Origin of the sequence: Tuberibacillus calidus DSM 17572 (assembly GCF_000430685.1) — a bacterium.
Lineage (GTDB): Bacteria > Bacillota > Bacilli > Bacillales > Sporolactobacillaceae > Tuberibacillus > Tuberibacillus calidus.
In genome coordinates this window covers 1-43,769 of record NZ_AUMM01000032.1, presented here as the reverse complement: position 1 = coordinate 43,769, position 43,769 = coordinate 1, and the positions used below count along the sequence as shown (strand labels likewise).

Here is a 43,769-nt window from a genome sequence, read left to right as displayed (position 1 = left end):
CTTTCAATTCCGAAGCACCGGGAAAATTGTTGGTGACCGTTCGAGTGACCAACGTTTCCCCGGCGGCATCCATCAGGCAGGCCTCGAGGTTTTTAGAGCTCACGTCAATACCGACAAATAAGGGCATGTCGCTTCCTCCTCTCCGTTTTAGGATCGATGGCATCGGACGCTTCGGGATATCCCCAGATGGCTTGCCGATCGATCAGCCTCGCGTATGAGAACTCATCCGGTCCGTGGGCTGCCTGGAACTGCTCATTTCCAGCACGGGGATCCGGAGGAACGGCCTACGGGTTAGACGTTCAGGCAAGAACCTGGGGATGCAGACTTACTCAGTAGTCATCGCTACAGGGGTGATAAGCATTGACCCAAACGATCCTAAGACCATTATCCGGGAATATCGCGAAGCGTCCAAGTCCGAAATTTGTCTTCCGGGCTCGCCCGGAAGACAAAAATCTCTATTCACTTGTCAATGTGCAATAATGAACTGGAAATTGACATCAACCATGGATTTGAAACTTATTATACGAGGGGTGAAGGCCATGAATCAAATGGAAACCGCAAAGGTAGATATGTCATCCACTCCTGTTTTACCTGCACCTAAACGAATAAAACCGACAGCATTAAAAAAAGCCGGGATGGGTCTGTTATATATCGTACTAATAGCCATTGCCATTTTACAAATTTACCCACTCATATGGTTGTTTGAACTATCTTTAAAAACCAATCAAGAAGTCTTTGGGATGAGCCCTTTTGCTTTACCTAAACATCCGCAATGGTCGAATTATGTTGACGCTTGGACGACTGGGAATATTAAAAGTTACTTTTTTAATAGCGTGTGGTATACCATTGTCGCGGTCGTACTGACTTTGATTTTGGCTAGCTTTGTCACATTTGCCCTGACCCGCATGCAGTGGAAATTAAAAGGTTTCATCTTGGCCTTGTTCATGGCCGCCTACATGATTCCTCTGCATTCAACTTTAATCCCTTTATTCAACATTTTTAACCATGCCCATTTAATTAATAATCCGTTGTCCATCATCATTTCCTATGTGACCTTTAATTTGCCGATTACGGTCATGATTTTATTAGGCTTTTATAAAAGCTTGCCGAGGGAAATCGAAGAGGCGGCGATTATGGACGGTTGTTCCGTTCACCTGTTATTTTTCCGAATCACCCTTCCGATGACCGCTCCGGTGTTGTCAACGACCGCTATTATTAACATGATTTACAATTGGAATGAATTCGTGTTTGTCAACACGTTTATCAATTCGGAGAAATGGAAGACGTTAACGGTTGGTGTTAATAATTTTGTCGGACAATACTTAACCGATTGGGGAGCCATCGGGGCAACGTTAGTCATTAGCATTTTGCCGATCTTAATCGCTTATATTTTCCTGAGTGACCGGATTATAGAAGGCTTGGCGGCGGGTTCGGTGAAGGGATAAGACATTGTTGACCAGCGAAATGAAATAAAGTGATGGTGACGGCAATGCCCTTGATCCACGAAGTGAAGACCAAAAAAAGAGCCATAGCAATGACCTTTGATGATGGCCCGCATTCAGTTTACACGCCACAGATTTTGGAGATTTTTAAAACCTACGGCGGGAAGGCTACTTTTTTTATGGTAGGCGTACAAATTATCAATCAGGCGGCTCTCGTAAAAACGGTGGCTGACCAAGGTCATGAAATTGGGAATCATACATTCAGCCATGTAAAATTAACGGAATTGAATGAGACCCGGAGTGTGGAAGAGATTGAAAGAACGAGCCGGTTGATTAGAGAAATTGTTTCGTATAAACCGACTCTATTGCGTCCGCCATATTTAGCATGGGATGACCACAGAGAAGCCATTTTTAGCCGTCTTCGTTATAAACCTATAGGGGCATTGAATGTGGATGCTCTTGATTGGCGTCAACCTGGGACCTCATTTATTTTAGAAAGAACGAGGCGTCATATAAGAAATGGAAGTATTTTAATCTTTCACGACGGGTATGGAGACCGCTCACAAACGGTCGAAGCTGTCCGTCAACTCGTTTCCCAGTTAATTCAAGAAGGCTATCATTTAGTGACTGTCAGTGAACTTTTAAAAATGGCCGAATCAACGGAGGATTAAGCCATGATCTTAGAAAAAGGAAGCAAATTATTATTTATCGGTGATTCCATTACCGATTGTGATAGAACCAAACCCGTTGGGGAAGGATCTTCTGATGACTTGGGTAAAGGGTATGTGGCTTTCGTTGAGGGATTGCTGCGTTCCGTTTATCCCGAACGACAAATCCGGGTCGTAAATATGGGGATCAGTGGCCATACCGTTCGCGATCTAAAAGCGAGATGGCCGACCGATGTGATGGCCCAAAAACCGGACTGGGTATCAATAATGATTGGGATTAACGATGTCTGGCGGCAATTTGATTCACCATTCCATAAAGAAAAGCACGTGTATATTGATGAATATGAAGAGACCCTTCGTCAGCTTGTGACCGAGACAAAGCCATTTGTTACAGGCATCATCCTCATGACCCCTTTTTTTATTGAAAGTAATGAAAATGACCCGATGCGCCGGACGATGGACCAATACGGCAACGTGGTGAAACGCCTGGCCAAAGAGACAAACTGTCTGATCATCGATACCCAAGCGGCGTTTGATCAAGTGTTAAAAACTCTTCATTCAACAAGCCTGGCCTGGGACAGGGTTCACCCTGACACAGCTGGTCATATGGTTATCGCCCGGGCCTTTTTGAACCAAATTGGATTTGATTGGAAAAAATCCTTTTAATCATTCGGGAAGGTGCCTAGCGTTATCGTTTTCTCGTTTCCTTCCTTTTTCCAGTTTTTGAAAGGCTACATAGCAAGATGCCATGATGACTAAAGCCGGAAAACTCACCCCGAAGAACACAACCAATGCGGGTAAATTTTTCATAACAAAAAACGTGATCACTAAAATGATAACCATAAATAAATTGTTTAGCGGATGGATGAGCATCATTAAGAAGGCGTTCTTTAAAACGGTCAAAGCCTTAAGATCATAATGTGCATAGACCGGAAAAACATATAGAGTGGTCAGTACGGTTCCCAACAATATGAAGTATATCGGAATAAACATTGGTCCCGTCCCTGCAACGGATCTAAGATAAATCAAATCAATAAAGATAAAAGCATAAAGAATGACCAATGGGATGCCGACGAGATGGCTTTTTATAAATTCCTCTTTGTATGTCTTTAAAAACGTTTTGAAAACCGGGAGATCCCCTTGATGTCTTAATCGTTTTCGAAGGATGATGAAAACGGTAACCGTCGCAGGCATAAAACCGAAAATCACCAAGCCGAAAAGGCAGAATATGAACCAAAGGAAGTTAAGATAGGCCAGATAGGAAATCCATTCAGCCAAGCCGTAAAGCCGATTTGCGATACCTTTCATCATATACCTCCACAGTGAAGATGGATGCGGACGATAGTAAGCTGTAATTTTATTATACCTTTTATGTGGAAGGAGCGTTATCATGTTTAAGATCAAAAACCCAATTTTAAAAGGGTTTCATCCTGATCCTTGTATTTGCAGGGTTCATACAGATTACTATATTGCGGTTTCGACTTTTGAATGGTTTCCTGGGGTAAGAATCTATCATTCAAAGGATCTGAAAAACTGGCGACTTGCCGCAACTCCTTTAAATCGCTTGAGCCAGCTTAACATGCTGGGAAATCCGGATTCGGGAGGTGTATGGGCGCCGCATCTTTCCTATGCCGACGGTAGATTTTGGCTTATTTATACGGATGTTAAAGTGGTTGACGGCCATTGGAAAGATTGTCATAACTACCTGGTAACATGTGAGACCATTGATGGAGAGTGGTCTGATCCTGTATATCTTAACAGTTCAGGGTTTGATCCTTCATTATTTCATGATGACGATGGCAAAAAATATTTGTTGAATATGTGTTGGGATCACCGCTTCGGCCGACATCCTTTTTATGGGATTCTTTTACAAGAATATGACCCTTTTAGCCAAAAACTGATCGGACGGCCCCAAATCATTTTTAAAGGAACAGAAATAAAAATTACAGAAGCGCCGCAAATTTATAAATTCAACGGTTACTATTATTTATTAACAGCTGAGGGGGGAACCCGTTACAATCATCAGTCGACATTGGCCCGCTCTAAGAATATTACAGGACCATATGAGTTACACCCTGACAACCCACTATTATCATCTTGGAAGAATCCCAATAACCCATTGCAGAAAGCCGGCCATGGTTCAATTGTACATACACATACCGACGAATGGTTTTTTGTTCATTTGGTGGGACGCCCTATTTTTAGAAATAGTGAACCTATTTTAGATGACCGTGGGTATTGTCCATTGGGAAGAGAAACGGCCATTCAACGTTTAGAATGGAAAAATGATTGGCCGTATATTGTTGGCGGAAATGAACCTTCTTTAATGATTGATGGACCAAAAATGGAAGAAGTACCTTGGGAACATGATGAAGTGGAAAAAGACGATTTTGACCAAGGCGTTTTAAATCCGCATTTCCAAACGTTACGCATTCCATTGGGAAAGGACATTCTTTCATTGGAAGACCGTCCGGGTCATTTACGCCTCTATGGCCGAGAATCGCTAACGTCAAAGTTTACCCAGTCTTTTGTAGCTAGACGTTGGCAAAGTTTCTATTTTACAGCGGAAACAAAGGTTGATTTTAGACCAAACTTTTTCCAACAAGGCGCAGGGCTTGTGAATTATTATAATACCGAAAATTGGACGATCCTTCAATTGACTTGGGATGAAAAGAAAGGAAGAATCCTCGATTTAATGGCTTCGGAAAACGGTGTGTTTGACCAACCCTTGTGCGGTCAGGAAATTATCGTTCCCGAAGATATTGAGTATGTTTATATGCGTGTTGATGTTAAAAAAGACGTCTATCAATATTCTTATTCCTTTAACGGCAAGGACTGGAATGTTATTCCGGTTATCTATGAATCTTATAAATTATCGGATGATTATGTCCGTGGCGGCGGATTTTTCACGGGGGCTTTTGTCGGGCTGCATTGTCGTGATCTAACGGGACAAAACCTACCCGCTGATTTTGATTATTTTATTTATAAAGAAAACGATTAACCGATATGGATTAAACTTTTGGAATGCCATCGTAAAAATGAAGCGCTTAGGAAAAAAGCTGAGTAAGTCTTATGACAACCTCAGCTTTTTTGCATGCTAGCTAGGATTAGGCATCACTGAATTATTTTTTAAAAATGATTCAATGACAAAAGATGATAATCCTAAAGAAGCCGAATAAGGTGATAAAGAAGCAAATTCGATATTTAAATCATTCTTATAAAATTTTAAGGTATAACTTGACAGCACGTCAGAAAGGGGTTTTTGAATCCATTTTTTTGCTAATGCTAAGCGATTACCAATAATAATCTGTTTTGGGTTGAAACATTTAATAATATTTGTGATTCCAATTCCTAAATATTTCCCAATTTCACTAAAGAGGGCAATCACTTCTTCATTTCCTTGTTCTGCAAGTGCCATTAAAAGTTCAAGGGTCGGTTCGGCGTGTTTATTCTTAAAATAGGAGAGATCCCGAGCTTCTTTTAAAAGTGTATTTTCGGAAGCATAAAGTTCCCAACATCCATAATTCCCACAACGGCATTTATGACCGTTAATATCGATAATCATATGACCTAATTCCCCAGCGTACCCATTTATTCCGCGATATAATTCATTTTTAATAATAAGCCCGGTACCGATCCCTATGCCAATGCTTAAATAAATGAGGTCAGAAGCTTTGTGCCCAATGCCCCATTTTTTTTCACCATATGCCCCGGCGTTAGCCTCATTTTCAATGATAACTTCCGTATTAAATTCTTTCTCGAGTTCCTTTTTGAAAGTAACGTTACGCCAACCTAAGTTTGGAGCAATTAAAATCTTTCCCTCTGTATCTACTACCCCAGGGACACCGATCCCTATTCCTAAAAGGCCATATGGGCTGTCTGGCATTTCTTTTATAAGGAAGCGGATTATATTTTTTATTTGGGAGACCACAATCTGGTAAGACGTATCCTTAATCGGTATATTTTTTTCTTGAATAATCTTTCCTCCTAGGTTGGTTAAAACGCCAAGTATATAATTCACACCAACGTCGACTGCAATTGTATATCCTGCCAAATTGTTAAATAACAGCATTACCGGGCGTCTACCACCGTTTGATTCGCCGATACCGCTCTCATATACAAGCTTTTCATCAATGAGTTCACTCACTAAAGAAGATACCGTCGCACGATTTAAGCCAAGTTTATGAGCAACAGTGGCTCTGGAAAGCGGCCCGTTTTCTTTTATCATATTAAGTACAAGTGTCTTGTTAATTTTTTTCACAAGTTGATGATTTCCGGTTTGGCGCATCATATCCCCCCTAGATGTATATTACCCTAATTTATTATTCCTTATTAAAAAATATTTTCAGTGAACAGAATAATTTTATTATAAAACATTGTTTGTTTAATAGACAAACAATGTTTAAGGTGCTATACTTTTAGTCAAGTAAGGAAGAAAAATTCAAAATAGGGGGAGCCTTATGAAAAGACGAACCAAACTACTTTCTGTGTTGGTGTTTGTTTTTGCTCTAATTTTAGCTTTATCGGCCTGTGGTCAAGATGTCGCAAAGAAAAATGAAAGCGGAAACAAATCAAATTCAAGTAAAAATGATAAACCGGTTATTGGTTTATCCGTATCAGACTTAACCTTAGAACGTTGGCAACATGACCGCGATATATTTACGAAGAAAGCTGAGGAATTAGGGGCTAAGGTTATTGTTCAATCAGCAAATGGCGATAGTGCAAAACAATTGTCACAAATTCAAAATATGCTTTCTCAAGGGATCGATGCTCTTGTTATAATTGCCGTAAACTCTGACGCATTATCACCCGTTGTTGATCAAGCAAAGAAAGAAGGTATTCCTGTTCTTGCTTATGACCGCCTAATTAATAATGCGGATGTGGATGCATATGTATCCTTTGATAATGTTCGAGTTGGAGAATTGCAGGCTGAGTATCTAGTAAAACAAGTACCTAAAGGCAATTACTTTCTAATGGGTGGTTCACCAACTGATAATAACGCTAAAATGTTTCGCGAAGGTCAAATGAAAGTTTTACAGCCTTTGATTGATAAAGGTGATATTAAAGTGGTCGGGGACCAATGGGTAAAAGATTGGTCTGCCTCTGAAGCTATGAGCATTATGGAGAATGCGCTTACAGCCCAAAATAATAAAATTGATGCTGTTGTGGCTTCAAATGACTCAACAGCAGGGGGAGCTATTCAAGCTTTGGAGCAACAAGGATTAGCTGGTAAAGTCGCCATTTCTGGCCAAGATGCCGATCTGGCTGCATGTCAAAGAATTGCGGAAGGTTCTCAGTCAATGACGGTTTATAAACCCATTAAATTAATTGCTACGAAATCTGCTGAAGTGGCTGTTCAATTGGCTAAAGGTGAAAAAATAAATTCAGATGGTACTGTCAATAACGGCAAAATCGATGTCCCTTATATTAAGCTCGATCCTATTATGGTGGATAAGAATAATTTAATGGATACAGTTATAAAAGACGAATTCCATAGTTATGATGATGTTTATAAAAATGTACCAGAAGATAAACGTCCAGAAAAAAATTAAATTGAAACGGGGGATCTTTTCCCCCGGCTCTTTTACATAAAAAATGATTGATTAAGGGGGCATTAGATGGCTACTTATGCTCTTGAAATGAAGGGAATTGTTAAAGATTTTCCAGGAGTTCGCGCACTGGATCATGTTTCTTTTTCGGTAAAGAAAGGTGAAATTCACGCCCTTTGTGGTGAAAACGGTGCTGGGAAATCGACATTAATGAAAGTTCTGAGTGGTGTCTACCCCTATGGAACATATGAGGGAGAAATATATATAAACGGTCAAAAAAGGGTATTTAAATCAATTGCAGATTCTCAAAATGCGGGGATATCTATTATATACCAAGAGTTAGCCCTTGTCCCCGAAATGTCTGTTGCCGAAAATATCTTTTTGGGGCATCCGTTGTTGCGTCATAAAATTGTGGATTGGAATAAGCTCTATAAAGAGTCACAAAAATGGTTGGAATTTATAGGATTAAGCCTTGATCCTCAGACTAAAGTTTCAAGTTTAACGGTTGGTAAACAGCAGTTAATTGAAATTACAAAAGCCATTTCTAGGAATAGTGAAATTTTAATTTTAGACGAACCGACTGCAGCTCTTACAGAACATGAAGTTGAAATATTGAAAGAAGTATTAAAGAAACTTAAAAGTGAGGGCGTAACATGTATCTATATCTCTCATAAATTGAACGAGGTTATGGAACTAGCAGATAGTGTAACAGTTTTACGGGACGGAAAATCGGTTAGTTCAAACGCCATTACTGAAATGAATGAAAACAAAATCATTACTTATATGGTTGGAAGGGAACTTAAAGATTTGTTCCCATATGAAAAAAGAGAACTAGGAGACCAAATACTGGAGGTAAAAAATTATAGTCTAAGAGAACAGGGAAATCGCAATAAATCGATAATTGAAGATGTGTCATTTTCCCTTCGAAAAGGAGAAATATTAGGCATTTCAGGTTTAATGGGGTCGGGTAGAACCGAGCTCTTAATGAGTATATTTGGTGGGTATAGAGAAAAAGGTGTTGGCGAAATTTTCATTGAAGGGCAAAAAGTAAATATTAAATCCCCATCAGACGCTATTAGGCAAGGGTTGGCCTATGTTTCCGAAGATCGGAAGCGGTTTGGGTTAGTATTAGGAATGGATATTACGAAGAATTCTACATTAGCTTCATTAAAGAAGTTTATGAAGCATAGCATTGTAGATTCAGCCCTTGAAATAAAGGGTGTTGAAGCTATGACAAAAAGAATGAAATTAAAGACAACCAATTTGGAAACTAAAGTAAGACAACTTAGTGGAGGTAATCAGCAGAAAGTTGTTTTAAGCAAGTGGTTATTAACGAACCCAAAAGTGCTCATTTTGGATGAACCAACCAGAGGTATTGATGTTGGAGCCAAATTTGAAATCTATAAAATTATTAATGAATTAGCGAAGGATGGAGTTGGTATAATTCTCATTTCTTCGGAGTTACCAGAAGTTTTAGGTATGTCTGACCGAATTCTTGTAATGTCCGAAGGCAAAATAAAAGGTGAATTTTCCAGAGAAGAGGCCACTCAAGAAAAAATTATGTCTTGTGCTACTGGGGGAATTTAGATGGCAAATACTTCACTGTCAAATGCTGTTGAGGAAAAGAGTTTACACTTTAAACTTAATTTACAGGCTTATACGCTTGTTATTGCCCTGGTTTTAATTGCCTTTATTTTTGGTTTGTTAACTAAGGGTGAATTTTTATCGTCGCGAAATCTTTCGAACTTATTTACGCAAATGTCTGTTATATCCATTTTATCAATTGGAATGACATTAGTTATTGTGGCTGGCCAAATCGATTTGTCAGTTGGATCTTTAGTAGGATTAACCGGAGGAATTGCCGCTATCCTGCAAGTCTGGTTTGGCTGGAGTACGACGATGGTTGTGATTACCGCCATATTAGTTGGGGCTTTAGCCGGGTTATGGCAAGGTTGGTGGGTGGCTTACAAAAATGTTCCAGCATTTATTGTTACTCTTGGCGGGATGTTAATATTTCGCGGCATATTAATTGGGATTAGTAAAGGCCAAACCGTTGCGCCGTTAAATCATAGTTTTACAGCTTTAGGTACAAGTTACGTACCTTATGTTATCGGTTCTATTCTTGCTGTTGCGAGTATACTTCTGTTGTATATCTGGACATATAGGAGTCGTAAAAAAAGAATTTCTTTAGGGCTAAAAGTAAAAAGTGCAAAAATGGAATATGGCCGAATAACCATCTATTCGTTACTCATATTACTTCTCATTTACATGTTAAATAGGTATTATGGTATGCCCGTTCCAATGTTATTTGTCATCGCATTTGCAGCAATATTTATTTTTATTTCAGTTAAAACCCCTTTTGGCCGCTATATTTACGCGATTGGTGGCAACGCCGAAGCTGCTGCATTATCTGGTATAAATATTAAAAAGACTATTTTGATTATTTTTATATTAATGGGTGCGTTAGCAGGAGTGGCTGGAATTATATTAACCGGTCGTCTAAACGCTGCAACAACTGGAGCCGGGGATATGTATGAGCTGGATGCTATTGCCGCATGTGTGATTGGCGGTACAAGCCTTATGGGGGGTAAAGGAAACATAATTGGTGCGATTATTGGTGCCTTGATTATGACAAGTATTGACAATGGTATGAGCATGATGAATATAGAAACTTTTTGGCAATACATTGTGAAAGGATTAATTCTTATTATTGCCGTATGGATTGATATGGCGGGTAAGAAAAATGTCGCAGCTTAATATTTTATAACTGAGGAGGAACTAAAATGAGCTATTTTGAAAACGTCACCAAAATTACCTATGAAGGACCCAAGTCGACGAATCCATTGTCTTTCAAATTCTACAATCCTGATGAAGTTGTGGGAAACAAAACAATGGAAGAACATCTCCGCTTTGCGGTGGCCTATTGGCATACGTTTACGATGGATGGGAGTGATCCTTTTGGTGCAGGGAATATGATCCGCCCGTGGGATCGGTTTAGTGGTATGGATTTAGCTAAAGCTCGTGTCGAAGCGGCTTTTGAGTTCTTTGAAAAATTGAATGTACCCTTTTTCTGCTTTCACGATGTGGACATTGCTCCGGAAGGGGACAATTTAAGGGAAACGTTTAAAAACCTTGATACGATTGTAGATATGATCGAAGACTACATGAAAACGAGCAAAACAAAACTGCTTTGGAATACAGCCAATATGTTTACTCACCCGCGCTTTGTTCACGGAGCGGCGACTTCGTCCAATGCGGATGTATTCGCTTACTCTGCAGCAAAAGTTAAAAAAGGTTTGGAAATCGCTAAACGCCTAGACGCACAAAACTATGTTTTCTGGGGCGGACGTGAAGGCTATGAATCGCTTTTGAACACAGACCTGAAGTTGGAATGGGATAATTTGGCGCGTTTTTACCGCATGGCCATCGATTATGCCCAAGAAATCGGCTTTGATGGTCAATTCCTCATTGAACCAAAACCAAAAGAACCGACAAAGCACCAATATGATTTTGATGTGGCAACGGCTCTGTCATTCTTAAAAACTTACGACCTCGATTCGTACTTTAAGTTTAATATTGAAGCGAACCATGCGACACTTGCCGGACACACCTTTGAACATGAACTGCGAGTGGCCCGGATTCATGGAAAGCTGGGTTCCGTTGATGCCAACCAAGGCGATCCGCTGCTCGGTTGGGATACCGATGAATTCCCGACTGACCTTTACGCCACGACGCTCGCCATGTATGAAATATTGAAGAACGACGGACTGGGAAAAGGCGGATTAAATTTTGACGCCAAAGTACGACGTGCCTCATTTGAACCGATTGACCTTTTCTATGCTCATATTGCCGGCATGGACAGCTTTGCTATAGGGTTGAAGACCGCACAAAAATTACTGGATGACAAAGTGCTGGATCAATTCATTGAAAAGCGTTATGAAAGCTATACACACGGAATTGGCCTGGATATCATCAATGGCGATGCCGACTTTAAAAAACTGGAAGCATACGCTTTGCAACTTACCGAAGTGACGAATCCATCTAATCACCTAGAACTTATCAAATCGACCATCAATCAATACTTGTTGAATATCGTTCATGACAGGTAAAATGTGGCCGGCCAAATGCGGCCGGCTTCCACTTTTTTCGCCGGAATCATTGATTCTATCAAAAAAGGAATGGGTGAGCATGAGATACGTGATTGGTATTGATCTCGGGACGAGTTCTGTAAAAGCGATTTTGGTGAGTGAAAAAGGCGAAATCTATCGGGAAGTTTCCAAATCTTATCCGTTGATCCAGCCGAGAGCAGGATACAGTGAACAGGCCCCGGAAGAATGGGTCATGAAAACAAAAGAAGCTTTAAAAGAGCTTGTCGAAGATTTTGATGGTAATGTGCGGGATATTCAAGGGATCAGTTTCTCAGGGCAGATGCACGGATTAGTCCTCCTAGACGATAATGATCAACCAATTCGAAACGCTATTTTATGGAACGATACGCGAACGACGAAGCAATGCCGCCGTATTATTGAAGTGCTTGGTGAAAATCAACTTTATCAATGGACGAAAAATCCGGCATTAGAAGGTTTTACGTTACCAAAACTTCTTTGGGTCCAAGAACATGAACCAGAAAACTTTTCCAGGATCAAAACCTTTTTATTGCCAAAAGATTATTTGCGCTTCCGCATGACAAATGCTGTTCATAGTGAATATTCCGATGCCGCAGGAACATTACTGTTGGATATAAAAAATAAGACGTGGAGCCGAGAGATTTGTGAGGCGTTTTCCATCGACCCTACCATATGCCCCCCGCTGGTGGATTCAGCAGAGTGTGTCGGTAGGCTGAACGAGGATTTTGCCCGCGCGACGGGGTTATCCTCCGAGACGAAAGTTTTTGCTGGCGGTGCGGATAATGCTTGCGGAGCGATCGGTGCCGGAATAACGTCACCCGGTAAAACGATGTGCAGTATTGGCACTTCCGGAGTGATTCTCACCTTTGAGGCCGATGCATCACCGGTTTATGGCGGCAATGTCCACTTTTTTAATCATGCGGTCAAAGATGCTTTTTATTCAATGGGAGTCACCTTGTCCGCTGGTTATAGCTTAGATTGGTATAAGCAGCGGTTTGCTTCTGAAATGGGTTTTGAGGAACTGCTGAAAGAGGCGGAATCCGTGCCTCCAGGCGCCGATGGCCTATTATTTACGCCTTATCTGGTTGGTGAAAGAACCCCGCATGCGGATGCGTGGATTCGCGGCAGTTTTATCGGCATCGACGCCTTGCACGAGAGAGCGCATTTTACGAGAGCCGTTCTGGAAGGGGTCACGTTTTCCCTAAATGAATCTATTGAAATATTACGAGCCAGCGGAAAAACGATAGATACGATCGTCTCCATCGGCGGTGGAGCTAAAAGCCGCGTATGGTTGCAAATCCAAGCCGATATCTTTAATGCCCGGATTATTAAATTGAAGAGCGAGCAAGGCCCGGCGTTAGGGGCGGCCATTCTTGCTGGTCTCGGCTGTGGGTGGTATGTTGATATACAAGATAGTGTAAAGACCTTTGTCCAAGTCGAACAAGTATATGAGCCCAATCCAGAAAACGTTGAACGCTATCGTTCTATTTTTAAACTCTATCAGGAAATCTATAGGGATACGAAAAATCTGAATTATTTGCTTAATGAATATAGGAAAGCCTAAAGTACTTTCTCCTCCCTAATCATTAAGGCATGGTCCCTTTCGTTATTTTGAAAGGAGCCATGCCGCTTCTTTTTCATTGCATATAAAGTTATCCGTATAGGACACCTTCATACAAGTGTCGGGCGAACTTGTTTTTCTATACATACCATGCTTATGGGTCACATCTCTCGTATTTTAAAACTCTTCGTATACCGCCGGGTCTTGGTCATACAAGCGGCCGTCGGGACGGCTGAGGGCAGAGATGGCCTGCATCTCTTCGTCGGACAATGAGAATTCAAAAACGGAGAGGTTTTCAATTTGCCGCGACGGAGAAGAGGATTTCGGCAACGGTAGGGCGCCGAGCTGGATATGCCAACGTAAAATGATTTGCGAAACGGTTTTCTTTCGGTCGCGGGCGATTTTCTGAATGACGGGGTCCTCTAATAAACGGCTCGCACGGCCAAGTGGACTCCATGATTCCGTCACAATGCCGTGTTCCTGATGATAGGCGCGTTGTTCTTCCTGTGAAAAGTATGGGTGTAGCTCCACTTGGTTGACGCTTGGGGTCACACCTGTTTCCTTAATCAGACGATCCAAGTGTTCGGGAAGAAAATTGGATACGCCAATGGAGCGAATCAATCCCCATTTTTGTGCATCAATTAAAGCGCTCCAAGCCTCCACATAGAGGTCTTTACTTGGATTCGGCCAATGGATCAAATACAAATCGTAATAATCCAAACCGGATCGGTAAAGGGATTCTTGGATTGTCTGTAAAGCTTGTTTATAGGCATGATGTCGACCGGGGAGCTTTGATGTCACGCGGATTTGTTCACGCGGAACCGAACTGCGCCGGATCGCCTCACCAACCGCTCCCTCATTTTCATAGTTAAAAGCTGAATCGAGCAAACGGTAACCGGCATCTAAGGCGCTAACGATTGCCTGAACACCGGATGCTCCGTTCAGTTTATAAGTACCGAGACCTATGGCGGGTAAAGTTAGACCATCGTTTAATGTAATTTCCGGAATGTTTTGGATCATGGCACGCCCCCACTTTCATTATTTTTAAAATCATTTTACCATTTGAAGTACGGCATGGTCGAACAAAAGGATTAGTCATAAAACGCCATTGGTGAACAATAAAATATGAGTAACCATCAGACAAGTTTTAGGAAGAACTAAAGGTCAGTGGACACACAGTCAGAGTTGGAGAGTTTGGGGTATAAGCAGGAATGGAAGCGAAGTCTATCACTTGAAGATTTATTAATTTACGGACTTATTTTTAAAAAATCTTAGCTCGACGAAAAGAACGGGCTTTGAAAAGCAACACGCCATTGCTTGAGGCATAGAATTACCAAAAACAAAAAATGAAAGTAGCCAAAATCCATGAAAAAATCGCCAACGTGCGTCATGATTACTTGCACAAGATTTCCACCTATCTCGTCAAAAACCACGACATCATAGGCATGGAATCGTTGCAAGTCAAGAACATGGTCAAGAATCATCACTTAGCAAAGTCCATTTACGATGCGAGTTGGAGTAAAATCAAAACCTGATTGCTTATAAAACCGAATGGTACGGCAAACAAAAAAGTGGAGGTTGACGCCTTTTTTTCCAAGCAGCCAGCTCTACGCTAATTTGCGGTTATCATAACAAGAGGATAAAAGATCTGGCTGTTCGTGAATGGACATGCCCTAATTGTCATGGTTTCAATGACCGCGATATCAATAGCGATGAACAAAAAATGGGGCTCTACGCTTAGTCAATGGAACCGTAGGAACTACGGGGACCGCCTACTAAATGAGGGGTTGTTGGGGCCTTGGATAAGAGGACGTAAAAAATCGGCTCATGATGCCTTAGAAACGCACTTATCATGTGAAAACATCGTTACATCATTGCAAAAAATTCAAAGGAACATTGATAGGAGGATTATGATGTCACGGATCGACGAAATATTAGCGTTTAATGAGAAGTTTGTAAAAAAAGGTATGAACCATATAAAGCAGGGAATTTACCTAGGAAAAAGCTTGTTATTGTTTCTTGTATGGATACACGGCTTATCGAGCTATTACCCAAAGCTATGAACTTAAACAATGGGGATGCAAAGATTGTTAAGAATGCGGGGGCTATAGTCTCAAATCCATATGGAAGCATAATGAAGAGTATTCTTGTCGCTTTATATCAACTCCAAGCGAAAGAAGTGATCGTCGTTGGCCACCACGGCTGTGGGATGACGGGTCTTTCAGCCGAAAAAATGATTGAGAGTATGAAAGAAAGAGGAATTGATGAAGCAGCCATTGCGTCAGTAAAAGATGCAGGAGTAGATATTGATAATTGGCTCAAAGGTTTTGAGTCCGTAGAAGATAATGTAAGACATAGTGTAAATACTATAAAGACACATCCCATGCTGCCGCCGAATACACTTGTTCATGGGCTTGTGATCTCACCGGAAACGGGAAAACTGGATGTTGTCATTAAAGATCAGTAAGGAATGCAGCAGACTGCCATTTAGGTGGTCTGTTGTTTTATTTTCATAGCACGGCTTTTGGAAGCGTATATATGTGCACATGGTTGGTTAAGTCATTCGTTATCATCGCTTTCCTTTGTCTTTCAATCTTTTCTACGGTTTTAGTGGATTCCATCAAATAAACATAAACGCTTAAGGGTTGTCATAAAAATAAAATAAACGTCAAATCATCAGACAAGTTTTATGAGTAGAGGTGAGGTCAGTGGGAACACAGTCCGAGTTGGAGAACTTTGGGTATAAACAAGAATTGAAGCGAAGTCTGTCATTTGGGGATCTATTAATTTATGGACTTATTTTTATGGTACCGATTGCCCCGTTTGGGATTTACGGGGATGTCGTCACGATTTCTCACGGCATGGTGGCGCTCGCTTATTTGATCGGCATGGTGGGGATGATTTTTACAGCGCTGAGCTATGCGCGTATGTCGGAGGCTTTTCCGCTTGCTGGGTCAGTCTATGCTTACGCGGGAAAAGGCATCCATCCGTTCGCCGGGTTTATGGCGGGTTGGGCGATTTTGCTCGATTACATCCTTGTTCCGGCGTTGCTTTATGTCGTGAGCGCGGAGGCGTTAACCGGCATGGTACCGGTCATTCCAAGTTGGGTGTGGCTTTTATTTTTCATTCTCATCAACACAGTTATTAACTACTTAGGTATTGAATTTACGGCCCGAACCAACAAAATCATACTCATCTTTGAGCTCATCGTTTTAGCGATTTTTATCGTGGTTGGCATTGCGGCTATTGCCAAAGGCGTCAACGGCGCTCATTTTTCCTTTAAACCGCTTTATGACCCAGAAAATTTCAGCCTGCCCTTGGTGATGGGGGCTGTTTCCATCGCCGTCTTGAGTTTTTTGGGCTTTGATGCCATTTCCACATTATCCGAGGAGTCCAGTGGCGACGTCAAACAAGTCGGCCGGGCGACGGTATTTTCACTCCTCATCGTCGGCATCTTGTTTATGGCGCAAACGTGGGTGGCGGCTTTGATTTTTCCGGATTATAAAAACTTCGATGACATCGGCACGGCATTTTATCAAGTTGCTTCTGTTGCGGGCGGCGAATGGCTTAGCCGTTTAACTGCTGTTGCGACGGCGATTGCATGGGGTATTGCGGATGCTCTAGTTGCCCAAGCGGCGATTTCACGCGTCCTATATAGTATAGCAAGGGACCGCAAGCTACCGCACTTTCTGGCAAAAGTACACCCAAAATATCGGACGCCTTATCGAAGCACGTTGCTAGTCGCTATCATTTCAGTTTTAGTCGGCACAGTGTTCATCTCAAAAATTGGGATTCTCACTTCTTTTGTTAATTTTGGAGCGCTCACGGCGTTTTTGTTCCTACATGTCAGTGTCTTTGTCTATTATATTGCTAAAAACAAAAGCAAAGATTACTGGAATCATTTGTTTCTGCCGCTCATCGGTTTTATCGTGATCGGCTATGTGTGGCTTAATCTGGCCGGGCAAGCTAAACTTCTCGGCCTAGCCTGGCTCGTAATTGGCCTGATCATTGCTGGTATTCTAGCAACAAAGAAAAAGGAAGTCGACCTTCCACTGTAAAGTTAAGGTCATCCGGCTTTCTTGTTCTGGTAAGAAAGTGAATCATTTTTCAGGCCAGCATAAGGGCAACAAAGTCTCTGCCTTCGTCTAAAAAAGCTTGGCAGAACCAGTTTTCTTTCACATGATTCAGGGCGTACAGGCTTTTTTTCTACTAAAAAAGGATTTTTAACCTTACAAGAATTGAGCATTATGGGTTCTTTTTTGGAAATCGTTATTTAGAAAAGGGGTCGTCCACATGAGTATTCATCACCATCAACACACACATCATACAATTCATGACATGAAAGCGCATTTGCATTATGGCTGGAATCGCGATTTTCCACCGATATTGGAAGTCGAGTCTGGCCATTCCGTCGGCTTCGAAATTCTCGAATGTTCGGGCGGTCAGATCACGAAGACATCCACCGCTTCGGACCTGACAAAATTGGATTTTGCGACGTTAAATCCTGTATCCGGACCTGTGTATGTCAAAGGTGCTGAGCCCGGTGATACCTTGGAAGTCGAAATCCTCGATTTCCGTGCCTTGGAGTGGGGTTGGACCGGCGTGATTCCCGGTTTCGGGCTGCTAGCTGATGAATTTCCCGAGCCGCTGATTAAAATTTACGATTTAACCGGGCGGCACAAAACGGAATTTTTACCAGGCATTGAGCTATTCATAAAGCCGTTTCCGGGCACGATCGGTGTCGCTTTGCCGGAAACCGGGCATTTCAGCATCGTTCCCCCGAGGAAAAACGGCGGCAATTTGGACATCCGCCATCTCACCCGCGGCACGAAGCTTTATTTACCGGTGTGGGTGGAAGGCGCTTTGTTTTCCGTTGGCGATACCCATGCCGCACAGGGTGATGGCGAAGTTTGCGGGACGGCTATCGAAGCCTCGATGGAAATCAACGTGCGGTTTAAGCTCCATAAGGGAAAAACGATTGCTGAACCTCGTTATGAGTTATTCGCTCCGCCAACGCCGGAAGCCGACAGCCGTGGTTACTATGTCACCACGGGGCATGGGACGGATCTTTACAAGGCTTCACAAAACGCCATTCGCTATATGATTGAGCATTTGGTGGATACTTACGGCTTAACGCCCGGCGATGCCTATATGTTATGCAGCGTCGCTGTTGATTTGCGCATTAGTGAAATTGTTGATGCCCCCAACTGGGTGGTCTCCGCCTTCCTACCTAAAGCCATTTTTAAATAGGTCTTGTCTAAGTGAGGGAAAAACGAGAACCGCTTCACATGAGGCGGTTCTTTTTTTAGGGTAAGAAGTTATCCTTTTCAGGCGAATGCTTGAAAGGCTTGGCAAAATTTCTTTATACTAGTAAAAAATTAGCCTAATCAAGTCGTTTAATTGAGCTGGATGTTCACGTTACACAGTTAGATAATGTTTGCTGTCTAGGACTCTATCTACCATTTTGGGCCTAAAATTTTATTGAAATGGTGTATAGCTTGACTTTATTGGTAAAACGGGGCTGTTTCGAGGGGTGTTTTACCAATATCTGTATTCAATTGACCGTTTTGAGATGGAAAGGGGATCAAAATAGTCTTTAGAATGGCTCAATCTACCATTTTAGGTTGAAAAATTTTTTGAAATGGTGTATAGCTTGTATTTACTGGAAAATCGAGGCCGAATCGAGAGTTATTTTCCCAATATCTGTATCCAATTGACCATTTTGAATTGAGAAATGGGCCATAATGGTGTTTAAAATGGAATGATCAGCAATATGTCTCTAATCCAAGAAGATCGGGTGTATGCTCGGTTTTCCTTATAATGAGTAAGAAGGTATAAAATTTTTTCAGGCCAGCATGTGTTCCACTAAGGCTCTGCTTCGTCTAAAAGGCTTGTACTGGCCGTTTTAATCAGTCCAGCATAAGGGCAACTAAGGCTCCGCCTTCGCCTAAAAGGCTTGGCGGAGCTAAGTTTTCTATAGCGGAGCCAAGTTTTTCTTAGGTGAACCCACTTGCGCACGAGAATAAAAGGTAGCAGCTTGCGCAATATTTGTTTGAAAAAGGATGATTATCCGAGAACATGTTCAGCCTAAACCGCCTCCATTATTCCAATTTTCAGCACAGTTCATTTCCTCATGATGCGGAAATAGAGTGTGTCGATATGTAAGCGCTTTTATTTTACGATAAAGATGTAGTCATGAAGCTTTCAATCAGGAGGTCAAATAAATGAAACGGATATTGCTCGCATGTTCATCAGGGATGTCAACGAGCCTCTTGGTGCAAAAGATGAAAGAGGCCGCAGAAAAGAGAGGCATTGAAGCGGAAATTTGGGCGGTGGCGCAAGATAAGGCCGAAAGCGAAATGAGCCACGCCGATTGCCTGCTAATTGGTCCGCAAATGCGTTTCTTGAAGAAAAAATTGGAGAAAACAGCCGAAGCCAATGGCATTCCGCTTGATATTATTGACCCTATTGCTTATGGACGCATTGACGGGGAAGCCGTATTGATCAAAGCGCTAGATTTAATTGGGGAATAATGAATTGAGGGGGTTCACGGAATGAATAAGTTCATGACGTTCTTAGAAAATGTTTTACTCCCCATCGCCGATAAATTAAATAACAACCGTTATTTAACCGCATTGCGCGATGGCTTTATGGTGGCATTACCGCTGATTATATTTGGATCGATCTTCGTTGTTATCGCTAATTTTCCTTTTTTGGACCGGATTTTGAGCAAAAGCGCCTATCAAGCTTATCAAAACGCTTTAGGTCCGGCATCGCAAGCCACGCTCAGCATTATGGGATTATTCGTTATCATCGGTATCGGTTATAAACTGTTACAACGCTATGGCGGGGAAGCTATTTATGGCGGTATCGTGGCCATTGCCTCCTTCTTAATCCTGACCCCGCAAACGGTGGAAAAAGTAGCCGGGGTCATTCCGGCAGCAAGTCTCGGTGCGCAAGGCATGTTTCTCGGAATCTTGACGGCTTTTACATCGGTTGAGCTTTATCGGTTTTTTGTGAATAAAAATTGGACGATTAAAATGCCGCAAGGGGTTCCGGATGCGGTCTCGCGGTCATTTAGCTCGCTCATTCCGATTACCTTGACGCTCACCGTGTTTTTAATCATACGCATCTTGTTCAGCTTGACGCCGTATGAAACGGTTCAAAACTTCATCTACACCGTTTTGCAAGAACCGCTAACGGCTTTGGGAAGCGGGTTGGCGGCGACGATTGTGGCGGTTATTCTGATTCAGATTTTCTGGTTCTTTGGCCTACATGGTCAAATTATCGTCAACTCGGTCTTTGACCCGATTTGGTATACGCTTAATAACCAAAATCTTGAAGCTTTTCAGCACGGTCAGGCTTTGCCGAACATTATCACGAAACAATTCGTCGACTCATTTTTGGTCGGCATGGGCGGCTCAGGGATGACATTGGCCGTCGTGATCCTTATCTTTATCATCGGCCGTAGCCGTCAAATAAAAGAATTAGGTAAACTTGGCGGTCCCGCCGGCATTTTCAATGTGAACGAGCCCATTATATTTGGACTTCCGATCATCATGAACCCGCTGGTTTTAATTCCATGGATTATCGCGCCAGTTGTCGTCACGATTGTCACGTATTTCTCAATGGCGACGGGGCTTGTGCCAAAGCCCGCCGGCATTATTGTCCCTTGGACAACGCCGATTGTCCTAAATGGTTTTCTCGCAACAGGAAATGCATGGCAAGGCGGGGTTTTACAGTTAGTCAACCTCCTGATTGTCATGGCCATCTGGTGGCCGTTCTTAAAAGTATTAGATAAAAACTATTACGAGAAAGAAAAATCCGGGGCACAGTGAAACAAAGGGCCTTCTCCCGCGGGGCCCTTTTTCAGTTGAATAAAAATTGACATCAAAGGTGGCAAGAGCGATGGAAAATACAGCACTAACCGAAATAGCTTTTAAAATTATTCTTTTTGCAGGAAACGGAAAATCTTGTGCCATGGAGGCGATACAGGAGGCGAAAGAAGGGCGCTTCGAGCGCGCTGATCAATTAATTCAAGAAGCTAACGCCGAATTAGGAAAAGCCCATGAGTATCAAACGAAACTTTTACAGCAAGAAGCGCAAGGCCAAGGTCCCGGCATCAACATTATGTTGATTCATTCGCAAGATCATCTCATGACCGCGATGACAACAAGAGATTTGGCGGTTGAAATTATCGATCTGTATCGCACGCGCTAACGGGCTTGATCACACGTGTTACCAAAAGTGTTTTGCAAAATAACAGCATTTAACAATCAACGATGGAGGGGTTTTGATGTCCATACACTATGCATTTCCCGAAGGCTTTTGGTGGGGAAGCGCCGTTTCCGCGACACAAATCGAAGGTGCCGCCTCAGAGGGTGGTAAAGGCAAAAACATCTGGGATTACTGGTATGAACAAGAACCGTATCGCTTTTTTGAAAATATCGGACCAGAGGTCACATCGGATTTTTATCATCGTTATAAAGAAGACATCCAGTTAATGAAAGAAATCGGTTTGAATTCGTTCCGCTTTTCCATTTCGTGGTCGCGCTTAATCCCTGAAGGTAGAGGCGACGTTAATCCGGAAGGGGTTCGCTTTTATGATGCCGTCATTGATGAATTATTAAAAAACGACATTGAGCCCTTTGTGACTTTGTTTCACTTTGATATGCCGCTTGTGAAGCAAAATGAAGGCGGATGGGAAAACCGTGCCGTTGTTGAGGCATTTGCGGATTATGCGAAAACGTGTTTTCAATTGTTTGGTGACCGGGTCAAAAAATGGTTTACTTTTAATGAACCGATCGTTCCCGTTGAGGGCGGTTATTTATATGATTTTCATTATCCGAACGTTGTCGATGGACGCCGCGCCATCCAGGTGGCCTATCACACAATGGTGGCGCATGCGAAGGCGGTAGAAGCTTTCCGCAAAGCTGAAATCAAGGACGGGAAAATCGGCATTGTGTTAAACTTAACACCGTCTTATCCTCGGAGCGGTCATCCTGCCGACCAAAAGGCGGCGAAAATCGCAGACCTCTTTTTTAACCGCAGCTTTTTAGACCCTGCCGTTTTGGGAGAATATCCAGCGGAGTTAATTGAGATTTTAAAGGCATACGATCATCTCCCACAGACCGAGGAAGGGGATGCGGAACTGATTAGAAACCATACGGTCGACCTACTTGGCGTCAATTATTATCAACCCCGTCGCGTAAAGGCTAAGGATCATTTGCCGAACACCGAAGGGCCGTTTATGCCGGAATGGTTTTTTGATGCCTACGAGATGCCGGGTAGAAAGATGAATCCTTATCGAGGCTGGGAAATTTATGAAAAAGGCCTTTATGATATTATGATCAATTTACGCGATCACTATGGCAATATTGAATCCTTTGTTTCAGAAAACGGCATGGGTGTGCAAAATGAAGAACGTTTTATGCAAAACGGCATCATTCAGGATGATTATCGCATTGAATTTTTCAAGGGTCATTTGAAATGGCTGCATCAAGCGATTCAAGAAGGCTGCCGTGTTAAGGGCTATCATGTGTGGACGTTCATGGATAACTGGTCGTGGATGAACGCTTATAAAAATCGCTATGGTTTGGTATCAGTAGACTTAAAAACCCAAAAGCGGACCATAAAGAAGAGTGGCGAATGGATGAAACTAGTGACACGAAATAACGGCTTTTAGTATGACGCTCTTGAATCGGACGAGGGTTACAAAGAAGGTGGGCCGATGAATCATCGCTTAAAAAGCATTTTTAAGGAATTGGTCGGGGCACAAAAGCCTTTGACCAGTTCCTATTTGTCAGGAATCATCGAAGTAAGCTCGAGAACAATCAGGCAAGATATCAAGGAACTCGGCGCCATATTACGGGAAAATGGCGCAGCGATACGTTCTGAAGCGGGCAAGGGTTATACGCTGACTGTGAATGATGATCGCCTCTTCAAAAACTTTTTACAGAAGGTGAATGATGAGAAAGTCAGTCCCGCCATTCCTAATTTACCGGAGGAGCGGGTGGTTTATCTATTGAAACGCCTCCTTCTCAGCGGGGATTATTTAAAAATCGAACAATTGGCAGAAGAACTTCACGTCAGCAAAACAACACTGCAAAATGATCTGAAGGAAGTAAAGCGGCACTTAAGAAAGTATGACATTGAATTGGAGGCTCGACCGAATTACGGTTTAAAGGCCGTTGGCGATGAAATGCGCATTCGCTTTTGTATTTCCGAATATTTGTTTAACCGGACAAAATCGGGTGCAAGGCGGATGCCACCGGTAGACATGTTGACAGATCGTGAAAAAGACAGATTATGGCACCTGCTCTTGGAAGAGTTTGAAAAGAGCCATCTCTTTATAGCGGAAATCGCGCTTAATAATCTGTTTATTCATTTGGTGATCGCCATTCAACGGATTCAACAAGGCCATCCCATTGAAGGCACTCCGAAAAATGTGGATCAATTAAAACAGACCAAAGAATATGATGTCGCCAAAAGTCTAATGAAAAAAATTGAACGGCAATTTGACGTGCGTTTTCCTGAAGAAGAGGCGGTTTACATCACCTTGCATTTATTAGGAGCTAAGAAAGCGGCACAAAAAATCGAAGTGTCCCCATCCATGGATGAAGTGGTGGATCAGGAGATTTATGCGTTAATCAATGCAGGATTAAATGAAATCGAATCCCATTTAAATTTGGGTTTAGAAAAAGACGAAGAGCTCATCATTGGGCTTTCGCTTCATTTAAAACCGGCGATCAACCGTTATCGATTCCGAATGAACATCAGAAATCCATTATTGGAAGACATAAAAAACAATTATCCCTTAGCCTTTGAAGCCGCGCTTTATTTTGCCAAGGGGATTGAGAGAGTCTCCGGTGTCTCTTTTGGTGAACATGAATGCGGTTATTTTGCTTTGCACATCGGCGCGGCTATGGAACGGCAGAAAAGCCGATTCAAAAGGAAGAAGGCTTTGGTGGTCTGTGCAACAGGCATCGGGAGTGCCCAACTGCTTTATTATCGCTTAAAATCCTATTTCGGAGAACAACTCCGGCTTGTCGGTACAACGGATTTGTCACGGTTAACCAGTGAACGTTTGGAAGAGGTTGATTTCGTCATCAGCACGGTCAGAATCCACGACCAGCTTCCCGTTCCCGTCATTTATGCGAATACCATTCCGTCTGAGGCGGATTTGGCGAGGATCAAACAGCATATTTTTGAAGGGAATCATCCGTTGGCGAACTACTTTAGACGGGATTTGATGTTTTTCCGCCAGTCTTTCCGAAACAGGGATGAAGTATTGGCGCACTTTTCAAAGGTTTTAGTCGCAAAAGGTCAAGCCGATGATCACTTTCTACAAGCATTGTTGGACAGAGAAGCGGTCGCGCCGACATCATACGGTCATTTGGTAGCGATCCCCCACCCCATCACGCCGCAAACCCAAGAGACTTTTGTCGCGGTGTGCACTTTGGAAAAACCCATTCACTGGGGAGAACACTCCGTTCAGTTGGTTTTTTTGCTTTGTGTGAAAAAAGGCAGCCAAGAAGATTTGCAATCCCTTTATCAGCTTTTGGTCAAGATCATCAATCAACCAGCCACTGTCCACTCGCTGATTAAATGTAAAACTTATGATGAATTCATGAATATCGTACTAAAAGAAAAATAATGATTGAAATGGCCGGCCTTCAATTACTCTTTCACATCTACTCGCTATGCTCCATCAAAAAATGGGGCATTGTTTTTTTATGAGGAATAAAACGGGTAAGTGTTTATTCGCAGGTTAAAAAACGTTCACCTCCGCAAAAAATGTAAATTTGAGGTAATTGGTCGTCATAGAGTCTACTCATGAAGGCTTGAGGGATGGCTTGCGCGCGCTTCTCCAAGAGCCGGAGTCGAATCGGAAATTCTCCTCCCTCACGTCAACCCAAGAAAGTGAAATCACTCGGACGGATTACGGGAGTTTCCTTGTTGATATGTACGTTCGCTTTTCTTCGTCTTGGTGCTTGCCCTGTCTTTTCGGCGGCGGATTGCAAAGCCTTTAAAATCAACTGCATGGAAATAAGGGTGATTGTGAACATAATAAGCGGGGCGAAGGGGACCCACGGCGTTGTCGTCAGTTCGTTAAAGGAGCTCCCGATAAGCCCCGACCATTCTCCGGACACGGACGTGTACTCCGTCTCGTCGAATCCGAAGGCAACGGAAGTTCCCCCGAAAAACAGTTTTAAGAGACCTAAGTGGATGAGGATGACGAGCACTTGTATCATTTGTTGCGCGAAGTGTATCCATATTTTAGGAGTTAAATGTGGCAGGACATGCTTTCTTAGAATATGGAGTCTCGTAGCTCCCATAATTTTTACACCTGCCATAAATTCTTGTTTTAAAATATGTTTTGTTTCGTTACCGAAAAACAAAGAAGCTGTAGGAATGGCGATTACAGTCAGGATAGCGATTTCAAAGCCCATACGCTGTGCGAAGCTGTATTCAAACTGATTGGTGACGCCGTTTTCCATGATCACCGGAGACAATAGGATGTAAGCCAACAAGGTCATGGGCACGTAGCTGAAGGCATCGATGATTTTTGGAAGAAAGCCACTCCATCGGGTAAAATACATGCCATAAATCAGCCCGAATAGCAAGGAAAAGATCAAACGCAACCCGGCGACAAGTAAAGTAATACCGATTGTAAATTTTGCTCCGATCATTAACCTGTAAAATAAACTATAGCCTTGACTGTCTGTGCCAAACGGCGGATAGTGAAGCGGCGAGAGTGGTGCGTGATCAATCAATTGGCCATGTTTATCGTACAACAACGTTTTCTGGGGAATGTCTCCATGTAACGTTTGAGTGAGAATGAGACTTCCGACAAAAAGGATTAAGATAATAGAAAACCCTACGATAAAAAGCGGATTCTTCAGCAGAGTTTTGATCAAACGATATCCACCCTCTCTTTTGTAACCTTAGTGATGACTAACTGACAGACGGATAAAATGATGAAAATCGGTACAAAGAACAATAAAAGACCAACCGTGAACGTCACGTTGGAAGAGTACCTTAACATAAAGTTCGTTAACCCGAAGATGTTAAACACATACTCGATAACGAGCAAGTTTGATAGCATAAACCAAAAGATATACTTAGTTTCTGAAAAAATCCGCACCAAAGCGTTTCGGAAGATATGCCCGAGCAAAACCGTTCTTTGCGACATCCCTTTTCCTTTTGCCAATTCCACATAAGGCTTTTCACTTTCCTCAATGAAATCAATCAACATCATTCGATACAACATGATCACGGGCAATAGACTTAAAACAAAAACAGGCAAAAAAATGGGTTGATTGTTATAAGCAGCGACGTCAAATAAAAGCAAATGGGTTTTTTGATAAATATAGATATCGCCGATTTGCATGACGGCTAAGATCACGACATCGGGGATCGCTTCGAGAATAAATAAAATGAAGCGCACGGCCTTGATGAAACGCCCTGGAAGCAGCAAAGTGAGATACGTGAAAACCAAAGCAATGAAGCAGGCGATGATGAAAGACAAAAATAAGGTGAGCAAGGAATGAAGCCACGGGCTTATAATCGCTGGGAAAAGGGGGCGGGTCGTCCCTAAGTCGTTATATGTTAAGTGCCATGGACTGGCTAAATTTTTCGTGAGATCCGCCAACGCGCTCAAATAACCAGCAATATCCAAGTGTATGCCGTTAAACAACGAGGGTGACGAGCCGATCAGAAGCAAGCCGATGACGATACACAAAAATTTTTCTAAGATAATAAAATAATTTTTAATGATAATCACCCCTTTTAACTACAATAAATTTATTATTTTGAATTTTCCCCCTAATTTATTTACATCTTAACATCAATTTGATAATATGTAAATAATCTGAATTCCATTATCGCGATAGGTTCTAAAATCTTAAAGCCTGATTGATTACTCTTCACATGAAGTGCCGTTATCATCGATGAAATGTCATTGGACTGATATAAAAGAACACATAAAAAAATTTATAGAGGGAGGGTCAAGATTGAAAAGGTTCAGCTTTTTGCTTTTCTTTCTTTGTGTTCTGTTGCCTTTTTCGTCGGCTTGTTCGGATGAAGGGGGCCATTCAAAGGGATCTAAAGCGGGGTATACGGTTGCTCAAGCTACGAAGGACGGCCATGTCGTCATTGAACATTTGAGCAATCAATTTGATGAAATTGCTCAAGGAGCGGTGAAGACAACAAACCTCGAAAAAGCTTTTGCTTTTACAGAAGCTATCAAGAACGGTCAGGAGAGCCAGCTTAAAGTCACCATCTTTAACAAAAACGGAAAATCATACACGAATAACTTGACCTATGATGGCAGCATCATTGTATTCAATAATCATTATGGCGGCTACAAGTTACCTCCAGGAAAATATCAATGTGAAACCATGACACCAAGGAATGATATTTTTTATTTAGAATCATGTACGGATAAAAAGGGGCAAAAGATCTCAACGGTGATTGCGATCATTAGCGACAGTCATTCCTTTAAAAACGCCGAGCAAAAAGTGGGTACCAAATAATAATGGTTTCGCAGGCTAGGATAATAAAAGCATGGCCATCTCCCAATGAAAGACTAGGGAAGTGGCCATCTTATTTTGTGATTCAATTTTGTTTTCTGCAGTTGCTGTAAAACGTTTAAAAGGTTTCTCCATGCTCATTGGATAAAGTTTGGAGGTTTGTGGTTTTTCCTGATACATTATAATTAGCATCTGCAGTGACCACACCGAAGAACAACGCAGCAGCCATTGTGATACCAACTAATTTGAAAACAATTTTTTTCATTTTAACGCTCCTTTTTCTAAAAGTTTTTGTTTGGCTTCATGAGCCAAATAGAAATAATGACTACTTTTGTCATATTTCCCTTTTTCATGATAATATGCGGCGAGTTGTTCAGCGTAGTCCTGAACAAAGCCAAATAGTCCTTCGTTATTGAAAAAAGCCAATCCTTCCTTTACTGCTGACTCCAAATCGTCATCATTCGCCTCATGGTTAAACTTATTTAAAATTGTGAGATGGTGTAAATACTCTTCGTTTTCAGTTTCTTGACAAACTTTTAATCCCTCTTGCAAAAAGCGATCGGCAATGTCAGTTTCTCCAATTTTAAAATACTCGCGAGCTAAAAGATAAGTGGATTTATGTAATTGGTAACCTGATTCATACACTTCAAGGAGATATCGAATGGCAACTTTGGATAATGTGGGTTGATCGGCATACATTAGTCCTAGGTTATAACGTATTAATATGGCCAATTGTTTATTTTTGTGTTTTAGGACGATATCCAAAGCCAAGAGGAAATGTTCTTCTGCTAATTCAAAATCCTTAATTGTAGTGTATGATAACCCCAAAATGTTTTCACAACCAGCAACTTTTAATTGGTAATCATCATGTTTCACGAAAACTTCTTTTGCTTTTAAGGCATAGTGGACAGCGAGTAAGGATTGGCGAATATAGTAGTAAAGATTTGCTAATGAATAATGAAATTCGGCTTTTTCTAGTTCGTCATCTACATACATTAGCAATGATTCAGCGGTTAAATAATACTTCTTTGCTTCTGCATAATTCCTTCGATAAGAAAATAAGAGCCCTTTAAAAAAGTAATAGTAATAGTCAATTGCTTTTCTACCAGGTTTATATGTCTTTTCCAGGTGATTCATTACTTTTTCGGCTTCGTTTAGTTGATCCGTCAATAAATAATATCGGACGTTCAATAAATAATAATAAATAAGTTGAACTTCATCATTCTTGATCAAATATAATTGACCATCAATATCTTGCTTTAGTGTATGAACCTTTTGAAGATGCTGCTGTCGAATGGCTTTATACCAACGAGAGAATAAGTGGATCATTTGCCCATTGGACGTAAGAACAGACATTCAAGCATCCTCCAATTACCAATAACATTTATCTGTTACAATAATAACATTATTTTGCAAGGAATATATTGGGAAAATTATAAGAAAAATTACTCAATGGGTTAGCGAATGTGTGTTCTTTTTTCATAAACTTATGAAAGGACCATTTAAATCTCAAAATAATCGTTGCCCAAAATGGGTTACCAAATTTAAAACCCACCCTAATCATTAAAATCATACGTTAAACGACCGACGCATTAGACGACTAAACCGTCAGCTTGAAGTGAAAGGTTTATCTAGAAAAAGGGAAGCACAAGGAAGCATCATGAAGTGAAACCTTTGACCACAAAACTGTGATACTTCAAAGGAACGCTCAACCATCGGTGTAAAGAGGAGCGTATCCCGTTGAACAGTCCGATTTTATCCGCTTTGGGACAGCTTATCAAACAGTTCCAGTATTAACCCAAAATGTCGATGTGTGTGTTTGGTCTTTTAAAGAATGAAAAATAAAATAGGATACCAAGCGATAGCGCGGTAGGGAGGGGGTACAAAACTAGGGTACTGAAAGTATTGTTTATAAGACTTGTCGAGAAAATCTTGACACATACACACATATTTTGCCTTTAAAAATTGATGTAATTATTGTAAAGTTAAGAAAGAGAAAGTGACCTAGGATAAAGGAGAGTTACGATGACCGATACATTGGCAAAACGCATGGATGATTATGCGAAATTAACGGTTCAAGTCGGCCTTAACCTGCAAAAAGGTCAACGACTATTCATCAACGCACCGCTCGAAGCAGCGCCTTTTGTTCGCCGCGTCGTGGAACAGGCTTATGCTAACGGGGCGGAACGCGTCAGCGTGAATTGGCATGATGATGAAACGCAACGCGTCCACTTACAAAAAGCGCCTGAAGCCACGCTGAAAGAAGTGCCGACTTGGGACATTGAGAAATACAAGCAAATGGTCGACCACCACGATTGCTTGCTCAGCGTGACTGGCCATAACCCGCGTGCTTTTGAAGGAATAAATCCTGAGCGGTTAATGCTCACGTCCAGAGCCAGTGGCGAACAGCTGCATTTCTTTCAAGTCGCGCAATTAAAAGGCGATATCCACTGGGCCATTGTCGGTGTGCCGACGGCCGCTTGGGCGCAAACGGTGTTTCCCAATCTCTCAACCGAAGAAGCGATCGCGAAATTATGGGAAGCAATTTTTAAAATCGTTCGGGTCGACCAACCCGATCCTGTGCAGGCCTGGCGTGATCATGAACGCCATTTAAAAGAAAAAACAGCTTTTCTAAACGAAAAGCGTTTTAAAACCTTGCATTATAAAAGTGCGGAGACAGATTTACATATCGATCTTCATCCTGATCACGTCTGGCTCGGTGGCAGCCACCAATCAACGTTCGGCACCCGTTACATCCCGAACATTCCGACGGAAGAAGTGTTTACTGCGCCACTTAAAACAGGCGTTAATGGAACCGTCAGGAGCACGAAGCCGTTGTCACTCATGGGCAACATGGTGGAAGATTTTACATTGACCTTTGAAAACGGCAAGGTCGTTGACGTCCAGGCGAAAAAGGGCCTCGAAGCTTTGCAAAAGGCCTTGGACATGGATGAAGGTATGCGTTATCTCGGAGAAGTCGCATTGGTGCCGCATGATTCGCCTATATCAAACCTCAATATCATTTTCAACAATACGCTTTATGACGAAAACGCGTCTTGTCACTTAGCGCTCGGCGCAGCGATCACCATGAACATTGAAGGCTCCGGAGGGTTGTCGAAAGAAGAACTGGTAAAAAAAGGCGTCAACCAAAGCGTCGGTCATACCGATTTCATGATCGGTTCCGCCGATTTGGACATCGACGGGGAAACCGCGGATGGCGAACGCATTCCGCTGTTCCGCAACGGCAACTGGGCTTTTTAATCCAAACCAATTAGAATGGACAAAAAGGATAAATAGGTTGACCGAGACCGAAAAATAACCCTGTATCACTCAAAAAGAGGTACGGGGTTTTTGGTTTTAATGTGACTTTATATTAGTGAGGGGCTCATTGTTGGAGGATTGGCTGATGTCCCAACCCCATTCTTATAAACTGATCTGGTTTTTCAGATGTTATCCCACAAGGTCCAACTATTGGCTAGCGGATTCCTGCTGTTTACCGTCAGAATCCACGCTTTTACCGCCGGGTTTCGGTGATTTACCTCCGGTTTTTAGCCATTTCACGCTAGTTTTTTAAAGTTTATCGCCAGATGGAAACCATTCTAAATTTTCAAAAGGCAAGTTTTCTATTTCGACTCTATCTATTCTGGAACACAGAAAATGTGAAAATGAGTGCAAAAACACCGAAAATCAGAGATCGATCATTGGAGCTTTTCAACTTGAAGTAGAAGGTTGCACGATACTTTTTATATAGCTGAAAAGGGAGACCTTGCCTTAAATGATAGAATATACTTATAGTAAATGAATCGGCAAGGATGATGGGTGATGAAAAAGAATATATTAAAAAATGATTGGGCGAAGTTTCTTGAAGAAGAGTTTTCGAAGCCATATTACATCAGATTGCGCGAGCAGTTGAAAAAAGAATACAAGACGCGCACCATTTATCCTGACATGTACGATATTTTTAATGCCTTGCATTATACCCCGTTTCATAAAGTTAAAGTGGTCATCCTCGGGCAAGACCCGTATCACGGCCCGGGGCAGGCGCACGGCTTAAGTTTCTCGGTCAAACCAGGTGTGGCGCTTCCGCCATCCTTGAAAAATATTTTTCTGGAAATGCAGCAAGATCTCGGGTGCCCGATGCCGCGGGACGGATATTTAGTTCCATGGGCGAAGCAAGGTGTCCTGCTATTAAACACAGTTCTCACGGTGCGTGCAGGTAGCGCCCATTCCCATAAAGCACTTGGTTGGGAACAGTTTACGGATCGCGTCATCGAAGTGTTGAATCAAAAAGAAACCCCTGTCGTTTATATTTTGTGGGGTTCAGCGGCGCAAGCCAAACAGCCGCTGATTGACACCACCAAACATTTTATAATCAAATCGCCTCATCCAAGCCCATTGTCCGCCCATCGCGGCTTTTTCGGCAGCCGGCCTTTTTCGAAAGCAAATGCTCTTTTGATACAAAGCGGACAAGAGCCGATTGACTGGGCGATTCTCAGCCGGCCACAGTCTATACATGCAAGCGGCGAGCATACTCACGCACGCCTATAGTCGCTGCTCGATAGACCCGTTCAGTTTTTTAGCAATCGGCCGTTTCTAAGAGCGAATGCCTTTTTGAAGCAAAGCGGGCAGGAGCCAATCGACTGGGCGGTTCTCAGCCGGCCGCAATCTATACATGTGAACGGCGAGCATTCTGACGTACGTCTGTAGTCTCCGCTCGATAGGCATGTTCAGCTTTTTCACCAATCGGCCGTTTCTAAGAGCGAATGACTTTTTGAAGCAAAGCGGGAAGGTGCCAATCGACTGGGTGGTTCTCAGCCGTCCGCAATCTATACATACGAACGGTGGGCATTCTAATGCTCGCCCGTAATCTCTGCTCGATAGGCATGTTCAGCTTTTAACCAATCGGCCGTTTTTAAGAGCGACCGTTTTTTGAAGCAAAGCGGGCGGGAACCGATTGACTGGGAAGTCCTCGCTCGGTCGACGCAAACACTAACGGGCGTCCAGCATCCCGGGATTCATCTTTAGACGAGCCGCGGACTAGGAATGTAAAACCATATATGATGAAAGCCCCGCAAACATTTTAAAAAAGAGGTGGAGCAAAACATGTGGAAAGTGCTTCAGTCAACGATAAGAAAGATCCACCGTTTTACCATTGCCATCGACGAAATTGAGCTCTCCAATAAGGAACGCATCACGTTTTCGTATGCAGCCTTTGCCAGCGGGGTGTGCATCCTGCCGATCACAAAAGATGGTAGGATCGTTGTGATCCAACAATATCGCCACCCCGTGAAAAGCCTCCAGTGGGAGCTTCCCGCCGGAGCCATTGATGCTGGGGAGTCACCTTTGGAAGCTGCTAAAAGGGAACTGAAAGAAGAAACGGGATATACAGCGAAAAGCTGGATTGATCTAGGAAGCTTTTATCCATCACCGGGATCGACGAGTGAGGAAATTTTCCTATTTGCGGCAACGGATTTGGAAAGTGGACAACAAATGCTGGAAAACAGCGAACACATTAAACGTCATGAGATGAGTATGGACGATTTGATGACGCTGATCCGAAAAGGGGACTTTAAACACGGCGGTGGCCTTGCCGCGGTCATGAGATACTTAGCCCAAGACGAGGGAGTAAGAGATCGATGAAGAAAAAGCTGCTGTTAACGGGGTTTGAACCTTTTTTAAACTATGACGTCAACCCTACGCAAAAAATTGTCGAAGCGATAAATGGTACAGAAGTTGGCGGTTTTGTTATTGAAGGAAGAGTACTACCTGTTGATTTCAAGCAATCAGCGATAGATTTATTGGACCATTATGAACAAACTGCTTCGGATGCTGTCATCATGCTCGGACTGGCAGCTGGACGGCGTCAGATCACCCCGGAGCGTGTTGCCATTAACATCAATGAGGGACCCCATGATAACCGTGGTTATAGTCCGGAGAATGAACCCATCGTAAAAGATGGTCCTGCCGCTTATTTCTCTACGCTACCTATTCACAAAATGGTGAAACGATTAAAGGACGCCGGAATTCCCGCTGCAATATCTAACACCGCCGGCACCTATCTCTGCAATCACGTCATGTACCGCATGCTGCATCATCTTGAAAGCACGAACAGTGACATTCCTGCTGGTTTTATACATATCCCTGCCTCCCATGAGCTTGCCCTTTCTAAACCCGAATTACCGAGTTGGCCAACGGTTCATTTAATTGAAGCGGTCAAGGTGTTGATTGAAACTTTAGAAGAATCATCATGACATCCGATCGGTTACCCCCTAAATGATGATAGGGTATGGGGATCAGTGAAAGTGGGTAAAAATTTTGGTTAGCCGTCACACTAAAGAAACTTGGCTCTGCCAAGCTTTTCTGGTCGAAGGTGGAGCCTTAGTTGCAGCCTGAAAAAATCTTATACCTGTAAAAAAATGACGATCAATTTGGAGATGCATCACATTGAACAAAAAACAGAAACTTTTTGAGAAAATCAAAGGGAAATTAATTGTTTCCTGCCAGGCGCTTAAAGATGAACCACTCCACAGCCCTTTTATCATGGGAAGAATGGCCTATGCTGCACAACTTGGCGGGGCTTCGGGAATTAGAGCCAACGGCATTGAGGATATAAGGGAAATTAAAAAGCGCGTTAACTTGCCGATCATCGGGATTATTAAACAGGATTATCCGAATTCGGAAGTTTTTATTACACCAACGCTTCATGAAGTTGAGGCGCTCTGTCGTGAGGGGGTGGAGATCATTGCGCTTGATGCGACAAAAAGAATCCGCCCGGATGGCCAAACCATCCGTGAAGTTTTTCCGATGATTAGAGAAAAATGGCCGGACCAAATTTTTATGGCCGATTGTTCCGATTATGAAGAAGCGAAAGTCGCTTATCACCTCGGCTTCGATTGCCTGGGGACAACGCTCAGTGGATACACGGCCTACACCAAGAATCGACGATTACCTGACTTTCAGCTTATGGAAGCGTTAGTGAATGATTTCCCTGTTCCGATTATTGCTGAAGGCGGGATTTCTACACCTGAAGAACTAAAACACGCCTTTGACCTTGGTGTACATGCGGCAGTGGTAGGTTCAGCCATCACCCGGCCGCAAGTCATTACCAAAAAATTTGTAGATGCCATAACTCATTAGACTAGACCATTTGCCAAAGGTTAACTGAGGCCATTGGGGAGGGTATGGTCCCTCAAGCAAATGTTTTGAACGTAAAAATATTGAGTTTTACAATGATAGTGGCACCATTTCTTGGCTGTCGGAGTAAAAAATCGTTGAAGGAGTGAAAACATATGGCGAAGAAAATTGCGGTTGTTTTGACTAATGATTTCGAGGACTCTGAGTACACGGGACCTGCCGAAGCTTTTAAAGCAGAAGGTCATGAGCTCACTGTCATTGAAAAAGAAAAAGGCAAAACGATCACGGGAAAACACGGTGAGGCAAAAGTAACGGTTGACGCCTCAATCGACGAAGTTAAACCTGAAGACTTCGATGCGCTTCTCATCCCAGGAGGTTTTTCGCCAGACATCCTTCGAGCCGATGATCGCTTTGTTCAATTTGCTAAAGCGTTTATGGATGCCAAGAAACCGGTATTTGCGATCTGCCACGGCCCGCAACTCTTAATTACGGCCAAAACACTGAACGGCCGCAAAGTGACGGGCTATAAATCGATTCGTGTGGATTTGGAAAATGCAGGCGCAAACTTTGTTGATGAAGAAGTTGTCGTCTGCTGCAATCAACTCGTCACGAGCCGCACGCCAGATGACATCCCGGCGTTTAACCGTGAATCACTTAAACTCCTCGCAAACTAATAAGGTGACTCATCTCCGCCGCCTCCAACATGCTTGGAGGTGGCGGTTTGTTTGTATTTTATATTGGTAAGGCAGTGTATTATTTTTCAGGCCAGCATAAGGGCGACTGATCCTACCCTTGCATCAAAAGGTATGGCAGAGCTAATTTTTTTTGCGATATTTTATAGTTTTCTTTTCAACAAAAGCCCCATTATTGCAATAACTTAATCCTTAGTAAAACCTACAATTGAGCAATGACCCATATAAATATTCAAAACCACCGAGGTCAGATTTTCCATCAACCACGATGATTCCGCTAGCCAAAATCATGCTTAATCCAAGAACATTAACTTAACACCTGATTTGTTGCTTTTTTTCACAAATAAAAATCCGATAATTAGAGTTAGTAAAATTCCAATTGTACTCAACATTTTTTATACCCCCTAACCCCTATTAACGGTTACTCCAAATATTCAAGAAAAAGTTACCTACAAAAAAACAAAAGTGATGAATTTTTTTGCTGTCAAAACTCCTTGCACGGTTTAGTTTACCCATTTTCGGGATAGGTAATATGTTAAGTTATTATCAAAGGCATAGCAGAAACGTTAGATAATATGATTCTGAAAATTAAGCCTAATATCTAAACTCTAATTTTCTAACAAATCGGTTTCCCAGTTTGTACATGTATGATAAAATTTGGAATCATAGGGATTAGGAGGCTTATTAAATGCGCGTTTTGCTGGAATTTAGCATGCAGTCAATGCCTGTCGCTTACCGTTTGGGGATTTTATCTATTATTAAGGAGATGATAAGGCTAGGATCAGAGGATTATTACCATAATCTGTTTGAACTAAATCAAAATAAAATGAAGCCATTTGCTTTTTCAACCTATTTTACAAATATGAGTATTCAAGGTGATATGATTTTTGGGGACGGTTTTTCCGTGACGGTATCGAGCTCTTCTTATGAATTGATGATGCACCTTATGAATGGCAGCCAAAGGAAAAAAGTTTATAAATACAAAGACAAGGAATGGGTTTTATTACATAAAAGGTTGTTGCCAAATCCCCCCAGTTTTTCATCAGAAGTTACTTTTAAAACCTTATCCCCTTTATTGATTGAGAACAAAGAGAAACGGCCTGTATTGGCCGATGATGGGGCATTTGAAAGCGAATTCAATTATTATGCGGAAATGCAAGTACGAGAGCTGGCTCAACGTTCATTGTATCAGCCGATTCAAATATTGTGGAATGCCATGAAAAAGCAGGTTGTTAAAGAATATTTACATCAAGAGCAAAACACACCACTGTATTTTACAACCAATACCGGTCTTATTAAATTAAGGGGTCATTCGGAGGATTTAAAGATCATTTATGATGTCGGAATTGGCAAAAGAAGTTCCATGGGCTTTGGCTTACTTGATGTTGAGGAGGTGGCCTATACATAATGGAACAACTTTCGGTAGGGATGGGTGAGTGGTTTTTTACTCAAGGACTAATCGGCTATAAAACGATCCTTGAAAACTATGGTGTGAAAGTTAAAACAACCTATGATGGCATTATCGTAGAAAAACAACATCTAGAAATCATGGCAGATGCCTTTTTCGATTACTATTTAAAAGTTTATAGTGTGGCTTCACGTGAAGAGCGTTATTTGCGTCGGCTTCATCATCAATTTAAAAATGGTGAAACAACCGTAAAAAAGGATCTCAATCAGCGCATCAATGAAACAAAAAAGAAGGTGGAAAAATATTTTTCTGACTCAGAAGAAGGTCTTCGCTTTATTGAAGCAGCTAATCGTTATCGACAGGAGAAAAAATATGATGAAAAATTAGATGATTTACTTGAACAAATTATTGAAAGCCTTTCTACGAAACAGATTGATGAAAAATTAACAGCCAATTTCTTTAAAACAGCCATTCTAAGATCCTATTTTGGTCAGGTTAGTTTCTTGAATGTCAGTAAAAATGCGCTAACACTCGAGGAACAAAAAGCTGTCTTTTATAAAGATTTCATTGAACCCGTATTAGTTGAATGGGCATTGATGGATGCCATTGAAAAGGAAGACGCGGAAGAAGTTCATAAAGTATTAAATGGAACTAACCATAAAATATTTAATTCTATAAAAAGCGCATTTAAGAAAAAAACCGTAAACGAGATGAAAGATTTTATTCAACAAAAAGTGCATCACTGTTCCTTTACCGAATTTCCCATTGCCTTGCATTCATTTGAGGAAGGGATTTTTACTCCACTTGCATTAAGTTTAAAGAACGTTAATGTGACGTGGGAGGCTCAAAAAACGTTTTTACCGTTATGTTCTTTAGCACGATTATTAATATTTTGTTCTCAAGCTGGGGCGACCAGATCGCAAAATAAATCTGTGTTCATTTATTATGGGGGAACTTTTGATGCCCTCTATCAAACGAACCAATTTTATGCGGATATGAGAAACCCATACAAAACCTTTGATGAGATTGTCTTTGACTTAGTTCGCGAACAAAAGTTAAAGGCGGACTACTTAACAAACCATTATATGATTTTTGAATTTACTTCTGACTATGATTCCAAAAAAACTATTTTAGACTATATGGTCATGACGCCATTTCTTATGAAGCTCTTTTCGGAGCATGGGGATTTATTTCAACAGATACACCCCATCAATCGAGGAACCTTTATAAAATATCTCTTGCAGAATATTGACCCTAAACATTTCATCTTGAATGTTCTTCGAAACAAAATTAAAAATGGTTATTCCGCTTTAGAAGTCATTCGTATGATTCAAATTCGCCATTTAAATTTATTACTTGCAAAGGGGGAAGAAAAAGTGGAAAGCGCTCAACAAAAACGCTATGTGTGGGCACTTGTGAAGAGTGCGGAGGAGGTCAGGCGTAAAATAGGCGATAAAAAAGCGCAAGGTATTGCTTATCGTTTATTAAATGCCGTTCGTTCGCACAACAAAAATACTTTTATGGATACAGTGATGCGTACCTACATTAGTTGTGATTTGCAAATGCCGGGGATATTACTCGAGGCATTACATGAAGAGAAAATGGATTTTGCAACAGTTGGCAATGCCTGGGTTGCCGGACTCATTTCCAAGCCAAATGAAATCAAAGAGGGGGAAAAAACAGATGAATAAAATGAAAGGCATCACATTTTCGGTGATTTTCCGTGCGAATTCTTTGAATTACGGAGAAGGGACTGCAAATATCTCTGAACTAAAGAAATTTCATCGCGGAAACGGAGAGGTTTACACCTTTGCGTCACGTCAAAGCCTCCGATATGATATCGTTCGATTGGGAAATCAATTATTTGATTGGAATCTGAATGTTGTCGATAAAGCTCAAGGGGTCGTTCAATTTAAGCCGGATTGTACCATCGAGGATTCCGTTGAAATGGACTTGTTTGGCTATATGAAAACGAAAGCCAATGAGGGGGCCACTAAACGCTCAGCGGTTGTACGGTTAAGCCATGCGATTTCCTTAGAACCTTATCACAGTGATTTGGAATTTCTAAATAACATGGGTCTTTCTAATCGCATTAACGAAGATGCCAACTTAGCGACCTTAGAACAACATGTCAGTTATTATACTTACACGTTGACGATTGATTTGGCACGTGTTGGTGTGGATCAGGATATTAACTTGCCAAATGCTGAGAAAGCCACTCGTGTTAAACAATTATTAGAAATTGTAAAACTACTAAATCGAGAAATAAAAGGACGCCAAGAAAATTTAGCACCATTGTTTATTATTGGTGGAGCTTATCCAATCCCGAATCCATTTTTCCAAGGACGAATCGCCTTATTACCAAATGAAAAAGATCAATTGAATCTTGATTTACTAAAAGCCACTGTAGAAACGACCGTGTTTGGTGAAACCATCAAAGAAAAGACCCGTATCGGTTATGTGAACGGCAACTTTGCCAATGAAATGGCATTTAATCAAGTTGCAGAAAGTGGCTCGGTCGACCACTTTATTGATTATCTAAAAGGGAAAATAGATGAATACTTTGAGGTGTAATCAATGAAAGCATTGCGCTTAAAAGCCTTTCAAGAGACGGCGTGTTACACCAAACCTTTCGCAAATAAGGTTACAGAAACCTATCCCTTACCGCCTTATGCGACCGTCAAGGGCATGATTCATGCCGTCATGAAAGCAAAAGAATTGATCCCCTTTTCCCTTTCTATACAAGGGGACTATGAATCTATGATTATTGATTACAGGAAGACCTATTTTTTTGAAGGTAATAAGTTTAATTTACCGATTGTCCTTGATGGGTTGGCTGTCGAAATACCAGAAATTTCCCATATGACTTCTATGCCGCTATATACCCACATGCTATATAATGTGGAACTTGTTATTCACATTAATGCGGAAGAAGATATTTTGCAAAAAATCTATGCCGCTTTTAAAGAGAATGATGCTCATCTTTCACTTGGACGACAAGAAGATCTATTGCGTATTGATGACTTGGCATTCGTTGAACTGGAGACCCCAGATTTATTTGCAGGAGTTTCTCTAAAGCATTCGGCATATATTCCTGCTGAGGCTATTGAAGTGGATGAACGGGAAAGTGGCATACCTTATTTGTTAAATTGGACATATATCATTAAAAATGGTCTCCGCGAATGGAGACGAATACCTTCCGTCTTTTTGTCAAAGAGGACATTTGTCACGGATGAAACATTTTGCAAACCTGTTTATCAAGACGATGAAGGCTATCTTGTGATTTGGAATGATAAGTAACGGCGAGCCAACGGTAAACGTTGGCTCTTGTCACAAGGAGGTTTAGACGCATGTTACTTGCTAAATCCAATCCCGTAGAAACATTGGCTGAACATACGATGGAATTAATGAAACGTTACGACTTATTGTTTAAAGCTTATGGTGAATTATTCGATGCTGATGTATGGGAACTTTTGCGGCTGGCTGTGATGTATCATGATACGGGTAAGGCGTATACATATTTTCAATATACAATAAAAAAAGCATTAAATTTGGAAGTTGAAAAACCTCTTGAACTTATTCACATTCCTCATAACTATTTATCTCCTTTTTACCTCCCGTTGTCGATTCTAAAAATGGACAAGGCGAGCAGAAAAATTCTCATTCAAGCAATTGCTTACCACCATGAGAGAGAAATCGTTCCAGATAGCCACAAAATACTGGAAATGGCCAAACTCGATATCCCCAAGCAACTCGAAGCGATTAAAGAAGCGTTTGCGTCATTCGATATGGAATTTCCAGAGGATGATCGATACTTTCCCAGAATTGCTTCACACCTTGATGAACAACGGATAAAAAGTATAGCTCAGGATAATAAAATATACCTCACGTATGTTCTTGTAAAAGGGCTATTGCACCGATTGGATCATGCTGCATCGGCTCATGTCGCAATAGAAGTTGATACCGATTTTGATTTCAACGATTTAACTCAAAAATATTTAAGAAAATTGACAAATAAAACGGTAGGTTATATGCGTCCATTGCAACAGTTTGCACATGAGCACCAAAACAAAAATTTGGTTTTAATTGCACAGACAGGGATGGGGAAAACGGAAGCAGCTTTACTGTGGGCAGGGAAAAAGAAAACCTTTTTTACCGTACCGCTCCGTGTCTCACTAAATGCTTTATTTGACAGAGTGGCTTCCGAAATGGGCTATGCCTACTGTGGATTGTTACATTCGACGAGCGCGCATTATTTAGATGACAGCGGACGTGAAGACTGGGAAGTCATTTATGATCAGTCTAAACACTTCGCAAATAAACTCATATTCACAACCATCGATCAGATCTTAAAGTTTCCTTTCAAATTTCGCGGTTATGAAAAATATTATGCAACATTAGCTCATTCGTGTGTGATCATCGATGAAATTCAAGCTTATAGTCCATGGATCACGGCTGTCATTATTAAAGCATTAGAAATGATTCATAAAATTGGCGGACGGTTCATGGTCATGACGGCTACGATGCCGCAGATTTATTTGGATGCATTAGAAGAACGTGGCTTACTTGATGAACAATGTACTCAACATACGTTCTATGATGATACTTACTTAAGACATCGCATCGAATTACATGATGAATCATTGGATGATGAACTTGATGCTATAAGTCGAAGCGCTGTAGAGAAAAAAGTATTAGTGATCGTTAATACAATTGATCGTGCGGTTGACTTTTATGAACGTTTAAAAGAAATACTGGATGATCGTGTTTATCTATTACATTCACGGTTCATTCAAAAGGATCGCCAGTTATTAGAACAATCATTAAAAAATTTTGATCGCAACCCGGAAGCAACAGGAGTGTGGATCACAACACAAATTGTAGAAGCATCAATTGATATTGATTTTGATGAGTTATATACAGAACTCTCGCCGCTAGACAGCCTTTTTCAGAGATTTGGCCGATGTTATCGCAAGCGGCCATTAAATCATCCGGAGGCAAACATTCACATTTTTATGAAGGATCCCAGTGGATCGGGGACGATCTACGACAAGGAGATAATGGCTATTTCTGAGAAATTGCTTCATGAGCATATCAATAAATTTGGCCCGGATGTTTTAGAATCAAGAAAAATCTCAATGGTTGCCGCTTTGTATTCAAAAGAAAATTTAATGGGAACCGATTTTTATGAAAGGTTTCAAAAGGCATTAATGGAACTTGATCATATGGACGATTACAGGGTCTCTTTTTCTGAGGCACAACAAATCCTTCGAGGAGATGAAACGATCATGGTTATTCCACGCAAAATATATGACGAACTTATTCCGCTTTTTGAGGCATTAGAAATAGAGGCCGATGGAAAAATGAGAAGCCAATTACGCAGGGAAATAGAGAAATATTCTTGCTCAGTTTCAAAACATATGTTTAAGAATGCATTACATCCGATTGACCATTACCGTCAAACTAAAAGTGGGAAGTATCCGGTGATGAATTATGTCTATATCCTAGAAAAAGATTATGAATTCTACCCAGACACGGTTGCCGGCAGGGGCATCTTGAAAGAAGAATCTAAATTTGAGGAGTTGTAAACATGATCAGTGGTCTTCATGTTCAATATTATTTTATCTGCCACAGGAAACTTTGGTTATACTCAAAAAATTTGGGCTTTGAGGCAGAAGACGAAAAGGTCATTGATGGTAGTCTATTACATGATCGAGCGTATAAAAACGCCGACCGTAAGGAATTATTGATTGATCAATCCTTCAAAATTGATGTGATAGATGGCGATTATGTCAGGGAAGTCAAGTTATCAAGTAAAATGACCGAAGCGGATAAATATCAGTTACTCTTTTATCTTTATCAATTGAAGAAAAGAGGTTTAAACAAGAAAGGACTTGTGAGTTATACAAAGGAAAAACGCACTGAAGAAGTTATTTTGACAGATGCAGATGAAAGAAAATTGGATGAGATTGAAAAAGCTATTAATGAAATTCTTCAGAGCGAAAAAATTCCAAAGCGTTTGAAAAAACCTTATTGCCGCCAATGTGCCTATTATGATTTTTGTTATATTTCCGAGGGAGGAGATACATAAGATGAAGAAAGATTATTTTGTTTTCAGCCCTGGAAGAGTGAAGAGATCCAATAACACTTTTTATTTTATTGATAAAGAGGATAAGAAAAAATCATTACCAATTCATCAGATTGATAATATTTTTGTTTTTGGCACGTTGGATATGAATACGGAATTTTTAGAAATGCTTAATCAACATGATGTAGCGCTGCATATATTTAATTAGGGTCTACTGAATAACAAAAAAATGTTGATTTAACAAGGGTTTTTCACTTTTTTGTCGAATTTATATGCAAGGGTATGATTCGGAAACTTATCAAAAATCTTGCACTTGGAGGGACTAACTTTGTACGAACATCATGCCGATCAACTCATCCTGCCACATGAATTTTTCCTGCCGTTTGGTGGACAATTAAATCCCAATAACCGTTGGGTGGTCTTGTCTAACCTCATCCCCTGGTCAAAAGCTGAAAAAGAATATGTCAAGTCACTGGGAGACGTCAGGCAAGGACACAAGGCCTTTTCGGTTCGTTTGGCACTTGGTTCATTGATCATTCAGGAACGCCTGAAGTTGAGTGATGAGG

General features: G+C 41.5%; 39 protein-coding genes and 1 pseudogene. 33 read left to right on the top strand and 7 right to left on the bottom strand.

Features of this window, described 5'->3' with window-relative positions; translation table 11 throughout:
• Positions 1-635 precede the first annotated feature (635 nt).
• From H532_RS0109440 to H532_RS0109430, 3 genes are read left to right on the top strand one after another with little or no spacing between them, the layout of a single operon-like run.
• Positions 636-1,445, top strand: a complete 810-nt coding sequence (locus H532_RS0109440; protein ID WP_425426258.1) for a carbohydrate ABC transporter permease — start codon at positions 636-638, stop codon at positions 1,443-1,445.
• Positions 1,446-1,477: 32 nt separating this feature from the next.
• Entirely contained in the window at positions 1,478-2,113 is a 636-nt protein-coding gene (locus H532_RS0109435) for a polysaccharide deacetylase family protein (RefSeq protein WP_342662298.1), read from the top strand.
• 3 nt (positions 2,114-2,116) lie between these two features.
• A complete protein-coding gene (locus tag H532_RS0109430; RefSeq protein WP_027725285.1) occupies positions 2,117-2,776 on the top strand; it encodes an SGNH/GDSL hydrolase family protein in 660 nt (219 codons plus the stop codon).
• On the opposite strand, the gene H532_RS0109425 is transcribed toward H532_RS0109430, so the two are convergent.
• Positions 2,777-3,418 carry a YesL family protein gene (locus H532_RS0109425; RefSeq protein ID WP_027725284.1) on the bottom strand — a complete coding sequence of 214 codons (642 nt, stop codon included), beginning with the start codon at positions 3,416-3,418 and terminating at the stop codon, positions 2,777-2,779.
• A gap of 82 nt (positions 3,419-3,500) precedes the next feature.
• Here H532_RS0109425 and H532_RS0109420 point away from each other — a divergent pair, with 82 nt between their 5' ends.
• Positions 3,501-5,111: a glycoside hydrolase family 43 protein gene (locus H532_RS0109420; protein ID WP_027725283.1), complete on the top strand. Its 1,611-nt coding sequence runs from the start codon at positions 3,501-3,503 to the stop codon at positions 5,109-5,111.
• 96 nt (positions 5,112-5,207) lie between these two features.
• On the opposite strand, the gene H532_RS0109415 is transcribed toward H532_RS0109420, so the two are convergent.
• A complete protein-coding gene (locus tag H532_RS0109415; protein WP_342662297.1) occupies positions 5,208-6,398 on the bottom strand; it encodes an ROK family protein in 1,191 nt (396 codons plus the stop codon).
• A 172-nt stretch (positions 6,399-6,570) separates the two neighbouring features.
• Between H532_RS0109415 and xylF the strand changes: the two genes are divergently transcribed.
• The 5 genes from xylF (at position 6,571) to xylB (ending at position 13,350) form a co-directional block, all read left to right on the top strand.
• Positions 6,571-7,662 (top strand): D-xylose ABC transporter substrate-binding protein, encoded by a 1,092-nt coding sequence (gene xylF / locus H532_RS0109410; protein WP_027725281.1) that lies wholly within the window; start codon positions 6,571-6,573, stop codon positions 7,660-7,662.
• 66 nt (positions 7,663-7,728) lie between these two features.
• Positions 7,729-9,246: a xylose ABC transporter ATP-binding protein gene (locus H532_RS0109405; RefSeq protein WP_027725280.1), complete on the top strand. Its 1,518-nt coding sequence runs from the start codon at positions 7,729-7,731 to the stop codon at positions 9,244-9,246.
• Positions 9,247-10,416, top strand: coding sequence for a sugar ABC transporter permease (locus H532_RS0109400; protein ID WP_027725279.1), 1,170 nt, complete (start codon positions 9,247-9,249; stop codon positions 10,414-10,416).
• A gap of 26 nt (positions 10,417-10,442) precedes the next feature.
• Entirely contained in the window at positions 10,443-11,768 is a 1,326-nt protein-coding gene (xylA, locus tag H532_RS0109395) for a xylose isomerase (protein ID WP_027725278.1), read from the top strand.
• A gap of 79 nt (positions 11,769-11,847) precedes the next feature.
• Positions 11,848-13,350, top strand: a complete 1,503-nt coding sequence (xylB, locus tag H532_RS0109390) for a xylulokinase (RefSeq protein WP_027725277.1) — start codon at positions 11,848-11,850, stop codon at positions 13,348-13,350.
• 174 nt (positions 13,351-13,524) lie between these two features.
• Here the strand turns inward: xylB and H532_RS0109385 are convergent, their stop codons facing one another.
• On the bottom strand, positions 13,525-14,367 hold the full coding sequence (locus H532_RS0109385) for an aldo/keto reductase (RefSeq protein ID WP_027725276.1): 843 nt from the start codon (positions 14,365-14,367) through the stop codon (positions 13,525-13,527).
• A gap of 326 nt (positions 14,368-14,693) precedes the next feature.
• Between H532_RS0109385 and H532_RS19575 the strand changes: the two genes are divergently transcribed.
• From H532_RS19575 to H532_RS0109340, 9 genes and pseudogenes are all read left to right on the top strand, one after another.
• Complete coding sequence (locus H532_RS19575; RefSeq protein ID WP_051263244.1) at positions 14,694-14,882, top strand: transposase; 189 nt, start codon at positions 14,694-14,696, stop codon at positions 14,880-14,882.
• Positions 14,883-15,298: 416 nt separating this feature from the next.
• Positions 15,299-15,814: pseudogene (locus H532_RS18410) on the top strand (beta-class carbonic anhydrase); the annotation flags it as partial.
• A gap of 232 nt (positions 15,815-16,046) precedes the next feature.
• Positions 16,047-17,405, top strand: coding sequence for an APC family permease (locus H532_RS0109370; RefSeq protein WP_211231962.1), 1,359 nt, complete (start codon positions 16,047-16,049; stop codon positions 17,403-17,405).
• 235 nt (positions 17,406-17,640) lie between these two features.
• Positions 17,641-18,597 (top strand): acetamidase/formamidase family protein, encoded by a 957-nt coding sequence (locus H532_RS0109365; RefSeq protein WP_027725274.1) that lies wholly within the window; start codon positions 17,641-17,643, stop codon positions 18,595-18,597.
• Positions 18,598-19,571: 974 nt separating this feature from the next.
• Positions 19,572-19,880, top strand: a complete 309-nt coding sequence (locus H532_RS0109360) for a PTS sugar transporter subunit IIB (RefSeq protein WP_027725273.1) — start codon at positions 19,572-19,574, stop codon at positions 19,878-19,880.
• 21 nt (positions 19,881-19,901) lie between these two features.
• On the top strand, positions 19,902-21,185 hold the full coding sequence (gene celB, locus H532_RS0109355; protein WP_027725272.1) for a PTS cellobiose transporter subunit IIC: 1,284 nt from the start codon (positions 19,902-19,904) through the stop codon (positions 21,183-21,185).
• A gap of 70 nt (positions 21,186-21,255) precedes the next feature.
• Positions 21,256-21,567 (top strand): PTS sugar transporter subunit IIA, encoded by a 312-nt coding sequence (locus tag H532_RS0109350; protein ID WP_027725271.1) that lies wholly within the window; start codon positions 21,256-21,258, stop codon positions 21,565-21,567.
• 76 nt (positions 21,568-21,643) lie between these two features.
• Positions 21,644-23,032, top strand: coding sequence for a glycoside hydrolase family 1 protein (locus H532_RS0109345; RefSeq protein ID WP_027725270.1), 1,389 nt, complete (start codon positions 21,644-21,646; stop codon positions 23,030-23,032).
• Between the two features lie 45 nt (positions 23,033-23,077).
• Positions 23,078-25,003, top strand: coding sequence for a BglG family transcription antiterminator (locus H532_RS0109340; RefSeq protein ID WP_027725269.1), 1,926 nt, complete (start codon positions 23,078-23,080; stop codon positions 25,001-25,003).
• 253 nt (positions 25,004-25,256) lie between these two features.
• On the opposite strand, the gene H532_RS18405 is transcribed toward H532_RS0109340, so the two are convergent.
• Positions 25,257-26,267, bottom strand: a complete 1,011-nt coding sequence (locus tag H532_RS18405; protein ID WP_051263243.1) for an ABC transporter permease — start codon at positions 26,265-26,267, stop codon at positions 25,257-25,259.
• Positions 26,264-27,133 (bottom strand): ABC transporter permease subunit, encoded by an 870-nt coding sequence (locus H532_RS0109330; protein ID WP_027725268.1) that lies wholly within the window; start codon positions 27,131-27,133, stop codon positions 26,264-26,266. The genes H532_RS18405 and H532_RS0109330 overlap by 4 nt, the downstream gene beginning before the upstream one ends.
• Positions 27,134-27,362: 229 nt before the next feature.
• On the opposite strand from H532_RS0109330, the gene H532_RS0109325 reads away from it, so the two are divergent.
• On the top strand, positions 27,363-27,884 hold the full coding sequence (locus H532_RS0109325) for a hypothetical protein (RefSeq protein WP_027725267.1): 522 nt from the start codon (positions 27,363-27,365) through the stop codon (positions 27,882-27,884).
• A 115-nt stretch (positions 27,885-27,999) separates the two neighbouring features.
• Here the strand turns inward: H532_RS0109325 and H532_RS20320 are convergent, their stop codons facing one another.
• Together H532_RS20320 and H532_RS0109315 are read right to left on the bottom strand one after the other, a co-directional pair.
• Complete coding sequence (locus tag H532_RS20320) at positions 28,000-28,146, bottom strand: hypothetical protein (RefSeq protein ID WP_155995023.1); 147 nt, start codon at positions 28,144-28,146, stop codon at positions 28,000-28,002.
• The gene (locus tag H532_RS0109315; RefSeq protein WP_027725266.1) at positions 28,143-29,237 is read right to left on the bottom strand and encodes a response regulator aspartate phosphatase; all 1,095 of its coding nucleotides are present in this window, start codon (positions 29,235-29,237) and stop codon (positions 28,143-28,145) included. The genes H532_RS20320 and H532_RS0109315 overlap by 4 nt, the downstream gene beginning before the upstream one ends.
• Positions 29,238-29,906: 669 nt before the next feature.
• On the opposite strand from H532_RS0109315, the gene H532_RS0109310 reads away from it, so the two are divergent.
• The 14 genes from H532_RS0109310 to H532_RS18400 form a co-directional block, all read left to right on the top strand.
• A complete protein-coding gene (locus H532_RS0109310; RefSeq protein WP_027725265.1) occupies positions 29,907-31,142 on the top strand; it encodes an aminopeptidase in 1,236 nt (411 codons plus the stop codon).
• 561 nt (positions 31,143-31,703) lie between these two features.
• Positions 31,704-32,429 (top strand): uracil-DNA glycosylase, encoded by a 726-nt coding sequence (locus tag H532_RS0109305; RefSeq protein WP_027725264.1) that lies wholly within the window; start codon positions 31,704-31,706, stop codon positions 32,427-32,429.
• Positions 32,430-32,984: 555 nt separating this feature from the next.
• The gene (locus H532_RS0109300) at positions 32,985-33,521 is read left to right on the top strand and encodes an NUDIX hydrolase (protein ID WP_027725263.1); all 537 of its coding nucleotides are present in this window, start codon (positions 32,985-32,987) and stop codon (positions 33,519-33,521) included.
• Positions 33,518-34,132, top strand: coding sequence for a pyroglutamyl-peptidase I (gene pcp / locus H532_RS0109295; RefSeq protein WP_027725262.1), 615 nt, complete (start codon positions 33,518-33,520; stop codon positions 34,130-34,132). Before H532_RS0109300 ends, pcp begins: the two co-directional genes overlap by 4 nt.
• 193 nt (positions 34,133-34,325) lie before the next feature.
• A complete protein-coding gene (locus H532_RS0109290) occupies positions 34,326-35,018 on the top strand; it encodes an N-acetylmannosamine-6-phosphate 2-epimerase (protein WP_027725261.1) in 693 nt (230 codons plus the stop codon).
• A 152-nt stretch (positions 35,019-35,170) separates the two neighbouring features.
• A complete protein-coding gene (locus H532_RS0109285) occupies positions 35,171-35,689 on the top strand; it encodes a type 1 glutamine amidotransferase domain-containing protein (RefSeq protein WP_027725260.1) in 519 nt (172 codons plus the stop codon).
• 706 nt (positions 35,690-36,395) lie between these two features.
• Complete coding sequence (cas6, locus tag H532_RS0109270) at positions 36,396-37,115, top strand: CRISPR-associated endoribonuclease Cas6 (protein WP_027725259.1); 720 nt, start codon at positions 36,396-36,398, stop codon at positions 37,113-37,115.
• Positions 37,115-38,806 (top strand): hypothetical protein, encoded by a 1,692-nt coding sequence (locus tag H532_RS0109265; RefSeq protein ID WP_027725258.1) that lies wholly within the window; start codon positions 37,115-37,117, stop codon positions 38,804-38,806. The genes cas6 and H532_RS0109265 overlap by 1 nt, the downstream gene beginning before the upstream one ends.
• Before the next feature lies 1 nt (position 38,807).
• Positions 38,808-39,689: a type I-B CRISPR-associated protein Cas7/Cst2/DevR gene (gene cas7i, locus H532_RS0109260; protein WP_038112016.1), complete on the top strand. Its 882-nt coding sequence runs from the start codon at positions 38,808-38,810 to the stop codon at positions 39,687-39,689.
• A 3-nt stretch (positions 39,690-39,692) separates the two neighbouring features.
• Complete coding sequence (gene cas5b / locus H532_RS0109255) at positions 39,693-40,415, top strand: type I-B CRISPR-associated protein Cas5b (protein ID WP_027725256.1); 723 nt, start codon at positions 39,693-39,695, stop codon at positions 40,413-40,415.
• A gap of 50 nt (positions 40,416-40,465) precedes the next feature.
• On the top strand, positions 40,466-42,703 hold the full coding sequence (locus H532_RS0109250) for a CRISPR-associated helicase/endonuclease Cas3 (protein WP_027725255.1): 2,238 nt from the start codon (positions 40,466-40,468) through the stop codon (positions 42,701-42,703).
• A gap of 2 nt (positions 42,704-42,705) precedes the next feature.
• Positions 42,706-43,206, top strand: coding sequence for a CRISPR-associated protein Cas4 (gene cas4 / locus H532_RS0109245; RefSeq protein ID WP_027725254.1), 501 nt, complete (start codon positions 42,706-42,708; stop codon positions 43,204-43,206).
• A 1-nt stretch (position 43,207) separates the two neighbouring features.
• Complete coding sequence (locus H532_RS0109240) at positions 43,208-43,411, top strand: CRISPR-associated endonuclease Cas1 (protein ID WP_027725253.1); 204 nt, start codon at positions 43,208-43,210, stop codon at positions 43,409-43,411.
• A 120-nt stretch (positions 43,412-43,531) separates the two neighbouring features.
• Positions 43,532-43,769, top strand: a 238-nt coding sequence (locus H532_RS18400; protein WP_038112010.1) for a transposase, incomplete at its 3' end; no start/stop codon positions are given.

Excerpts from the sequence above, each read along its gene's own strand:
- H532_RS0109440 (WP_425426258.1), top strand. The coding sequence starts at position 636 with ATGGGTCTGTTATATATCGTACTAATAGCCATTGCCATTTTACAAATT.
- H532_RS0109435 (WP_342662298.1), top strand. The coding sequence starts at position 1,478 with ATGGTGACGGCAATGCCCTTGATCCACGAAGTGAAGACCAAAAAAAGA.
- H532_RS0109430 (WP_027725285.1), top strand. The coding sequence starts at position 2,117 with ATGATCTTAGAAAAAGGAAGCAAATTATTATTTATCGGTGATTCCATT.
- H532_RS0109425 (WP_027725284.1), bottom strand. The coding sequence starts at position 3,418 with ATGAAAGGTATCGCAAATCGGCTTTACGGCTTGGCTGAATGGATTTCC.
- H532_RS0109420 (WP_027725283.1), top strand. The coding sequence starts at position 3,501 with ATGTTTAAGATCAAAAACCCAATTTTAAAAGGGTTTCATCCTGATCCT.
- H532_RS0109415 (WP_342662297.1), bottom strand. The coding sequence starts at position 6,398 with ATGCGCCAAACCGGAAATCATCAACTTGTGAAAAAAATTAACAAGACA.
- xylF (WP_027725281.1), top strand. The coding sequence starts at position 6,571 with ATGAAAAGACGAACCAAACTACTTTCTGTGTTGGTGTTTGTTTTTGCT.
- H532_RS0109405 (WP_027725280.1), top strand. The coding sequence starts at position 7,729 with ATGGCTACTTATGCTCTTGAAATGAAGGGAATTGTTAAAGATTTTCCA.
- H532_RS0109400 (WP_027725279.1), top strand. The coding sequence starts at position 9,247 with ATGGCAAATACTTCACTGTCAAATGCTGTTGAGGAAAAGAGTTTACAC.
- xylA (WP_027725278.1), top strand. The coding sequence starts at position 10,443 with ATGAGCTATTTTGAAAACGTCACCAAAATTACCTATGAAGGACCCAAG.
- xylB (WP_027725277.1), top strand. The coding sequence starts at position 11,848 with ATGAGATACGTGATTGGTATTGATCTCGGGACGAGTTCTGTAAAAGCG.
- H532_RS0109385 (WP_027725276.1), bottom strand. The coding sequence starts at position 14,367 with ATGATCCAAAACATTCCGGAAATTACATTAAACGATGGTCTAACTTTA.
- H532_RS19575 (WP_051263244.1), top strand. The coding sequence starts at position 14,694 with ATGAAAGTAGCCAAAATCCATGAAAAAATCGCCAACGTGCGTCATGAT.
- H532_RS0109365 (WP_027725274.1), top strand. The coding sequence starts at position 17,641 with ATGAGTATTCATCACCATCAACACACACATCATACAATTCATGACATG.
- H532_RS0109360 (WP_027725273.1), top strand. The coding sequence starts at position 19,572 with ATGAAACGGATATTGCTCGCATGTTCATCAGGGATGTCAACGAGCCTC.
- celB (WP_027725272.1), top strand. The coding sequence starts at position 19,902 with ATGAATAAGTTCATGACGTTCTTAGAAAATGTTTTACTCCCCATCGCC.
- H532_RS0109350 (WP_027725271.1), top strand. The coding sequence starts at position 21,256 with ATGGAAAATACAGCACTAACCGAAATAGCTTTTAAAATTATTCTTTTT.
- H532_RS0109345 (WP_027725270.1), top strand. The coding sequence starts at position 21,644 with ATGTCCATACACTATGCATTTCCCGAAGGCTTTTGGTGGGGAAGCGCC.
- H532_RS0109340 (WP_027725269.1), top strand. The coding sequence starts at position 23,078 with ATGAATCATCGCTTAAAAAGCATTTTTAAGGAATTGGTCGGGGCACAA.
- H532_RS20320 (WP_155995023.1), bottom strand. The coding sequence starts at position 28,146 with ATGAAAAAAATTGTTTTCAAATTAGTTGGTATCACAATGGCTGCTGCG.
- H532_RS0109315 (WP_027725266.1), bottom strand. The coding sequence starts at position 29,237 with ATGTCTGTTCTTACGTCCAATGGGCAAATGATCCACTTATTCTCTCGT.
- H532_RS0109310 (WP_027725265.1), top strand. The coding sequence starts at position 29,907 with ATGACCGATACATTGGCAAAACGCATGGATGATTATGCGAAATTAACG.
- H532_RS0109305 (WP_027725264.1), top strand. The coding sequence starts at position 31,704 with ATGAAAAAGAATATATTAAAAAATGATTGGGCGAAGTTTCTTGAAGAA.
- H532_RS0109300 (WP_027725263.1), top strand. The coding sequence starts at position 32,985 with ATGTGGAAAGTGCTTCAGTCAACGATAAGAAAGATCCACCGTTTTACC.
- pcp (WP_027725262.1), top strand. The coding sequence starts at position 33,518 with ATGAAGAAAAAGCTGCTGTTAACGGGGTTTGAACCTTTTTTAAACTAT.
- H532_RS0109285 (WP_027725260.1), top strand. The coding sequence starts at position 35,171 with ATGGCGAAGAAAATTGCGGTTGTTTTGACTAATGATTTCGAGGACTCT.
- cas6 (WP_027725259.1), top strand. The coding sequence starts at position 36,396 with ATGCGCGTTTTGCTGGAATTTAGCATGCAGTCAATGCCTGTCGCTTAC.
- H532_RS0109265 (WP_027725258.1), top strand. The coding sequence starts at position 37,115 with ATGGAACAACTTTCGGTAGGGATGGGTGAGTGGTTTTTTACTCAAGGA.
- cas7i (WP_038112016.1), top strand. The coding sequence starts at position 38,808 with ATGAAAGGCATCACATTTTCGGTGATTTTCCGTGCGAATTCTTTGAAT.
- cas5b (WP_027725256.1), top strand. The coding sequence starts at position 39,693 with ATGAAAGCATTGCGCTTAAAAGCCTTTCAAGAGACGGCGTGTTACACC.
- H532_RS0109250 (WP_027725255.1), top strand. The coding sequence starts at position 40,466 with ATGTTACTTGCTAAATCCAATCCCGTAGAAACATTGGCTGAACATACG.
- cas4 (WP_027725254.1), top strand. The coding sequence starts at position 42,706 with ATGATCAGTGGTCTTCATGTTCAATATTATTTTATCTGCCACAGGAAA.
- H532_RS0109240 (WP_027725253.1), top strand. The coding sequence starts at position 43,208 with ATGAAGAAAGATTATTTTGTTTTCAGCCCTGGAAGAGTGAAGAGATCC.